Annotated in this window: 56 protein-coding genes (1 of these 56 only partly in view); 38 read left to right on the top strand and 18 right to left on the bottom strand. The window is 66.5% G+C overall.

Annotation, left to right across the window (positions count from 1 at the left end):
• Positions 1-413 precede the first annotated feature (413 nt).
• Positions 414-1,310, bottom strand: a complete 897-nt coding sequence (locus tag AvAM_RS19815) for a triacylglycerol lipase (RefSeq protein ID WP_171012350.1) — start codon at positions 1,308-1,310, stop codon at positions 414-416.
• Positions 1,311-1,414: 104 nt separating this feature from the next.
• Here AvAM_RS19815 and AvAM_RS19820 point away from each other — a divergent pair, with 104 nt between their 5' ends.
• The 9 genes from AvAM_RS19820 to AvAM_RS19860 all read left to right on the top strand — a co-directional run bounded on the left by AvAM_RS19820 (position 1,415) and on the right by AvAM_RS19860 (position 11,514).
• The gene (locus AvAM_RS19820; RefSeq protein ID WP_137748676.1) at positions 1,415-2,161 is read left to right on the top strand and encodes a hypothetical protein; all 747 of its coding nucleotides are present in this window, start codon (positions 1,415-1,417) and stop codon (positions 2,159-2,161) included.
• 74 nt (positions 2,162-2,235) lie between these two features.
• Positions 2,236-3,918 (top strand): AMP-binding protein, encoded by a 1,683-nt coding sequence (locus tag AvAM_RS19825; protein WP_137748677.1) that lies wholly within the window; start codon positions 2,236-2,238, stop codon positions 3,916-3,918.
• Positions 3,919-4,384: 466 nt separating this feature from the next.
• Positions 4,385-5,338, top strand: a complete 954-nt coding sequence (locus AvAM_RS19830; protein ID WP_137748678.1) for a sugar ABC transporter substrate-binding protein — start codon at positions 4,385-4,387, stop codon at positions 5,336-5,338.
• 86 nt (positions 5,339-5,424) lie between these two features.
• A complete protein-coding gene (locus tag AvAM_RS19835) occupies positions 5,425-7,086 on the top strand; it encodes a sugar ABC transporter ATP-binding protein (RefSeq protein ID WP_137748679.1) in 1,662 nt (553 codons plus the stop codon).
• The gene (locus AvAM_RS19840; protein ID WP_137748680.1) at positions 7,083-8,075 is read left to right on the top strand and encodes an ABC transporter permease; all 993 of its coding nucleotides are present in this window, start codon (positions 7,083-7,085) and stop codon (positions 8,073-8,075) included. Before AvAM_RS19835 ends, AvAM_RS19840 begins: the two co-directional genes overlap by 4 nt.
• Before the next feature lie 56 nt (positions 8,076-8,131).
• Positions 8,132-9,154 (top strand): LacI family DNA-binding transcriptional regulator, encoded by a 1,023-nt coding sequence (locus tag AvAM_RS19845; RefSeq protein WP_137748681.1) that lies wholly within the window; start codon positions 8,132-8,134, stop codon positions 9,152-9,154.
• Complete coding sequence (gene rbsK / locus AvAM_RS19850; protein WP_137748682.1) at positions 9,151-10,095, top strand: ribokinase; 945 nt, start codon at positions 9,151-9,153, stop codon at positions 10,093-10,095. The genes AvAM_RS19845 and rbsK overlap by 4 nt, the downstream gene beginning before the upstream one ends.
• Positions 10,092-10,481, top strand: coding sequence for a D-ribose pyranase (rbsD, locus tag AvAM_RS19855; RefSeq protein ID WP_137748683.1), 390 nt, complete (start codon positions 10,092-10,094; stop codon positions 10,479-10,481). The genes rbsK and rbsD overlap by 4 nt, the downstream gene beginning before the upstream one ends.
• A gap of 100 nt (positions 10,482-10,581) precedes the next feature.
• Positions 10,582-11,514, top strand: coding sequence for an MBL fold metallo-hydrolase (locus tag AvAM_RS19860; protein WP_137748684.1), 933 nt, complete (start codon positions 10,582-10,584; stop codon positions 11,512-11,514).
• 35 nt (positions 11,515-11,549) lie between these two features.
• On the opposite strand, the gene AvAM_RS19865 is transcribed toward AvAM_RS19860, so the two are convergent.
• From AvAM_RS19865 to AvAM_RS19875, 3 genes are all read right to left on the bottom strand, one after another.
• Positions 11,550-12,095, bottom strand: a complete 546-nt coding sequence (locus AvAM_RS19865) for a hypothetical protein (RefSeq protein ID WP_137748685.1) — start codon at positions 12,093-12,095, stop codon at positions 11,550-11,552.
• A 59-nt stretch (positions 12,096-12,154) separates the two neighbouring features.
• Positions 12,155-12,730 (bottom strand): DUF4124 domain-containing protein, encoded by a 576-nt coding sequence (locus AvAM_RS19870; RefSeq protein ID WP_137748686.1) that lies wholly within the window; start codon positions 12,728-12,730, stop codon positions 12,155-12,157.
• A 142-nt stretch (positions 12,731-12,872) separates the two neighbouring features.
• Positions 12,873-14,858 (bottom strand): lytic transglycosylase domain-containing protein, encoded by a 1,986-nt coding sequence (locus AvAM_RS19875; protein ID WP_137748687.1) that lies wholly within the window; start codon positions 14,856-14,858, stop codon positions 12,873-12,875.
• Positions 14,859-14,872: 14 nt separating this feature from the next.
• Here AvAM_RS19875 and AvAM_RS19880 point away from each other — a divergent pair, with 14 nt between their 5' ends.
• The 3 genes from AvAM_RS19880 to AvAM_RS19890 all read left to right on the top strand — a co-directional run bounded on the left by AvAM_RS19880 (position 14,873) and on the right by AvAM_RS19890 (position 16,572).
• Positions 14,873-15,445: a 5-formyltetrahydrofolate cyclo-ligase gene (locus AvAM_RS19880; RefSeq protein WP_137748688.1), complete on the top strand. Its 573-nt coding sequence runs from the start codon at positions 14,873-14,875 to the stop codon at positions 15,443-15,445.
• 117 nt (positions 15,446-15,562) lie between these two features.
• A complete protein-coding gene (locus AvAM_RS19885; RefSeq protein ID WP_137748689.1) occupies positions 15,563-16,255 on the top strand; it encodes a glutathione S-transferase family protein in 693 nt (230 codons plus the stop codon).
• A gap of 8 nt (positions 16,256-16,263) precedes the next feature.
• Positions 16,264-16,572, top strand: a complete 309-nt coding sequence (locus tag AvAM_RS19890) for an NIPSNAP family protein (RefSeq protein WP_137748690.1) — start codon at positions 16,264-16,266, stop codon at positions 16,570-16,572.
• Between the two features lie 25 nt (positions 16,573-16,597).
• Here the strand turns inward: AvAM_RS19890 and AvAM_RS19895 are convergent, their stop codons facing one another.
• Entirely contained in the window at positions 16,598-17,053 is a 456-nt protein-coding gene (locus AvAM_RS19895; protein ID WP_137748691.1) for a hypothetical protein, read from the bottom strand.
• Between the two features lie 44 nt (positions 17,054-17,097).
• Between AvAM_RS19895 and AvAM_RS19900 the strand changes: the two genes are divergently transcribed.
• Positions 17,098-18,348, top strand: a complete 1,251-nt coding sequence (locus tag AvAM_RS19900; RefSeq protein WP_137748692.1) for a multifunctional CCA addition/repair protein — start codon at positions 17,098-17,100, stop codon at positions 18,346-18,348.
• Between the two features lie 9 nt (positions 18,349-18,357).
• Here the strand turns inward: AvAM_RS19900 and AvAM_RS19905 are convergent, their stop codons facing one another.
• Complete coding sequence (locus tag AvAM_RS19905; protein WP_137748693.1) at positions 18,358-18,999, bottom strand: NrsF family protein; 642 nt, start codon at positions 18,997-18,999, stop codon at positions 18,358-18,360.
• 1 nt (position 19,000) lies between these two features.
• The gene (locus tag AvAM_RS19910; RefSeq protein WP_137748694.1) at positions 19,001-19,627 is read right to left on the bottom strand and encodes a sigma-70 family RNA polymerase sigma factor; all 627 of its coding nucleotides are present in this window, start codon (positions 19,625-19,627) and stop codon (positions 19,001-19,003) included.
• Between the two features lie 198 nt (positions 19,628-19,825).
• On the opposite strand from AvAM_RS19910, the gene AvAM_RS19915 reads away from it, so the two are divergent.
• The 4 genes from AvAM_RS19915 to AvAM_RS19930 are packed head-to-tail and all read left to right on the top strand — an operon-like array spanning position 19,826 to position 22,216.
• On the top strand, positions 19,826-20,113 hold the full coding sequence (locus AvAM_RS19915) for a DUF2282 domain-containing protein (RefSeq protein ID WP_137748695.1): 288 nt from the start codon (positions 19,826-19,828) through the stop codon (positions 20,111-20,113).
• Between the two features lie 3 nt (positions 20,114-20,116).
• Positions 20,117-20,968: a DUF692 domain-containing protein gene (locus tag AvAM_RS19920; protein WP_137748696.1), complete on the top strand. Its 852-nt coding sequence runs from the start codon at positions 20,117-20,119 to the stop codon at positions 20,966-20,968.
• Positions 20,959-21,732, top strand: a complete 774-nt coding sequence (locus AvAM_RS19925) for a DNA-binding domain-containing protein (protein WP_137748697.1) — start codon at positions 20,959-20,961, stop codon at positions 21,730-21,732. The genes AvAM_RS19920 and AvAM_RS19925 overlap by 10 nt, the downstream gene beginning before the upstream one ends.
• A 10-nt stretch (positions 21,733-21,742) precedes the next feature.
• A complete protein-coding gene (locus AvAM_RS19930; RefSeq protein WP_137748698.1) occupies positions 21,743-22,216 on the top strand; it encodes a DoxX family protein in 474 nt (157 codons plus the stop codon).
• Between the two features lie 10 nt (positions 22,217-22,226).
• Here the strand turns inward: AvAM_RS19930 and trxC are convergent, their stop codons facing one another.
• Positions 22,227-22,664 carry a thioredoxin TrxC gene (gene trxC / locus AvAM_RS19935; protein ID WP_137748699.1) on the bottom strand — a complete coding sequence of 146 codons (438 nt, stop codon included), beginning with the start codon at positions 22,662-22,664 and terminating at the stop codon, positions 22,227-22,229.
• Between the two features lie 188 nt (positions 22,665-22,852).
• Here trxC and otsB point away from each other — a divergent pair, with 188 nt between their 5' ends.
• Genes otsB through otsA form a run of 3 tightly spaced genes read left to right on the top strand, consistent with a single transcriptional unit; the run spans position 22,853 to position 26,820 of the window.
• Complete coding sequence (otsB, locus tag AvAM_RS19940; protein ID WP_137748700.1) at positions 22,853-23,590, top strand: trehalose-phosphatase; 738 nt, start codon at positions 22,853-22,855, stop codon at positions 23,588-23,590.
• A complete protein-coding gene (locus AvAM_RS19945) occupies positions 23,587-25,392 on the top strand; it encodes a glycoside hydrolase family 15 protein (RefSeq protein WP_137748701.1) in 1,806 nt (601 codons plus the stop codon). The genes otsB and AvAM_RS19945 overlap by 4 nt, the downstream gene beginning before the upstream one ends.
• Positions 25,393-25,440: 48 nt before the next feature.
• Complete coding sequence (otsA, locus tag AvAM_RS19950) at positions 25,441-26,820, top strand: alpha,alpha-trehalose-phosphate synthase (UDP-forming) (RefSeq protein WP_137748702.1); 1,380 nt, start codon at positions 25,441-25,443, stop codon at positions 26,818-26,820.
• A gap of 23 nt (positions 26,821-26,843) precedes the next feature.
• On the opposite strand, the gene AvAM_RS19955 is transcribed toward otsA, so the two are convergent.
• The gene (locus AvAM_RS19955; protein ID WP_137748703.1) at positions 26,844-27,038 is read right to left on the bottom strand and encodes a DUF2905 domain-containing protein; all 195 of its coding nucleotides are present in this window, start codon (positions 27,036-27,038) and stop codon (positions 26,844-26,846) included.
• A gap of 137 nt (positions 27,039-27,175) precedes the next feature.
• Positions 27,176-28,048 carry a LysR family transcriptional regulator gene (locus tag AvAM_RS19960; protein ID WP_137748704.1) on the bottom strand — a complete coding sequence of 291 codons (873 nt, stop codon included), beginning with the start codon at positions 28,046-28,048 and terminating at the stop codon, positions 27,176-27,178.
• A 111-nt stretch (positions 28,049-28,159) separates the two neighbouring features.
• Between AvAM_RS19960 and AvAM_RS19965 the strand changes: the two genes are divergently transcribed.
• On the top strand, positions 28,160-29,464 hold the full coding sequence (locus tag AvAM_RS19965; protein ID WP_137748705.1) for an aspartate aminotransferase family protein: 1,305 nt from the start codon (positions 28,160-28,162) through the stop codon (positions 29,462-29,464).
• Positions 29,465-29,486: 22 nt separating this feature from the next.
• Here AvAM_RS19965 and AvAM_RS19970 read toward each other — a convergent pair whose 3' ends face one another.
• The gene (locus tag AvAM_RS19970) at positions 29,487-30,605 is read right to left on the bottom strand and encodes a class I SAM-dependent methyltransferase (protein ID WP_137748879.1); all 1,119 of its coding nucleotides are present in this window, start codon (positions 30,603-30,605) and stop codon (positions 29,487-29,489) included.
• 10 nt (positions 30,606-30,615) lie between these two features.
• Between AvAM_RS19970 and AvAM_RS19975 the strand changes: the two genes are divergently transcribed.
• The 8 genes from AvAM_RS19975 (at position 30,616) to AvAM_RS20010 (ending at position 38,774) form a co-directional block, all read left to right on the top strand.
• Positions 30,616-31,410: an SDR family oxidoreductase gene (locus AvAM_RS19975; protein WP_137748706.1), complete on the top strand. Its 795-nt coding sequence runs from the start codon at positions 30,616-30,618 to the stop codon at positions 31,408-31,410.
• A gap of 26 nt (positions 31,411-31,436) precedes the next feature.
• The gene (locus AvAM_RS19980) at positions 31,437-31,808 is read left to right on the top strand and encodes a dihydroneopterin aldolase (RefSeq protein ID WP_124512601.1); all 372 of its coding nucleotides are present in this window, start codon (positions 31,437-31,439) and stop codon (positions 31,806-31,808) included.
• A gap of 71 nt (positions 31,809-31,879) precedes the next feature.
• Positions 31,880-32,833, top strand: a complete 954-nt coding sequence (gene ttcA / locus AvAM_RS19985; protein ID WP_249368252.1) for a tRNA 2-thiocytidine(32) synthetase TtcA — start codon at positions 31,880-31,882, stop codon at positions 32,831-32,833.
• Positions 32,834-32,889: 56 nt separating this feature from the next.
• Entirely contained in the window at positions 32,890-33,516 is a 627-nt protein-coding gene (locus tag AvAM_RS19990; RefSeq protein WP_137748707.1) for a DUF4136 domain-containing protein, read from the top strand.
• A 21-nt stretch (positions 33,517-33,537) separates the two neighbouring features.
• A complete protein-coding gene (locus tag AvAM_RS19995; protein ID WP_137748708.1) occupies positions 33,538-34,179 on the top strand; it encodes a histidine phosphatase family protein in 642 nt (213 codons plus the stop codon).
• A complete protein-coding gene (locus tag AvAM_RS20000; RefSeq protein WP_137748709.1) occupies positions 34,163-35,332 on the top strand; it encodes a DSD1 family PLP-dependent enzyme in 1,170 nt (389 codons plus the stop codon). The genes AvAM_RS19995 and AvAM_RS20000 overlap by 17 nt, the downstream gene beginning before the upstream one ends.
• Before the next feature lie 390 nt (positions 35,333-35,722).
• Positions 35,723-36,754 (top strand): hypothetical protein, encoded by a 1,032-nt coding sequence (locus AvAM_RS20005; RefSeq protein ID WP_171012347.1) that lies wholly within the window; start codon positions 35,723-35,725, stop codon positions 36,752-36,754.
• A 229-nt stretch (positions 36,755-36,983) separates the two neighbouring features.
• Positions 36,984-38,774, top strand: coding sequence for a lysoplasmalogenase family protein (locus AvAM_RS20010; RefSeq protein WP_137748711.1), 1,791 nt, complete (start codon positions 36,984-36,986; stop codon positions 38,772-38,774).
• A gap of 33 nt (positions 38,775-38,807) precedes the next feature.
• Here the strand turns inward: AvAM_RS20010 and AvAM_RS20015 are convergent, their stop codons facing one another.
• The 4 genes from AvAM_RS20015 to ruvA all read right to left on the bottom strand — a co-directional run bounded on the left by AvAM_RS20015 (position 38,808) and on the right by ruvA (position 43,367).
• Entirely contained in the window at positions 38,808-39,671 is an 864-nt protein-coding gene (locus tag AvAM_RS20015) for a hypothetical protein (RefSeq protein WP_137748712.1), read from the bottom strand.
• A gap of 29 nt (positions 39,672-39,700) precedes the next feature.
• Positions 39,701-40,765, bottom strand: coding sequence for a Holliday junction branch migration DNA helicase RuvB (gene ruvB / locus AvAM_RS20020; RefSeq protein WP_137748713.1), 1,065 nt, complete (start codon positions 40,763-40,765; stop codon positions 39,701-39,703).
• A gap of 19 nt (positions 40,766-40,784) precedes the next feature.
• Positions 40,785-42,341: a trypsin-like peptidase domain-containing protein gene (locus AvAM_RS20025; RefSeq protein WP_307722884.1), complete on the bottom strand. Its 1,557-nt coding sequence runs from the start codon at positions 42,339-42,341 to the stop codon at positions 40,785-40,787.
• A 450-nt stretch (positions 42,342-42,791) separates the two neighbouring features.
• Positions 42,792-43,367 (bottom strand): Holliday junction branch migration protein RuvA, encoded by a 576-nt coding sequence (ruvA, locus tag AvAM_RS20030; protein ID WP_137748715.1) that lies wholly within the window; start codon positions 43,365-43,367, stop codon positions 42,792-42,794.
• 93 nt (positions 43,368-43,460) lie between these two features.
• On the opposite strand from ruvA, the gene AvAM_RS20035 reads away from it, so the two are divergent.
• From AvAM_RS20035 to AvAM_RS20050, 4 genes are all read left to right on the top strand, one after another.
• Entirely contained in the window at positions 43,461-44,417 is a 957-nt protein-coding gene (locus AvAM_RS20035; protein WP_137748716.1) for a PhoH family protein, read from the top strand.
• A 62-nt stretch (positions 44,418-44,479) separates the two neighbouring features.
• Entirely contained in the window at positions 44,480-44,938 is a 459-nt protein-coding gene (ybeY, locus tag AvAM_RS20040) for an rRNA maturation RNase YbeY (RefSeq protein ID WP_137748717.1), read from the top strand.
• Positions 44,939-45,081: 143 nt separating this feature from the next.
• Positions 45,082-45,864: a sulfite exporter TauE/SafE family protein gene (locus AvAM_RS20045; RefSeq protein ID WP_137748718.1), complete on the top strand. Its 783-nt coding sequence runs from the start codon at positions 45,082-45,084 to the stop codon at positions 45,862-45,864.
• Entirely contained in the window at positions 45,861-47,192 is a 1,332-nt protein-coding gene (locus AvAM_RS20050; RefSeq protein ID WP_137748719.1) for a nitrate/nitrite transporter, read from the top strand. Before AvAM_RS20045 ends, AvAM_RS20050 begins: the two co-directional genes overlap by 4 nt.
• A gap of 34 nt (positions 47,193-47,226) precedes the next feature.
• On the opposite strand, the gene dtd is transcribed toward AvAM_RS20050, so the two are convergent.
• Together dtd and AvAM_RS20060 are read right to left on the bottom strand one after the other, a co-directional pair.
• A complete protein-coding gene (gene dtd, locus AvAM_RS20055) occupies positions 47,227-47,685 on the bottom strand; it encodes a D-aminoacyl-tRNA deacylase (RefSeq protein ID WP_137748720.1) in 459 nt (152 codons plus the stop codon).
• Positions 47,682-48,632, bottom strand: a complete 951-nt coding sequence (locus AvAM_RS20060; protein WP_137748721.1) for a cation diffusion facilitator family transporter — start codon at positions 48,630-48,632, stop codon at positions 47,682-47,684. Before AvAM_RS20060 ends, dtd begins: the two co-directional genes overlap by 4 nt.
• A 118-nt stretch (positions 48,633-48,750) precedes the next feature.
• Between AvAM_RS20060 and AvAM_RS20065 the strand changes: the two genes are divergently transcribed.
• From AvAM_RS20065 to AvAM_RS20080, 4 genes are all read left to right on the top strand, one after another.
• On the top strand, positions 48,751-50,298 hold the full coding sequence (locus AvAM_RS20065) for a sensor histidine kinase (protein WP_137748722.1): 1,548 nt from the start codon (positions 48,751-48,753) through the stop codon (positions 50,296-50,298).
• Positions 50,288-50,920 (top strand): response regulator transcription factor, encoded by a 633-nt coding sequence (locus AvAM_RS20070; protein ID WP_137748723.1) that lies wholly within the window; start codon positions 50,288-50,290, stop codon positions 50,918-50,920. Before AvAM_RS20065 ends, AvAM_RS20070 begins: the two co-directional genes overlap by 11 nt.
• A gap of 138 nt (positions 50,921-51,058) precedes the next feature.
• The gene (locus AvAM_RS20075) at positions 51,059-51,553 is read left to right on the top strand and encodes a heme-binding protein (protein ID WP_137748724.1); all 495 of its coding nucleotides are present in this window, start codon (positions 51,059-51,061) and stop codon (positions 51,551-51,553) included.
• A 64-nt stretch (positions 51,554-51,617) separates the two neighbouring features.
• Entirely contained in the window at positions 51,618-52,310 is a 693-nt protein-coding gene (locus AvAM_RS20080) for an ankyrin repeat domain-containing protein (protein WP_137748725.1), read from the top strand.
• Between the two features lie 162 nt (positions 52,311-52,472).
• On the opposite strand, the gene dbpA is transcribed toward AvAM_RS20080, so the two are convergent.
• Positions 52,473-53,894 carry an ATP-dependent RNA helicase DbpA gene (gene dbpA / locus AvAM_RS20085; protein ID WP_137748726.1) on the bottom strand — a complete coding sequence of 474 codons (1,422 nt, stop codon included), beginning with the start codon at positions 53,892-53,894 and terminating at the stop codon, positions 52,473-52,475.
• Positions 53,895-53,986: 92 nt separating this feature from the next.
• Here dbpA and AvAM_RS20090 point away from each other — a divergent pair, with 92 nt between their 5' ends.
• Positions 53,987-55,524, top strand: the 5' portion of a protein-coding gene (locus tag AvAM_RS20090; RefSeq protein ID WP_137748727.1) for a bifunctional diguanylate cyclase/phosphodiesterase. The gene runs 526 nt beyond the window's last position; only the first 1,538 of its 2,064 coding nucleotides appear in the window; the start codon lies at positions 53,987-53,989; the stop codon falls past the right edge of the window.

The following is a 55,524-nucleotide window of genomic DNA, read 5'->3' on the forward strand; positions in this document are numbered from 1 at the left end:
GGGCCGTGTGCGCTGCAAGCCGGCCGCTTTGAGCGCTGCGCGCAGCGTGACCGTGCTGGGCGCGTTGCGGCCCATGCGCTCAGCCCAGGCCAGGGCCAATTCGGGCAGTGTGGCCTGGGGGTTGTCGCGCACCACTTCGCGCAAGGCCGCGTACTCTCCAGGAGATATCACGGGCGGTCGGCCTGTCTTTGCCATTGCGTTGCTCCCGCTTAGTCAGTGCGACGGGATCATAATTTATTTCTTCTACACCCTCTTGGCGAAGCAAAGAAAAGTACCTCGCCCGCCGGGGCGACAACCCGGCCCCCGCCCTCAACAAAAGCATGCGGCTACATCAGCGCACCTAACCAAGTACTACAAAATCAATAGCTACAACCGCTTTACAGACAGGCGCCAGCAGCCAAAAAATCACAGAATCACCCGCAACCTATCTCCTCCAGACAAGCCTCCATCACCCCAGGATCAAACGCCATCTGCACATGCGCAACCCCTTCCACCAACCGGTGTTCCGCCCCCACTAACGCCGCCGTAGTGGCGGGAAACACGATGTTGTCGCAGTTCGAATACCAACAGGTAAACAACGCAGCCCGCCCCGCAGGCTCCGCCCGCTGCAACGCCACCACCCAATCCCCCGCCAAGCTCATCTGCCGCCCATTCACCGCCCGGCTGAAACGCCCCAGCCACGTGCCCCCATGCGGCGTGCCCAGAGTCAACACCCGGTGCACCCGCCCGTCCGCCTGGTGCGCCCGCAGCCACGCCCGCGCCGCCAACCCGCCCATGCTGTGGCACAACAACACCGGTGCCTGCCCCGTGGCCGCCGTCACCTTGCGCACAGCGTCTTCGATGATGTCCGCGTACTCGTCAATCGAGCCCATCACCGGCTCCAGATTGACCGCCACATAGGCATGCCCCCGCGCCTGCAACTGCGCAAACCACGGCAGCCACAGCCCCCGGTTGCACATGAACCCGTGCACTAGCACCACGCCGCGCTTTCCGGTGGGCTGCGCAGGCCGCCAGTCGGGTACGGACTGGTGACGAAACGGCTGGCGCCAGCAAAACACCATCAACGCCACCCACACCTCGGCCCACCAGGCCCCCACCACCTGCGACAGGCGGGCACGCGGCGCGGCGTCGGTGCGGTTGGTGAAATGCATCAGCACAAACTCCACCGCCATCACCAACAGGTACAGACACAGCGGTACCAAAGCCCCCAGCACGGCGCGCCAGGGTGAATGGGGCCATTGCCACACCAGCCAGGCGGCCATGGCCAGCAGGATGCACAGAAGAAGGACTCTTTGCCAGCGCGCGATCATCATGATGGTGGTGATGGGCAAATGTTGTAATCGACCAGCCGCATTGTGCGGTCTGACCACAGCCCGACACCGCACCCCGCAGAACGCTGAAAGGACCCCGCCCCATGGATGCCGCCCAGACCATCCGCGATGCCATTGCCGACGTGACCGCCCTGCGCCTGCACCGCACGGGCGACCCGGCGTTGGGGGCGGCGGTGGGCAGCGTCAAGACCTTTCAGGCGCGGCGCTTTCGCGGCACCTATGCCGACCTGATGGCATCGCCCGCGTTCGGGCCCGCAGCCCGGTTCTTTCTGGAAGAGCTGTACAGCGACACCGACTACACCGACCGCGACCAGCAGTTTGGCCGCATCGCCGGCACGCTGCAGACCATGTTTCCCCAGCCGGTCGTGAACACTGCCGTGGCCCTGGCCGTGCTGCATGCGCAGACCGAAGAACTGGACCAGGACATGGGCCGCGCCTGGCTTGCGCATGAAGGTGCCGATGAAGCCAACGACGCCGCCCGCTACACCGCTGCCTGGCGCACCGTAGGCCAGCGCCACGCACGTCAGCAGCAGTTGCAGCGCGTGCTGGCCATGGGCACCGACCTGGCGCGCCTCACCCGCACACCCGGCCTGCGGATGATGCTGCGCATGATGCGCGGCCCGGCCAACGCTGCGGGCATGGGCGCGCTGCAGAAGTTTCTGGAGGCAGGTTTTGACACCTTCGGCCAGCTCGCGCGCCAGCGCGGCGGGGTGGAGCAGTTCCTGGCCACCATCGAGCAACGCGAGCGGGCGCTGATGGACCTGCTCTTCGATGCGGATCCTGTCACCTGCGGGACCCAGCTCGCCAGCACACTAGGACAAGCCCGATAGCCCGCAACGCGCCCGCCTTCCACAATCTGTGCCCACCTATCAATGGCATTTGGCGAGCACAAGGAAACACGCGCATGGAAAAGATCTGGCTCAAGAGCTACCCCCCGGGCGTCCCGCATGACGTGAAGCCCGAGCAATACCGCTCTGTGGCCCACCTGCTGGAAGAGTCGTTCCGCAAACACGCATCGAGCCCGTTCTCGGTCTGCATGGACCAGTGGATGACCTACGGCGAGCTGGAACGCCGCTCGGCCGCGCTGGGCGCTTATCTGCAAAGCCTGGGGCTGGAGCCCGGTGCGCGCGTGGCCATCATGCTGCCCAACATCCCGCAGTTTGGCGTGACCATGGCCGCCGTGCTGCGCGCGGGCTACACCTGCGTGAACGTGAACCCGCTCTACACCGCCCGCGAGCTGGAGCACCAGCTCAAGGACTCGGGCGCCACGGCCATCGTGATCCTGGAGAACTTTGCCCACACGCTGGCCGAGGTCATTGACCACACCGCCGTCAAGCATGTGGTGATGGCCTCCATGGGCGACCTGCTGGGCTTCTGGTTTGGCAAATGGATCACCTTTGCCGTGCGCCACCTAGCCAAGATGGTGCCTGCCTACGACCTACCCCTGTCGAACGGCCGCAAGGTCGTCACCTTCAAGAAGGCACTGTCGCTGGGCGAGCACAAGTCGCTCGCACCCAGCCAGGCCACGCTGGATTCGATTGCCTTCCTGCAATACACGGGCGGCACCACGGGCCTGTCCAAAGGCGCGGTGCTCACCCACCGCAACATCGTGGCCGCCACGCTGCAGGCCGAGGCGTGGTTCACGCCAGCTCTGTCCAAGGTGGGCGACCTCTCCAAGGCCAACAGCATTGCCGCGCTGCCGCTGTACCACATCTTCGCGCTCACGCTGTGCCTGCTGGCCATCCGCCAGGGCTCCAGCCTCACGCTGATTCCCAACCCGCGCGACATCCCCAAGTTCATTGCCGAACTCAAGAAGCGCCCCTTCCACATGCTGCCGGCGGTGAACACGCTGTTCAATGCGCTGCTGCAAAACCCGCAGTTCAAGACGCTGGACTTCTCGCACCTGTGCGTGTCGCAGGCCGGCGGCATGGCTGCCAGCGAGGGCACAGCCAAGCAGTGGCAGAAGGTGACCGGCAGCACCATGATCGAAGGCTGGGGCATGAGCGAAACCTGCGCCATCGGCACCAACAACCCGGTGATCAGCACCACCTTCAGCGGCAACATCGGCCTGCCGCTGCCGGGCATCGACATTGCCATCAAGGACGACGAAGGCAACAGCCTGCCCCAGGGCGAGTCGGGCGAGATCTGCATCCGTGGCCCCAATGTGATGACGGGCTACTACAACCAGCCCGAAGAAAACGCCAAGGCCTTCACGCCCGATGGTTTCATGCGCACGGGCGACATCGGCATCATGGACCCGCAGGGCTACACCCGCATCATCGACCGCAAGAAGGACATGATCCTGGTGAGCGGCTTCAACGTGTTCCCCAACGAGCTGGAACAGGTCATCAGCCTGTGCCCCGGCGTGGTCGAATGCGCGGCCATCGGCGTGCCCGACGAGAAACAGGGCGAGGCTATCAAGGTGTTCATCATCAAGAGCGACCCGGCCCTGACCGAGGACGAAGTGGCCAACTACTGCCACCAGAACCTCACCGGCTACAAGCGCCCCAAGTACATCGAGTTCCGCGACGAGCTGCCCAAGAGCAATGTGGGCAAGATCCTGCGCAGGGAACTGCGCAAGGCCTGACGCCGTTCACAGGGGCAGCGCGCCAAACGCCGCCTTCTGCCATCTCATCCAGGGCGCTTCGGCGCCCTTTTTCTTGGGCGCAAAAAACTGCAAGCCGCCCGCGTACCCCAGGTCCTCCGATGTCTGCATCTCCGGGTTTTTACCGATTAGCAAACGTTTGCGCAAACGTTTGCTTTCGTTATCATCCCGATCACGACAAGGCACCGGGCCTCCGCAGCCGCTCCTTTTTGCGGGGTCTGCCGGGGTTCTATCCACGCTGTCGGTCGCCTGAGGGCGACGCTGAATAAGCCTCCGCGATGCGGCGGGCCCTTGGTCGGGATGGGCTGCAAGGCGCAAACCACAGCGATAGCCTTAGCTATCGCGAGGATTTGCAACGCTGCAGACCGTGCTGAGCCAGGGATGCGCCGGGCACGAGAGGCTCGTTCAGCGTTGCCTTTATCCACATTCCAACCTGGAGACAACACCCATGAAGTTCACCCGCCGTTCCGTTCAGACCGCCGCCGCCCTCGCCGTTGTGGGCAGCCTGCTGGCCAGCCCCGCGTTTGCGCAGGACAAGCCCAAGATCGCGCTCATCATGAAGTCGCTGGCCAACGAGTTCTTCCGCACCATGGAAGATGGCGCCAAGGCGCACCAGAAGGCCCACGCCAAGGAATACACGCTGGTGGCCAACGGCATCAAGAACGAGACCGACACGGCGGCCCAGATCAAGATGATCGAGCAGGCCGTGGCGCAGAAGGTCAACGCCATCGTGCTGGCCCCGGCGGATTCGAAGGCACTGGTGCCCGTGGTCAAGACGGCCATCGACAAGGGCATCCTCGTGGTCAACATCGACAACCAGCTCGATGCCGACGCGCTGAAGGAAAAGAACATCACCGTGCCTTTTGTGGGCCCCGACAACCGCGCTGGCGCCAAGCTGGTGGGCGACCACCTGGCCAAGACGCTGAAGGCCGGTGACAAGGTCGGCATCATCGAAGGCGTGTCCACCACCTTCAATGCGCAGCAGCGCACCCTGGGCTACCAGGACGCCATGAAGGCCGCCAACATCACCGTGGTGGGCGTGCAGTCCGGCAACTGGGAGATCGAAAAGGGCAACACCGTGGCCGCCGGCATGATGCGTGAGCACCCGGACCTGGTGGCCCTGCTGGCCGGCAATGACAGCATGGCCCTGGGCGCCGTGGCCGCCGTGAAGGCTGCGGGCAAGACCGGCAAGGTGCAGGTGGTGGGCTACGACAACATCGGCGCCATCAAGCCCATGCTGGCCGACGGCCGCGTGCTGGCCACCGCCGACCAGTACGCCGCCAAGCAGGCTGTGTTCGGCATCGAGCTGGCACAGAAGGCCCTGGCCGCCAAGACGCCGCAGAACCAGCTGCCTGCCACGGTGAAGACGGATGTGGTGCTGGTGACGAAAGACAGCAAGTAAATCCGAGAGCGGCGAACAAGGCCCTTCTGGCGTTGTTCGCCGCTCAATAGATAAACACCGCCCTGCAGCCGCCCACTTCAAGCCCCATGCCCAGTCGCTCGCCCGCTCCTCAGTCTCCGCCCTTGCTCGCCATCCAGGCAGTTGGCAAGGACTACACCGCCACCGTGCTCGATGGCGTGAATGTGGAGCTGTTTGCGGGCGAGGTGCTGGCACTGACCGGGGAGAACGGCGCGGGCAAGAGCACGCTGTCCAAGATCCTTTGCGGGCTGGAGCAGCCCACGCGCGGCGGCATACAGCTGGCGGGGCAGGCGTACGCGCCCTCGTCGCGCCGCGATGCCGAGCGCCACGGCGTGCGCATGGTGATGCAGGAGCTGGGCCTGGTGCCCACGCTCACCGTGGCAGAGAATTTGTTGATGGGCCGCCTGCCGCACCGGCTGGGCTGGCTGCAGCGCGATGTGCTGCACGCCGCCGCCCGCGCGCAGCTGGCCAAGATCGGGCTCGACTCCATCGACCCCGCTACACCCGTCTCGCAGCTGGGCATCGGCCAGCAGCAGATGGTGGAGATTGCGCGCAACCTGCAGGACGACACGCGCATCCTGGTGCTCGATGAGCCCACGGCCATGCTCACGCCGCGCGAGACCAATTACCTGTTTGAGCAGATCGCCCACCTCACCGCACGTGGCGTGGCCATCATCTACGTGTCGCACCGGCTCGAAGAACTGCGCCGCATTGCCGACCGCGTGGCCGTGCTGCGCGATGGCCGCCTGGTGGACGTGCGCCCCATGGCGGGCATGAGCGAAGACGACCTGGTGCAGCGCATGGTGGGCCGCGTGGTGAGCGACCTGGACCACCGCCCACGCCGCCCCGTCGGCCCGGTGGTGATGAGCGCTGACAAACTGGGCCGTGGCACCGCCGTGCAGGACGTGAGCCTGGAGCTGCGGGCCGGTGAAATTTTCGGCATTGCCGGGCTGGTCGGATCGGGCCGCACCGAGCTGCTCCGCCTGCTGTTTGGCGCCGACCGTGCGGACCGGGGCAGCGTGACGTTGCACCCAGAATTTGAACAAAAACAGGCTCTCCCGCGCGATGGACAAGCCAAAGAAGCTATACAAAACATAGCAAACACCCCCGACACAACTGCGCCCCGTACCTGGCACCGGGGCTTTGCCTCGCCGCTGCAAGCCATCGCTGCCGGAGTCGGCCTGGTCACCGAAGACCGCAAATCCCAAGGCCTGCTGCTGTCGCAGCCCATCCGCATCAACGCCACGCTGTCCGACCTGTCGGCCGTGTCGCGCGGCGGCTGGCTGCAGCGCGGGCTCGAAAGCCGCCTGGTGCAGGGATTCATCCGCACCTTGCGCGTGCGCTGCCACGGCCCTGAGCAACCCGTGGGCCAGCTGTCCGGCGGCAACCAGCAAAAGGTGGTGTTCGCCCGCTGGCTGCACCGCGAAGGCCGCGTGCTGCTGCTCGATGAACCCACGCGCGGCGTGGACGTGGGCGCGCGCGCCGAGCTGTACGGCGAGCTGGACCGCATGGCGCTGGAAGGCCGTGCGCTGCTCATGGTGTCGTCCGACCTGCGCGAACTCATGGCCATGGCCGACCGCATCGGCGTGATGAGCGCGGGCCGCCTGGTGGCCGTGTTCGAGCGCGGCGAGTGGTCCGAACAATCGCTGCTGGCAGCCGCGTTCTCCGAGCCCGGCGGGCGCCCACACACCAGCACCACCCCCTCAACCCCTTCTCCTGTCACCGCATGAACGCCCCCACCGCATCTGCCGCGCCCGCTGCGGCGCCTTCCTCCGCCTCGGTCTGGCGCAGCCAGCTCGGCACCTACCTGGGCCTGATGGCCGTGCTGGCGGGCATGGTGGCGCTGTTCTCGTCGCTGTCCGAATACTTCTGGAGCGCCGAGACCTTCATCACCATCGCCAACGAAATCCCGGCCCTGGCCGTGATGGCCGTGGGCATGACCTTTGTGCTCATCATTGCGGGCATCGATCTGTCGGTGGGCTCGGTGATGGCGCTGGCCGCCGCCACCTCGGCCGCCGCCATCCTGCAGTGGGGCTGGACGGTGCCCGCCGCCGCCGCGCTGGCCCTGGCTACCGGCCTGGTGTGCGGCACCATCACCGGCATGATTTCCGTCGCGTGGCGGCTGCCCTCGTTCATCGTGTCGCTGGGCATGCTCGAAGCCGTGCGCGGCAGCGCCTATGTGGTGACCGACTCGCGCACGCAGTACGTGGGCGATGCGATCTCGTGGCTGTCCGCGCCGTTTTTTGGCGGCATCTCGTTCGCCTTTTTGCTGGCCGTGGTGCTGGTGGTGGTGGCGCAGCTGGTGCTGTCGCGCACGGTGTTTGGCCGCTGCGTGGTGGGCATTGGCACCAATGAAGAGGCCATGCGCCTGGCCGGTGTGGACCCGCGCCCCATCCGCGTCATCGTGTTTGCCATGACAGGCTTGCTGGCGGGCTTGGCGGGCCTGATGCAGTCGGCCCGGCTCGAAGCCGCCGACCCCAACGCAGGCACCGGCATGGAGCTGCAGGTGATTGCGGCCGTGGTGATTGGCGGCACCAGCCTGATGGGCGGGCGCGGCTCGGTGGTGAACACCGCGTTTGGCGTGCTGATCATCGCGGTGCTCGAAGCCGGCCTGGCCCAGGTGGGCGCCAGCGAGCCCAGCAAGCGCATCATCACGGGTTTTGTGATCGTGGCGGCCGTCATTGTGGACACGCTGCGCCAGCGCCGAGCCAAGGTCTGAGAGACTGACCCCGCATCCAGCCGCCCCACCACCCACGACCTCATTCTTCTTTTTGCATGGCTACTATCAAGGACGTTGCGCGCCACGCCGAGGTGTCAGTCACCACGGTGTCGCACGTGGTCAACGGCACCCGCCGCGTGAGCCCCGAGGGGCGCGAACGGGTTGAGGCTGCCATCCGCGCACTGGGCTATGTGCCCAGCGCCATCGCGCGCAGCCTCAAGAGCAACAACACGCGTACGCTGGGCATGCTGATCCCCAACAGCTCCAACCCCTACTTTGCCGAGATCGTGCACAGCGTGGAAGACCGCTGCTTTGGCGCAGGCTACAACGTTATCCTGTGCAACACCAACGACGAGGCGCACCGCCAGGGCACCTACCTGCAGGTGCTGGCCGAGCGGCGCATCGACGGGCTCATCGTAGTCTCTACCGGGCACGACGCCACGCTGGCCACGCAGCTCGCAGGCCTGTCCATCCCCACCGTGCTGGTGGACCGCGAAATCTACATTGCCGAGCAGCAGCCCTGCGACCTGGTGGAAACCGCCCACATGCAGGGCGGCCTGCTGGCCACCCGCCACCTGCTGTCGCTGGGCCACCGCCGCATTGCCTGCATTGGCGGCCCCGAAGGCATTGCCCCCAGCGAGCAGCGCATTGCCGGATGGCGCACCGCCCTGGACGATGCAGGCTGCGGCACGGGTGACGGCCTGCTGTGGCATGGCAACTTCACCAGCCAGGGCGGCTACGAAGCCATGCACGCCGTGCTGCGCGCGCCCGAGCCGCCCACCGCCGTCTTTGTCTGTAACGACCTCATGGCCATGGGCGCGCTGTGCGCCGCGCACGAACGCGACCTGCGCGTGCCCGAGGCTCTGTCCATCGTGGGTTTTGACGACATCGAACTCACCGCCTTCACCAGCCCGCCACTCACCACCGTCGCCCAGCCCAAGCAGCGCATCGGCGCGCTGGCGGTGGACATGCTGCTGGAGCGCATCGACGGCAAGCGCCAAGACGCGCGCAAGGTGATGCTGCAGCCCGAGCTGCGCGTGCGCGCCTCCACGGCGCATGCACCCGGAGGTGCTGCATGAGCACGAACAACGCGCCCCGCATCGCCGTCGTCGGCAGCCTGAACATGGACCTGGTGCTGCAGGTACAACACGCACCCGGCCCCGGCGAGACCGTGCTGGCCGACGCCCTGCACCTGGTGCCCGGCGGCAAGGGCGGCAACCAGGCCGTGGCCTGCGCGCGCCAGGGCGCCCAAGTGGCCCTGTTTGGCCGCGTGGGCGACGACGGCTACGGCCACACGCTGCGCGCCGGGCTGGACGCCGACGGCATCGACCACAGCGGCGTGCAGACCGACACCGAAACCACCACCGGCGTGGCAGCCATCACCGTAGAAGCGACGGGGCAAAACCGCATCGTGGTCGTGCCCGGCGCCAATGGCCGCTTTGTGCTGGATGCCGCCGCGCTGGGCGCCGCGCTACAACGCGCAGGCGGCCTGGTGCTGCAGTTCGAAACGCCCCTGCCCCAGGTGCTGGCAGCCGCCGAGATGGCGCATGCCGCTGGCTGCCCGGTGGTGCTCAACCCCTCCCCCATCCAGCCCCTGCCCGAAGCCCTGTGGCCGCTGGTGCACACGCTGGTCGTGAACGAGGTGGAAGCCGCCGCGCTGGCGGGCCAGAACGTCGTCACGCCCGCAGATGCCGCGCAGGCTGCACAAGCCTTGCGTGCCAAAGGCCCCGCCCAGGTGGTGGTGACGTTGGGCGCTGCGGGCGCCGTAGCCGCCGATGCGGCAGGCAACCGCTACCACCCTGGCCTGGTCGTGAAGGCTGTGGACACCACGGCCGCAGGCGACACCTTTTTGGGCGCGCTGGCCGTGGGCCTGGCACGCGGCGAGCCGCTAGACGCCGCCGTGCGCGAAGGCATCCGCGCATCGGCGCTGTGCGTCACCCAGCCCGGCGCCCAGCCTTCCATCCCCACCCGCGCCGCCGTGGCGCAAAGCCCCCAACCGCCCGCCTGGAGCCCCCTGTGAAACGCACCGCCCTGCTGCACGCCGAACTCTCCCACGCCATCGCCACCCTGGGCCATGGCGACACGCTAGTGATCGGCGACGTGGGCCTGCCCATACCTAGCGGCCCACGTCGCATCGACCTGGCGCTCACGCCCGGCATCCCCGCCGTGGCCGATGTGCTGCGGGTGGTGCTGGAAGAAATGCAGGTCGAGAAAGCCGTGATCGCCACCGAGGCCGTGGAGCGCAACGGCGGCCAGTTACCCACGTGGTGTCACTTGCCGGTGGAGCCCCAAGCGGTTTCGCACGACGAGTTCAAACGCCTGACCCAGCAAGCCCATGTGATGGTGCGCACGGGCGAGTGCACGCCGTACGCCAACGTGATCCTGGTGGCGGGCGTGACGTTCTGACACTACTTACCCCCGCACGGTGCCATAGCTTGCGGGTTTTGGAGAACGCGCCGCCGTGCGCACCTGCGGTACGCTGGGCCGTCACCGCTTCGCCTGCCCCATGCCCAGTTCCGCACCACACGACCTGCTCCCCCCCGAAATCACCGTGCTGGAGCGCGGCTGGCTGTCGGCCAACAACATCCTCTTCATCGGCCACCACGACACGGCCATCGTGGACACCGGTTACTGCAGCCATGCCGAGCAGACCGTGGACCTGGTGCGCGGCGCGTTGGCGGGCCGTGCGCTGGACCGTGTGCTCAACACCCACCTGCACAGCGACCACTGCGGCGGCAACGCGGCGCTGCAGAAGGCCTGGCCCGGTGTGCTCACCGCCATCCCGCCCGGCCAGGCCGACCATGTGCGCCAGTGGGACGCGTATGCGCTCAGCTACACCCCCACGGGGCAGGAATGCCCGCCGTTCCGTGCCGACACCCTGCTCATGCCCGGCTCTTGCGTGCTGCTGGGCGACAAGCCCTGGCAGGTGCATGCCGCGCCGGGGCACGACCCCCATTCGGTGGTGCTGTTCGAGCCCCAGGGCCGCATGCTGATCTCGGCCGATGCGCTATGGGAAAACGGCTTTGGCGTGGTGTTCCCCGAGCTGGAGGGCGACGACGCGTTTGCCGAGGTGGCGGCCACGCTGGATGTGATCGAAAAACTGTCGCCCCAGGTCGTCATCCCCGGCCACGGCCCCGTGTTTACCGACGCCCCCCGCGCCATCGACGGCGCCCGCCGTCGACTGGATGGTTTTGTGCGCAACCCCGGCAAACACGCGCTGTATGCCGCCAAGGTGCTGCTGAAATACAAGCTGCTGGAGTGGCAGCAGATCAGCATAGCCGACCTCACGGCCTGGACACAGGCCACGCCCTACTTCGGCATGCTGCACCAGCGGCATTTCGGCGATCAGCCCGAGGGGGAGTGGCTATTGAGCCTGGCGGATGACCTGGTGCGGTCGGGGGCGGCGGTGCGGCAGGGGGATGCGCTGCACAACGTGTGAGCCTTGCAAGGCCGCCATGCCCATGGCTGCCGGAGCTAGACAAGCTTCGCTTGGTAGCCACGCAATCGCGCCCCGAGACCCGGCTCCAGGAGGGCATTGAATCGGTCTGCTTCCCGTACGGAGGCGTCGGAGCCCTCTGCATACAGAACCGCAATCCAGGTTGGCTCAACGCCTCGCGGTATCGGTTCAGCCTCTTGCCCCAGGGCATACCGCATGGCGCTGACCACCTGCGGGTTCTGCGCCACCTCCAACAACTTGGAGCGTTGGCGTTCCGTGCCGACGGCAGAGGCGGACAGCAATGCGCGCAGGTGGGACAGATTGCGCTTCCAGGACTCGCGAAGAGCATCATCGTCGTCTGCAAGCTCGACGATCCGGGTCAGCGCATGGGTGTAGCGGGAGAGGTCCGGCCGCTCCCGCAGCAAGCGGAGCGAATCCCGTATCAGCTGCGGCTTGATGCCGACGAGGTTCTTCGAGCCGGCATCAAATGCAGCCGACGGATCCCAGTCCGCCCAGATGATGCAGCGGATGAACTCGTCGGCCGATTTCGGCCTCTGGTGGACGGGATTTCCGAGTGGATGCATGTCAGTCAACGCATGGTGGGACGTCGAGCGGTGCAGCCCGGCAAGGATGGCCTATTGGCCTATTCCCCATGCTTGAACTGCTTGTCGCACCCCATCACATGGTTGTTGCTGCTCGACATGCACTGGTAGAACGATTTCTTGTTGCCCGACGACGCCTGGCAGTCTGACACGCTGTATTTGCCCCGGGCCTCGCGGATCTTGGGGGCGGTCTTGTCGTATTCGGCCTGCTTCATATAGCCGTCGCGCACGTTTTTTTGGCCCACCTCCAGCATCTGGTCGGCCTGGTAGTGGATGTTGTCCACGGCGGCGGCGCAGTTCAGGGGCACCTGTTTGCCGTCCACCTTTTCCAGCGCCTTCTTCATGCCCTGGCCAAACTCTTCGACATCCTTGGGGATCTTCTTGGTGCCGTCGGGGTTGTACTGCTGGGCGGGCTTGGTGGATGGCGCTGCACTCTTGGTGCTGCCGTTGTTGCTTTGCAGCTTGAGGGGTTCGGCGTCCTGCTTGGCAGGCGGAGGTTGGGATCCGTAATGGGTCTTGCCGTCGGCATCCACCCACTTGTACACCGGCTGCGCCTGGGCCGTGCCCAGCGCCCAGCACACCATGGCGGCCAGGGCCACCCCATACAGCTTTTTCATGATTCCCCCTCCAGAAACATGAATCAAATTAGGCCTTTGCGCGCGTCCATCATGCGCAAACAGCTATTTTATTTATAGCAAACTCACATCCACCCACCTCGCACCTGCCGCAGCAGGTGCTGCGGGGTGCGGATGGCGGGCGTCAGGGCAGGTCCTTGTTCACCTCGGGCGCCGATGCATCGCGCGGGCCGATGGTACCTAGGCGGCCTTTGAGCGACTGGGGCTGGCCCGTGAGCATGGCGGCGTAGTTGGTGGTGTTGGCCAGCACTTTCTTCACGTAGTCGCGGGTTTCGGCAAAGGGCACGTTCTCGGCCCAGATGGCGGCGTCGAGCACCGGGCCGTTGCGCCAGCTGCGCGGGCGACCGGGGCCTGCGTTGTAGGCGGCAGCCGCCATGGGCATGGAGCCCGCAAAGTCGTCCAGCGCGAGCTTGAGGTAGGCCGTGCCGATGGTGATGTTGGTGTCGCGGTCGTTGATCTGGTCGGCGGTGAAACCGTTCAGACCGATCTTCTTGGCCGTCCAGCGCGCGGTGGCGGGCATGACCTGCATGAGGCCCGAGGCGCCCACGTGCGAGCGCGCATCCATGATGAAGCGGCTTTCCTGGCGGATCAGGCCGTAGACGTAGGCCGGGTCCAGCCCGATGCCGTTGGCGCGCTCGACCACCGCACTGCGGAAGGGGGTGGGAAAACGCTGGGTGACGTCCACCACGCTCTTGGTGCGCTCGCTGGTGTTGATGCAGCGGTCCCACACCTCGCGCTGGCAGGCGAAGTCGGCGGCGGCCAGCAGTTCGCGGTCGGGCATGCCGCCGCTCTGGTGCAGGTTGGTGGTGTAGTTCCACTCGCGTACGCCTTCGCTGCGCAGGCCGAGCAGGATGGCGTACAGGGCGCGGTTCAGGCCCGGGTTGGCGCGGGCTCCCGCTTTTTCTTCGGCGGTGAGGGGCGCGGGGGCGGGGGGCGTGGTGATGCGCTGGCCCAGTTCTTCCAGCGCCAGCATTTCATAGAAGCCACGCGTGCTGGCAATGCCTTCGAGCAGCTGGCGCGCTTCGGCGCGCTCGGCATCGGTCACGCGGCCTGCGAGCAGCGCGCGGGCCTTCCAGTACACCCAGGTGCTGTCCTGGCGTGCTTCGGGGCCCATGGCGTCCACGGCCTTGCCCACGGCCTTCCACTGCCCGGCGCGCAGCGCGGCACGCACCTTCCAGCCCAGCAGGTCGTCGTTCAGGTCGGTGTCCTTGGTCACATTGGCAAAGTAGCCCGCCGCGCTGGACGACAGCTTTTGCGCGGATGCCTTGCCGATCACGCCCCAGGCCCAGTTGCGCTCTTCGGCCGAGAGGTGCACGCCCCATTTGTTGTCCAGCTGCTGCGCGGCGCCGTCCGGGTCGCTGCCTGCGAGCTTGACCAGGGCCAGCAGCACCAGCTCTTGCCGGGCGTTGCCGCGTGCGGTGGCGCGCGAGAGCAGGAACTTGGTGGGCGCGTCCAGCACTTCCTTGAGTTGCGGCAGCGAGTCGGGCGAGACGATCTCGACCGCGTTGCGCACCACGCGGGGGCGGTTGGCCTCCACGCCCAGGCGCGCCTTGCGCCAGATATCGAGCGCGCTGAGCTTCTTGTAGCTGTACAGCTCGCTGGCCGCATGGGTGCAGCCGTCGTCGGCGTCGCGGATGGCATACCAGTTGCTGCGCACGTCGTCGGCCACGGTGGCGGGGGCCGTGCCTTTGAGGGTGTCGATCAGCAGCGCATAGCAGCGCACTTCGCGGTCGTCCGACATGCGGTAGGCAGGGTGCTGCTCGGCAAACTGCGCCCAGTTGCGCCGCTGGCCCAGCAGCAGCAGCCAGTCGTTGCGCATGCGGTCTTCCTGGTAGCTGCCCGCGTAGCGCTGCATGAACGACTGGATTTCGGCCGGCTGGGCTTCGGCCAGGCGCACCCGCAGTTCCCAGTAGGCGGCCCAGGGCTCCAGCGCATGGCCACGGGCCGAGGGCAGCAGTTGCTCCAGCCGCTTGCGGTCGCCCTTGCGGAAGGCCTGCTGCATCTCCAGCAGGGTGTCGTCACCCTTGCTGTTTTGCGCCTGGACAAGGGGGGCCGCCGTGGCAAGCAGGGCACTGGCGACAAGCGGTGTCAGAATTCGAAACAATTGCATGGGGGAATTATGTGATGGACAAAGCAGCCCTTCGGCGCGCATTGATAGAAGAACGCCTCAATTTGCCCGACCGCCTACAGCGGTCCGACCTGTTACAACAGGTGATGCGCATCTGGCTGGTGAACCGACCTGACACCGTGATCGGCGCCTACTGGCCCATCAAGGGCGAGTTCGACCCCTTGCCCGCGTTGCACCGCTGGAAGGAAGACGGCGAGTTGCTGGACGAGCCCCTGCGCCGCCGCATCGGCCTGCCGGTGGTCAACAAGCAGCACAAGACCCTCACCTTCCACGCCTGGTACCCCGGCTGCCCCATGGAAGAAGACGCCTACGGTATCCCCAAGCCCAAGGACACCGAGGTCATCGTGCCCACCCTGCTGTTTGTGCCCTGCGTGGGTTACGCCGCCGGGGGCTACCGGCTGGGCTACGGCGGCGGCTTTTACGACCGCACGCTGGCCACGCTGCAGCCCAAGCCCTTCACCGTGGGCCTGGGCTTCACCCACGGCTTCCTCGACGACTTCGAGCCCGAAGACTTCGACCTGCCGCTCGATGCCATCCTGAACGACAACGGCGTGGTCTGGCCCGTGTGAGCCACCGGAATGGCCTGTGATGCGCAACGCGCATCATTCAGACCACGTTTTGGCATCGCTGGCGCGCCGAGCAGCCGCTAGCATGGCGGGCTGACCTTTATTTTTCAGGTGCCCACCATGCCCAAGCTCTACATCGGCAACAAGAACTATTCGTCCTGGTCCATGCGCCCCTGGGTGCTGCTCAAGCAGGCCGGCATCCCGTTCGAGGAGGTACTCGTGCGCTTCGACAGCTTCGAGACCGACTCGGAGTTCAAACGTGTCATCGGCCCCGTGAGCCCCACCGGCAAGGTGCCGGTGCTGGTCGATGGCGATTTGGTGGTGTGGGACACCCTGGCGATTGCCGAATACGTGGCCGAGACCTGGCCCGACAAGCAGCTCTGGCCTGCCAACCCCCAGGCCCGCGCACGCGCCCGCAGCGTCTGCGCCGAGATGCACAGTGGCTTCACGGCCCTGCGCAACAACTGCCCCATGAACATCGAGGCCGACCTGGCCGACACCGGCGCGCTGATCTGGCGCGACAAGCCCGGCGTGCGCGCCGATGTGCAGCGCCTCGTGGAGATGTGGAGCGCCCTGCTGCAGGAACACGGTGGCCCCATGCTGTTTGGCCCGTTCAGCGTGGCCGACGCCTACTTTGCCCCCGTGTGCATGCGCCTGCACACCTACGCCCTGCCCGTGCCCGCCCCCATCAAAGCCTATGTGGACCGCGTACGCGCCCTGCCCGGCGTGCAGGCATGGATCGCAGAGGCCCTGGGCGAGAGGGACTTTCTGGACTTTGAGGAGCCCTACCGCCTGCGCCACACGGAAGGCTGAGCACCCCCATGGCCGTCACCATCTACCTGCGCTACGTTCTCAACACCCGCAAGCTGAAAGAGTTCGAGCACTACGGCAAGCTGTGGATCCCGCTGGTCGAGAAATTCGGCGGCCAGCACCATGGCTACTTCATGCCCAGCGAAGGGGCCAACAACATCGCGCTGGCGCTGTTCACGTTCGATAGCCTCGCAGCCTACGAGCGCTACCGCGAGGCCTCGATGCAGGACGCGGAATGCCAGGCGGCCTTCCGCTATGCCGAGGAAACGGACTGCATCGTGAGCTATGAGCGGAGTTTTTTCAGGCCGGTGTTTGGCTGAATGGCACCGCGCACGGGCAGTTTCTTTACCGGAACTGCTTGCGCAAAAATGCCTTGTGCCGCGCGATGTGCGCCAGCTGGGCGGGGGCGACGGAGCCGCCCAGGTCTTCGTCCTCGGTGTTGAGTACCTGGTTGGCATAGGCCATGGCACGGGCCACCACCTCTTCCTCGCTCACGCCCTGCGTGGCTGCCAGGTCCATCGCCACGCGGCGCATGGCGCGCTGGGACAGCATCCACATGGCGCCGAAGGAATCCCACGCGGCCGCCACCTCCTTGAACTTGTCGTGTTCGGCCAGGATGTCGTTGAGTGGCTTGGCCAGGATCTCCTGCAGGCCTTCCATCTGTGCTTTCAGGGCCTCGAACTGCGCCTCGCGCTGCAGGGCTTCGGCAGCGGCGTTGGCTGCTGCATCGGGTGCGGTGGGCACGGGCACACTGCCGTCGGGGTTGAGCTGGGCAATGGTGAGGTCGGATGCGAGGGACATGATGGGCGGAATATACGGCGCAGCGCAGGTTCTAAACTAGGCCGATGCAAATCTACATGGTGGGCGGCGCGGTCCGCGACAAGCTGCTGGGCCGGCCGGTGAATGACCACGACTGGGTGGTGGTGGGCGCCACGCCCGAGCAGATGCTGGCGCAGGGCTACCTGCCCGTGGGGCGCGACTTCCCCGTCTTTTTGCACCCCGAGACCCGCGAGGAATACGCGCTGGCCCGCACCGAGCGCAAGAGCGGGCGTGGCTACCGGGGCTTTGTGGTGCACAGCGCACCGGATGTGACGCTGGAAGAAGACCTCTCGCGCCGCGATCTTACTATCAATGCAATAGCTGAAAGTACAGACGGGGCGGGCGCAGAGGGCATTTTTGACCCCTATTCTGGAGCCCAGGACATTGAGGCCCGTGTGCTGCGCCATGTGACCGATGCCTTCCGCGAGGACCCGGTGCGCATCCTGCGTGTGGCGCGGTTTGCTGCGCGTTTCACCGACTTCAGCGTGGCGCCCGAAACCATGCAGCTCATGCGCGAGATGGTGGAGCGCGGCGAGGTGGACCACCTGGTGCCCGAACGGGTGTGGCAGGAGCTGGCGCGCGGGCTGATGGAAGAAAAGCCCTCGCGCATGTTCGAGGTGCTGCGCGACTGTGGCGCGCTGGCCGTGCTGCTGCCCGAGGTGGCGCGCCTGTGGGGCGTGCCCCAGCGCGCCGACTACCACCCCGAGGTGGACACCGGCGTGCACCTGATGATGGTGCTGGACATGGCAGCGCGGCTGCAAGCGCCGCTCACCGTGCGCTTTGCCTGCCTGGCACACGACCTGGGCAAGGGCACCACGCCCGCCGATGTGCTGCCGCGCCACATCGACCACGAAACCCGCAGCGCCGAGCTGCTGAAAGACGTGGCTGAGCGCCTGCGCGTGCCGGTGGACTGCCGCGAGACGGCCGATGTGGTGGCGCGTGAACATGGGCACATCCACCGCAGCCAGGACCTGTCGGCCGCAGCGCTGGTGCGCCTGCTGGAACGCTGCGACGCGATCCGCAAGCCCGAGCGGTTTGCCGAAATCCTGCTGGCCTGCGAATGCGACGCGCGCGGGCGGCTGGGGTTTGAAGAATCCGCCTACCCGCAGCGCCCCCGCCTGCTGGCCGTGCTGGCCGCCGTACAGGCCGTGGTCACGCGCGAGATTGCGGCGCAGGCCGCCGCCAAGGGCCAGAGCGGTCCGCAGGTGGGTGCACTGATCCACCAGGCACGGGTGGAGGCCGTGGCGCAGTGGCTCAGCGCGCCCACCGCGCACTAAGAGCGGCTCTTACCAGCGCAGCAGGCGCGGCCCCAGTACGGCGCCCAGCGCGGTGGGGATGGCGATGCCCGCCAGGTACCACACCGCCAGGAAGGGTGTGGCCATCTCGGGGCAGTGAAGGGCATAGACCAAGGCGCCCAGCGCCCCGGCCAGCAGGCCCGCGCCCGCACCCGCCCAAGCCAGGCGGGTGGGCGCCGCGCCCTTAAGCGCCCAGAACCCGGCCACAAACGCAGGCACCGACAGCGCCGCGATGTTGAACGGGCAGGTGCGCCAGGTGCTGCCCAGGATGAGCGGCGCACGCTCAGCTGCAGGCACCTGTGCCAACGCCACTGCGGCCAGGGCCCACAGCACCAGCGGTGGCACGGCCAGCCACAGGGCAGCGTGGACCAGCGGCATGCCCGGGCGGGCCATGCGGCGCAGCAGCGCCAGGCCTGCAGCCGCCAGGGCGGCCGCAAACACCAGCTTGCCCCAGAACATGGGCAGCGCCATGGTCACCAGCAGGTCAGGGCGCAGGCCAAACAGCGCCAGCATCAGCACCCCGGCGCCCGCAATGCCGACGGCGCTGGCAACGGCAAACCGTTGCTCGATGGCGGTACGCTGCACGGGCCGGTCGTCCGCAGCCAACAGGTGGATCAATTCATCGGTTTTCATGCTATTTCCTCTGGGGCTTCCGCACCTCGGGGTGCAACACGGCCCGGTCTTGTGTGCCGGGCGGTGCGCCTGAACCCTGTGGCGCGTAAGCCATGTCCCTGATCCTGGCGGCCAGGGCCTTGAGCCCCCGGTGCACGCCCACTTTGACGGCCGACTCCGACAGCCCCGTGAGGCGTGCCGTCTCGACCACCGACAAACCTTCCAGCTTCACATACTCGATCGGCAGGCACTGCTTGTCAGGCAGGGTCTGCAACAACTGCCCCAGGTCGCGCCGCGCCTCGGCCGCCTCGCTGTCGCTGCTGGCAAACAGCTCGTCCGCATCGTCCAGCGGGTCGTTGCGCGCCTCCTTGGCGGCATGCGAGCGCAGCCAGTCGATAAGCTTGTAGCGCGCAATCGCATGCGCCCAGGCCGTCACCGGCATCTCGGGCCGGTAGGTGTGGCGCTGGTTGTGCACGGCCAGCAGCGTCTCCTGAACCAGATCCTCCACCTCGTCGGGCCGCTGCGCCAGGCGGCGGCGCAAAAACGCGCGCAGGTGAGCGCTCAGCTCTTTCAGAAAGCGCTGGTAGGCGGCAGCGTCCGCGTCCAGCCCCTGCAGCAGCAAGCCGCGCAGCCGTTCTTCTATCTCCATGGTGTCTCCCTGAGGGGAATTCGGGTCCTGAGGCTTGTGGGTTACACCCCGTGCGAAAAAAACAATGGACAACTATTTATAGATGCGGTGTAACCGGCCCACGGGGCTGCGCGAATTACAACGCAGATCGGGCAGTTTGGAGCAGCCACTGTGCAGCCCCGGTCAGTTTCAACCCTTACTTTTCTGGAGAACCTCACCATGACCACTCGTACCCTCAGCATCGGCGCCCTTGCACTTGCCGCCCTGGCTTCTGGTGCATCCATTGCCCAGACCAAGCCCGCCGAAGGAGCCAAGCCTGCCATGGAGAAGTGCTACGGCGTGTCGATGGCCGGCAAGAACGACTGTGCAGCAGGCCCCGGCACCACCTGCGCCGGTTCGTCCAAGATGGACTATCAGGGCAACGCCTGGAAGTTTGTGCCCGCAGGCACATGCACCACGATCAAGACGCCCAAGGGCATGGGCTCGCTGGCCCCCACCAAGGCCTGACCGATGACCAAGTGCCCTCTCACCGCCGGCCTGGGTCTCAAGCCCCAGCACTACGACGAGGCGCTGCGGTGCACCGCCCCCGGCCTGTGGTGGGAGGTGCACCCCGAGAACTACCTGGCCAACGGCGGCCCGCGCCTGGCCTGGCTCGAAGCCATCCGTGCGCGCCACCCGGTGGCCCTGCATGGCGTGTCGCTGTCGCTCGCAGCCGACGCGCCGCCCGATGCGGCCCACCTGGCGCGGCTAGCTGCCCTCGCAAAGCGTGTGGAGCCCGCCATCATTTCAGAGCACCTGGCCTGGTCCACCTGGCGCGGGCAGTACCTGCCTGACCTGCTGCCGTTTCCGCGCACACAGGCCGCATTGCAGCGCATTGCAGACAACATCGCCCGCACGCAGGATGTGCTGCAACGCCCCATCGCCATCGAGAACCCCACGCATTACCTGCACATCGACGGCCATGACTGGCTGGAGACCGAGTTTCTGGCCGAGCTGGTGCGGCGCACCGGCTGCGCCCTGCTGCTGGACGTGAACAACGTGTACATCAGCGCCAACAACCTGGGCTTTGACGCACAGGCCTACCTCAACGCTTTCCCACTGCACGCCGTGGCCGAAATACACCTGGCGGGCCACCATGCGGACCCGGTGCATGGCGATGCGCTGCTCATCGACAGCCACGATGCGCCTGTGGCGCCCGTCGTGTGGGCGCTGTACGCGCAGGTGATCGCACGCACCGGCCCTGTGCCCACCCTCATCGAGCGAGACGACCAGCTGCCCGTCTTCAGCGAACTGCTGGCCGAGAGGGAACAGGCCCACAACGCGCTCACCGCAGCGCAGCCCGAGGAGGCAGCGTGCAGCTGAGCACCTTCCAGGACGGCTTCTCTGCCGCACTGCTCGGCCAGGCAGCCGATGCGCCGTGGCTGTCTGCACTGGAGTCTCAACCGGGTTTTGCCGTGTACCGCAACACCGTGCTCAAGGGCTGCATCGATGCGCTGCAGGCCAACTACCCCACGGTGTGCCAGCTGGTGGGCGAAGACTGGTTCCGCGCTGCTGCGGCGGTGTTTGCCCGCACCCAGCCTCCAGGTGACGGCCTGTTGGTGGACTACGGCGCGGGGTTTGCCGATTTTCTGGCCGACTTTGCACCGGCCGCCGAGCTGCCCTATCTGCCTGCCGTGGCGCGCCTGGACCGCTGCTGGACCGAATGCCATCTGGCAGCAGATGCCACCGCCGTGGACCGACACTGGCTGGCACACCAGACCCCTGACACCTTGCCCCAAGCATCACTGCGGCCCCACCCCGCTGCACGCTGGGCTTGGTGCGAAGAACATCCCGCCTACGCCCTGTGGCACAACCACCGTGAAGGCCTGACCCCGGCAGAGCCGCTGGAGTGGACGGGCGATGGCGCCTTGCTCACCCGGCCCCACGCAGAAGTGGTGTGGCACCCCGTGTCGCGGGCAGGCGTGGTTTTTTTGGACGCCTGCGCCGATGGCCACACGCTGGAGGCCGCCGCCACTTCGGCCCTGAATGCAGAACCCACCGCCGACTTTGCCGCCCTGATCAGCACCTTGCTGGACGCAGGCGCCTTGATACCCACCGATTTACCCACCGATTCACGCCCAGGCTGAGGAGCCCTTCATGACCACCAGCACACACTTCCCCACTGCACCCGCCAAAGGCCCCCGCGTGCTCTTGGCGCGCCTGGCCGACACCGCCAACTGGCTCACTCCGCACAGCCTGCTGGCCCTGGTCAACCGGGTGGCTATCGCGGGCATCTTCTGGATGTCGGCACGCACCAAGGTCGAGGGCTGGTTCACCATCTCCGACAGCGCGTATGCGCTGTTCCGCGACGAATACAAGCTGCCCGTGCTACCGCCCGAGCTGGCGGCGCAGATGGCCACCGTGGCGGAGCACCTGTTTCCGGTGCTGCTGGTGCTGGGCCTGTTTACGCGTTTGTCGGCGCTGGCACTGCTGGGCATGACACTGACGATTCAACTGTTTGTCTACCCGGACGCATGGCCCACCCACCTGTCGTGGGCGGGGCTGATGCTGTACCTGGTGGGGCGCGGTGCAGGCAACGTGTCGCTGGACCGCGTGCTGGGAATCCGCTGACCGCTGCGCATCAACCTGCGGTGGTGCGCACCCAGCGCACGATGTCTGCCGCCCCCAGTGCGCCCGAAATGCGCCCCACCTCGCGCCCCTGCTGGAACAGGATCATGGTCGGAATGCTGCGGATGGCATAGCGCGCCGCGATGGCCTGCTGGTCTTCGGAGTTGAGCTTGGCCAGGTGCACGCGGGGTTCCAGCTCGCGGGCGGCCTGCGCAAAGGCGGGCGCCATCTGTCGGCAGGGACCACACCACGGGGCCCAGAAGTCCACCAGCACCGGGATATGGCTGCGCGCCACATGCTTGTCAAAGCTGGTCGCATCCAGCTCCAGCGGTGCCCCCGCAAACAGGGGCCGATGGCATTGGCCGCAATCGGGCCCGCTGCCCAGGTCGGCGCTCTGCACGCGGTTGGTGGTGTGGCAATGGGGGCAGACGATGTGCAGGGCTTCGGTCATGGCGCGGCAAGGGTTGGAGGCAAACGATTTGCAAATCACATGGCGCCGCAGGCGCTTCGTTTCAAGGCTCCGCCCCGCAATCTGCGGCCACCCCAGTTGCAACCGGTCGCAGACCTTGCGCGCGTTTACCACCCTTGAATCCCCCTGGTGGCCTTGCCTGCATTGCAGCGTCTGCTATGGTTTGGCGCATGCAGCTGCTCCCCACACTGACAACTGCCCATGCGCTTTTTCTCGATTTCGATGGCACGCTCACCGAGCTGGCGCCGCGCCCCGAGGCGGTGCGCATCGCATCGGGCCTGATTCCCACGCTGTCATCGTTGCACGCCCAGTTGGGTGGGGCGCTGGTCATCGTGACCGGCAGGCCCGAAGCCGACATCGACGGATTTCTGGCGCCGCTGCGCCTGCCGCTGGCGAGCGAACATGGGGCCCAATACCGCCTCTTTGACACTTCGGTGCCCGCCACCGCACCACCCGCCCTGGAGCCCGTCTTGCAGGCCGCCCAGGCCCTGGCAGCGCGCCACCCCGGCCTGCTGGTGGAAACCAAACGCGTGAGCGTCGCCCTGCACTACCGCCTGGCGCCCCACCTCGAATCCCTGTGCCACGACACGCTGGTGCGGGCCATGCGCGAGGTGGACGGTGTGGAACTGCTGCGCGGCAAATGCGTCTTTGAAGTGAAGCCCCGTGGTATTCACAAGGGCCAGGCCATCATCGACTTCATGACGCAACCCCCCTTTGAGGGCCGCACGCCGGTCTTTGTGGGCGATGACGTCACCGACGAGGCCGGCTTTGCCGCTGTGCAGTCGCTCGGCGGCTGGGGCATCAAGGTGGGCGAAGGGCCCACCATGGCACAACACCGCTGCATGACATCGGCCGCACTGCGGGGCTGGCTGTCTTCTGCACGCACAACGCTGGAGCGCGAACGATGAACACCGCCGCCACACAGCCCCAGACGGGCTCGCTCAACCTCGGGATGATCGGCAACTGCGCCATCAGCGCACTCATCGACGACCACGCCCGCATGGTGTGGTGCTGCCTGCCGCGCTTTGATGGCGACCCGGTGTTCAACGCCTTGCTGCAGCCTGGCGACGAGGGCAGCCACTTTGCGATCGAGCTGGAAGACCTGGCATCGGCCCACCAGTGGTACGAGCCCAACACAGCCGTCTTGCGCACACAGTTGTTCGACAAGGCGGGCCATGGCATCGAGATCACCGACTTTGCGCCGCGCTTTTACAGCCGCTCGCGCTACTTCCGGCCCATGACGCTGGTGCGCCGGGTGCGCCCCATCCAGGGCTCGCCGCGCATACGGGTGGCGCTCAAGGTGCGCTACGACTGGGGCCAGACCACGCCCGAGATCACGCGCGGCAGCAACCACATCCGCTATGTGGGCGAGAGCATGACGCTGCGCCTGTCCACCGATGCGCCGGTGTCGCATGTGCTGTCGGGTCAGGCGTTTGTGCTCACGCGCGAACACAACTTTCTGCTGGGCGCCGACGAGACGCTGGTGGATGGCATTGCGGACACCGCCCGCCACTTCGAGCAGGAGACCACGGCCTACTGGCGCAGCTGGAGCCGCGCGCTGGCCATCCCGCTGGAATGGCAGGACGCGGTGATCCGTGCGGCCATCACGCTCAAGCTGTCGTTGTACGAAGAAACCGGCGCCATCGTGGCTGCCATGACCACCAGCATCCCCGAGTCCGCCCACAGCGGCCGCAACTGGGACTATCGCTACTGCTGGCTGCGCGATGCTTTTTTTGTGGTGCGCGCGCTCAACAGCATCTCCGAGGTGGGCACCATGGAGGACTACCTGCGCTGGCTGAGCAACGTGGTGGTCGAAGGCGGCGACGGCCACATCCAGCCGCTGTATGGCATCGGGCTGGAGAAAGACCTGCCCGAGAGTTTTGTGCCCCAGCTGGCGGGCTACCGGGGCATGGGCCCGGTGCGCGTGGGCAACCAGGCGGCCGAGCATTTTCAGCACGACGTGTACGGCAACATCGTGCTGGGCGCGGCCCAGGCCTTCCACGACCACCGCCTGCTGCACCGCGCGGGCCTGGCCGAATTCAAGCGGCTGGAACAGGTGGGCGACAACGCCGTGCGCGTGTACGGCCAGCCCGATGCGGGCATGTGGGAGCTGCGCACGCGCGCCCGGGTGCACACCTCGTCGGCCCTGATGAGCTGGGCCGCCTGCGACCGCCTCGCCAAGATCGCCGCCACGCTGCAGCTGGCCGACCGTGCCAGCCACTGGCAGCAACATGCCGACCGCATGCGCGCCGAGATCCTCGACAAGTCGTGGTGCGAAGAGCGCCAAGCGTTTGCCGAGAGCTTTGGCGGGCATGAGCTGGATGCCAGCGTGTTGCTGATGGCCGAGGTGGGCCTCATCGACCCGAAAGACCCGCGCTTTGTGAGCACCGTGGAGGCCATGGAAAAAAGCCTGGGCGATGGCCCCTACATGCGGCGCTACGAAGCGGCCGACGACTTCGGCAAGCCCGAAACGGCTTTCAACATCTGCACCTTCTGGCGCATCGACGCGCTGGCGCGCATTGGCCGCAAGGCCGAGGCACGGGCCATCTTCGAGACCATGCTGGCCGCCCGCAACCCGCTGGGCCTGCTGTCGGAAGACACGCACCCCGACACCCGCGAGATGTGGGGCAACTTCCCACAGACCTACTCGATGGTGGGCGTGATCAACGCCGCCGTGCGCCTGTCGGCGCCCTGGGACAGCGTGATTTGAGGCGCTGTCCGACAATGGCCGGGACCGATCCACAACGATGATCGGTCCATGAGCCGTCTTGTCGTCATCTCCAACCGCCTCGCAGATCCCCGCAAACCCGCTGCAGGCGGCCTGGCTGTCGCCCTGGGTGAAGCCCTGAGCCAGACCGGAGGACTCTGGTTTGGCTGGAGCGGTACCGTGGTCGAAGGCGGCACACCCGGCGAAGGCGAACTGCACACACGCCAGGCCGGCGCCGTCACCCTGGCCACCGTGGACCTGTGCCGCGAAGACCACGACAGCTACTACCACGGCTACAGCAACAGCGTGCTGTGGCCGGTGTTCCATTACCGGCTGGACCTGGCCGACTTCAGCGCCAGCTACATCGCAGGCTACCGGCGCGTGAACCAGATGTTTGCACGCAAGCTGCTGCCGCTGCTGCGCGACGACGATGTGATCTGGGTGCATGACTACCACCTGATCCCGCTGGCCGCCGAGCTGCGCGCCATGGGCTGCAAGCAGCGCATCGGTTTCTTCCTGCACATCCCCATGCCGCCGCCGCTCATCATGGCGGCCATCCCGCAGCACGAATGGCTGATGCGGTCGCTGTTTGCCTACGATCTGGTGGGCCTGCAGAGCGAGGCCGATGTTTCACATTTCACGCGCTATGTGCGCAACGAAGGCAGCGCCGAAGCGGTGGACGAAAAGCGCGTGCGCGCCTTCGGGGCCACGGTGGTGGTGCAGTCGTTTCCCATCGGCATCGACGTGGACGAGTTCACGCGCCTCGCGCACGCCCCCGACGCGGTGGAGACCTACCAGAACATGCGCGACGAGTATTCGCGCAGGCGCCTGCTGCTGGGCATTGACCGGCTCGACTACTCCAAGGGCATCCCGCACCGCGTGCGGGCCTTCCGCGAGCTGCTGGACCGCTACCCCGAAAACCGGGGCAGCGCCACGATGATCATGATCGCCTCGCCCAGCCGCGACGACGTGCACGCCTATGCCGACCTGCGCCACGAGCTGGAGGGCCTGTGCGGCTCAGTCAACGGCGACTATGGCGAGCTGGACTGGATGCCCGTGCGCTATATCCACCGCATGGTGGCGCGTAAACGTGTGCCGGGCCTGTGCCGCGCCGCCGCCGTGGGGCTGGTCACACCGCTGCGCGACGGCATGAACCTGGTGGCCAAGGAATACGTGGTGGCGCAGGACCCGGACAACCCCGGCGTGCTGGTGCTGTCACGCTTTGCCGGTGCGGCAGAGCAGCTGAAAGAAGCGCTGCTGGTGAACCCCTACGACACCCAGGGTGTGGCAGACAGCATCCAGCAGGCGCTGCAGATGCCGCTGGCCGAGCGGCAGGCGCGCCACCAGAAGCTCATGGCGCGCATCCGGCAGCACGATGTGCACTGGTGGCGCAAGGCGTTCATGGACGCGTTGCAAGCGGCAGAGCAGTAACAACCTGCGGGTTCGGGGTCTTTCTACAGCAGCTTGGTCAGCAGGCTCACCACAAAACTCAGCAGCAGCGTGGATGCGAGCGGCACATCCCAGTCGCGCCCCAGCCAGCGAAACCGCAGGTCCCCCGGCAGGCGCCCAAAGCCCAGGCGGCGCAGCAGCGGCGACAGCCAGCTGATGAACATCAGGGCCAGGAAGATGACGAGTAACCAGCGGATCATGGTGCGCAGAGTGTAGGTGCCAGGCCCCGGCACCGAGCCCTTTGGGGCCGCTGCGCGCAACGCAGTTTAGGAAAAATGGCCGCTCCCGCTCGTCCATCATGCCCTAATAGCTATATTTTTAATAGCAATCAGGTCACCTACAGCGAAGGCAGCACATCCCGCACATGGTGGGCAAACGCAGCCGCCAGCGGCGTGGGCTGCCCGCCCGCAAAGGCGACGCCAATGGCCAGCAACGGCAGCTCGGGCAGGCCCGTGTCGGGTGGCAGCACCTGCAGGTCGGGCGGCACGGCGCAGCGGGTGAGCACGGCCACGGCAGAGCCCGCACGCACCACGGCCGTGAGGCCGGTGAGGCTGCCGCTGGCGTAGGCCACGCGGTAGCGGCGGCCCCGCGCGTCCAGGCGTTCGCGCGCGGCCAGGTGGTCCAGCACGTCGGGGTCGGACAGCGCCAGCGGCAGCGGGTCCCAGTCGCGCGGCTGCACGCCGGGGGCGGCCACCCACACCAGCGGCTCGCGCCGCAGCGCGGGCAGCATGCCGGGCTCGGGCGCGGCGCCCCAGGGGGTGGACACCAGCGCCACGTCCAGCGCGCGGGTGGCCAGCCGCTCGCGCAGGCGGGGCGTGCTGGCGCAGACCACGTCCACACGCGCCAGCGGGTGCTGCTGCGCAAAGCCGCGCAGCAGGTGTGGCAAAAAGGCGGCGGCGTAGTCGTCGGGGCAGCCCACGGCCAGCGCTCCGGCCAGGCCCGTGCCCGCCAGGTCGGCCAGCGCCTCGTCGTGCTGGTGCAGGATGCGGCGCGCATGCACCAGCAGGCGCTCGCCCGGGTGAGTCAAGCGCACGCCGCGCCCGGTGCGGTGCAGCAGGGCCTGGCCGCAGGCGTCTTCCAGCCGCTGCATCTGCATGCTCAGGGCCGACTGCGTGCGGCCCACACGTTCGGCCGCTGCGCCCAGCGTGCCCGCCTGGGCCACGGCGGCAAAACTGCGCAGCAGGTCGATGTCGAGGGTGGGTGTGGCCATGGGCTTGAGGTATCAGCAGAGTTGATTTCAGCTGTGAAAACTATTCGTTTTACTGAACCCATGCAAGTGCCTAGAGTGGCCGCCAACCCCTCTTTTCTTTTGGAGCTTGCCATGTCCCGCAACGACGACCCCGCCTTCTGGGCCCGCGCCCGCCAGCACCTGGTGCGCTACGGCGGCAGCTTTGCGCCCATGGTGATCGAGCGCGCTGCGGGCAGCTATGTGTACGACGCGGACGACCGCCCCATTCTCGACTTCACCTCGGGTCAGATGAGCGCCGTGCTGGGCCACTGCCACCCCGAGATCAGCGCCGTGTTCGGCGACTACGCCCACCGGCTGGAGCATTTGTTCAGCGGCATGCTCTCGCGCCCCGTGGTGGACCTGGCCACGCGCCTGGCCGAGGTGACGCCCGGCGCGCTGGAACGCAGCCTGCTGCTGACCACCGGCGCCGAGTCCAACGAGGCCGCCATCCGCATGGCCAAGCTGGTCACGGGCAAATACGAGATCGTGGGTTTTGCCCAGTCGTGGCACGGCATGACGGGCGGTGCGGCATCGGCCACCTACAGCGCGGGGCGGCGTGGCGTGGGTCCGGCGGCAGCGGGCTCGCTGGCCATCAACGCGCCCTTTGGCTACCGGCCGCGCTTTTTTGACGCGAGCGGTGCGTATGACTGGCAGGCCGAGCTGGACCACGGCTTTGACCTGGTGGACCGCCAGTCCAGCGGCAGCCTGGCAGCGTTCATTGCCGAGCCCATCCTCAGTTCGGGCGGCATCATCGTCCTGCCGCCGGGCTACCTGGCCGCGCTCAAGAAGAAATGCGAGGAGCGCGGCATGCTGCTGATCCTGGACGAGGCGCAGACTGGCGTGGGCCGCACGGGCACGATGTTCGCGTTCGAGCGCGACGGCGTGGTGCCCGACATCCTGACGCTGTCCAAAACCCTGGGCGCGGGCCTGCCCCTGGCCGCCATCGTCACCACCGCCGAGATCGAGGACAAGGCGCACGAGCGTGGCTACCTGTTCTACACCACCCACGTGAGCGACCCGCTGCCCGCCGCCATCGGCCTCAAGGTGCTGGAGATCGTCGAGCGCGACCGCCTGGCCAAGCGCGCGCAGGTGGCCGGTGCGCGGCTGGAGGCCGGGCTGCGTGCGCTGCAACAGCGCTACGACTGCATTGGCGATGTGCGCGGGCGTGGCCTGCTGCTGGGCATGGAGATCGTGAAGAACCGCGCAACCAAGGAACCCGCCGACGGCCTGGGCGCGGCCATCACGCGCGAATGCATGGCGCTTGGCCTGTCGATGAACGTGGTGCAGCTGCCCGGCATGGGCGGTGTGTTCCGCATTGCCCCGCCGCTCACGGTGAGCGATGCCGAGATCGACCAGGGGCTGGACCTGCTGGGGCAGGCCATTGCGCGCTGCGTGTGACGCGCAGTGGGAGCAAGCGGGCCTACAGCCGGTGCGAGCGGTCGCCGTGGCTGAAGCCCATGGGCTCCCAGGCCTCGCCCGCGCCCACGGCCAGCACCTTGAACAGCTCGCCCATCTCGTGCTCCATGATCAATTTGGCCGCTGTCGCCCGTCCCTCTTGCGGTAGCTGCTCCATTTTTGAGAGCAAACCACAGTTGATGAGGAAATGCGCCTGCGTGGTGTAGCCCAGCACGTTCAGGCCCGACTCCTGCGCCGCCAGCGCCATGGCGGTGAAGTTGACGTGGGCGGTGATGTCCTTCAAGCCCACCGCCACCAGCGGGTCACCATCGGCCAGGTGCCCCTGGTGGCACATCACCGTGCCCATGTGGCGCTGGGGGTGGTAGTACTCGCTTTCGCCAAAGCCGTAGTCCAGCAAAAAGGCTGCGCCACGCGTGAGCCGGTCGGCCAGCATGCGCATGAAGCCTTCGCCCTGGGCGTGGATCTCGGTCAGGTAGTCCTGCGGGCCTTCGATGTCGAGGGGCGGGCGCAGGGCCGTGGGGCGGTCGGCCCAGGCGAAGCGGCCGTCGTCCTCCACCACCACGCCGCGTTCGTGCCACACCCCGCCCTGCTGGCCGCCATGGCGCGCGAGCAGTTGCACGGGCATGGCGTCCAGCACCTCGTTGCCCACCACCACGCCTTCGATGTGCTCAGGCAGCGCATCCACCCAGCGCAGCTTGTGGGCGTGGGCCACCAGCCTGGCCTGCTGGCGCGCGCGCAGGCTGCCTGACAGATCGACGATGGTGTAGCGCTGCACCTGGTCGCCCAGGGTGTCGAGCAGTTGAAGCGCCAGCGCGCCGGAGCCCGCGCCGAACTCCCACACCTCGTCGGTCCCGGTCTGCGCGAGCGCCTCGCCCACCTGCGCGGCCAGGGTCTGGCCGAACAGGGAGGTCATCTCGGGCGCGGTCACAAAGTCGCTGCCCGACTCGGGCATGGCGCCGAACTTGGTGGAGTCGTTGGCGTAGTAGCCCAGGCCGGGGGTGTAGAGGGCCAGCGCCATGAAGCGGTCAAACCCCAGCCAGCCGCCTTCGGCGGCAATGGCCTGGGCGATGTGCTGGTGCAGGGCGGTCGTTAAACTGTCGGGTCTTTGGGTCACGGCCCGCATTGTCCCCCACATGCCCCCCTCTTCCCCGCCCTCCCGCCCCCGCACCGTGCTGGTCACCGGCGCCGCCAAGCGCCTGGGCCGCAGCATTGCGCTGGCGCTGGCGGCGGGTGGCTGGCAGGTGGCGGTGCACTACCGCTCGTCACGGCAGGATGCTATGAATACCGTAGCTGCTTGCGCACAACTGACGGGCGGCAGTGCCCTTTTTGATGCAGATTTTGAAGACGAGGCCGCCGTGCGTGGCCTGTTGCCCCGCGTGGTGGCGCATTTCGGCGGTGTGGATGCGGTGGTCAACAGTGCCTCGCTGTTCGAGCACGACAACGCCGCCACCTTTGGTTTTGCCGCACTCGAAAAACACCTGCGCAGCAACACCGCCGCCCCGGTGCTGCTGGCCCAGGCCCTGCACCAGCATGTGGCCGACCGCGTGGCGGCAGGTGAGGCCGACGCGCAGGGCGCCGTGGTCAACCTGCTGGACCAGAAGCTCTGGAACCAGAACCCCGATTTTGTGAGCTACACGCTGTCCAAGGCCGCGCTGGAAGCGGCTGGCACCATGCTGGCGCTGGCGCTGGCACCGCGCGTGCGGGTGGTGGGCGTGGCGCCGGGCCTCACGCTCACGAGCCACATGCTCAGCGACGACAAGTTTGCCCAGCTGCATGCGCTCTCGCCCCTGGGGCGCTCGTCCACCGCCGAGGACGTGGCGGCCACCGTGAAGTTTGCGCTGGAGAACCGGTCGATCACCGGCACCACGCTGCTGGTCGATGGCGGCCAGCACCTGATGAAGTTTGACCGCGATTTTTCTTTGATGTGAGCACCCGCTCACGCCAGGACCTATTCATGACCTACGCTGCAGGCACCCAGATCCTTACGCTCACCGGGCTGCGCTTTGATGCCAACCTGGGCATCCTCGACCACGAAAAGACCGACCCGCAACCCATCCAGGTCGATGCCGAGCTGAGCCTGGGTGTGCAGCCGCTCACCCCACGCGACGACGACATCCTGCATGTGCTGGACTACCGCAAGGTGCGCCAGATCATCATCGACGAGTGCCGCGCCGAGCATGTGAACCTGCTGGAGAGCCTGATCGGCAAGCTGGCCAACCGCCTCATGCAGCTGCCCGGAGTTCTGGGTGTGCGCGTGAAGATCGCCAAGCTGGAGATCTTTGACGACTGCGAAGTGGCGATCAGGGTGGAAACCGGGCAGTGGTGAGCCCCCTGCGGCCGCGCCCCCTGAGCAGCCGCCTGCACCGCAAAAAACAGCGGGAATGAGACAATCGGGGGATGAGTACCGTCTGGACAGAAGCCGAAGCCCCCGCCGTGGCCGCCCCCGCGCCCGCCACCGCACCACGCCCCGAGATCAAGATCGAGCGCGAGACCCACAAGCTCGAAAAGCGCCTGTGCCGCGAGGTCGGCAAGGCGATCGTGGACTTCAACATGATCGAAGAGGGCGACAAGGTCATGGTGTGCATGTCCGGCGGCAAGGATAGCTACACGCTGCTGGACATCCTGCTCAAGCTCAAGGCCCGCGCGCCCATCCACTTTGATCTGGTGGCTGTGAACCTGGACCAGAAGCAGCCCGGATTCCCCGAGCATGTGCTGCCCGAGTACCTGAAGAGCACCGGCGTGCCCTTCCACATCGAGAACGAAGACACCTACAGCATCGTCAAGAAGTTGATCCCCGAGGGCAAGACCACCTGCAGCCTGTGCAGCCGCCTGCGCCGGGGCATCCTCTACCGCGTGGCCGACGAGCTGGGCTGCACCAAGATCGCGCTGGGCCACCACCGCGACGACATCCTGCAGACCCTGCTGCTCAACATGTTCTTTGGCGGCAAGATGAAGAGCATGCCGCCCAAGCTGGTCAGCGACGATGGCAAGCATGTGGTGATCCGCCCGCTGGCCTACGTGGCCGAGAAAGACACCGCGCGCTGGTCCGCGCACCGCGACTTCCCCATCATTCCCTGCAACCTGTGCGGCAGCCAGGAGAACCTGCAGCGCAAGCAGGTGGGCGAGATGCTGCGCGAGTGGGAGAAAAAATTCCCCGGCCGCGTGGAGAACATGTTCACCGCGCTGCAGAACGTGGTGCCCTCGCACCTGCTGGACGGCGGCCTGTACGACTTCAAGAACGCCCGGGCCACCGGCATCGCCAGCGAAGATGGCGACAAGGCGTTTGACAAGGAAGAGTTTGCGGCGCCCTCGCCCACCTTGCCCGGCGTGCAGGTGGTGCAGCTGTCGTGAACCTCGGACGGGCTGCGGCACTCCCACAGAGATCTCTTTTTCTGGAGCCTCTGACCATGACAGCCCAACGCCGATGGATTCCCCTTCTTGCACTCGGCCTGGCCGCCGCCCTGCTCGCAGGCTGCAGCACCACGCGCGTGGTCGAAGGCCAGGTGCAGAGCTTCTCGACGCTGGCAGCCGCACCTGCGCCCGCCACCTACCGCATCGAGCGCCTGCCTTCGCAGCAGGCGCCCTCGTTTGACGCCATTGCCACGCTGGCCGAGCAGGCCCTGGCCCGCGCAGGCCTGCAGCGCGACGATGCCGCGCCCCGGCTGCTGGTGCAGCTGGGCGTGCAGGCCGATGCGGTGCCGCGCTATGACCCCTTCCGGCCTCATGGCCCCTATGGCGCATATGGCCCCGGCCCCTGGGGCATGGGCGGCTGGTATGGCCGGGGTGGCTGGGGCGTGCATGGCCTGTGGCGCTTTGGCGAACCCACGCCCCTGCACCGCCGCGCGGTCAGCATCGTGATGCGCGACGCCAGCACCCAGGCCGTGGTGTACGAAACCTCGGCCGTGCACGAGGATGTGTGGGTGAGCGACCCGGCCGTGTACGGCGTGCTGTTCGACGCCGCGCTCAACGGCTTTCCGAAGCCGCCCCAGGGCCCCCGGCAGGTGCGCCTGCCCCTGGCCCCGCCCGCCCCCTGACTCCCCACAGCCACCCACCGCATGCAAGCCACCCGCATCGTTGCCATCCGCCACGGCGAGACCGCCTGGAACGTGGATACCCGCATCCAGGGCCACCTGGACATTCCGCTCAACGACACGGGCCTGTGGCAGGCCGACCAGGTCGCCCGCGCGCTCGCCGATGAGCCCATTGCCGCCATCTACACCAGCGACCTGCAGCGTGCCCACGCCACGGCCCAGGCCGTGGCCCGCGCCACGGGCGCACCGCTGACCACGGACACCGGCCTGCGCGAGCGCAGCTTCGGCCATTTCCAGGGCCGCACCTTTGCCGAGATCGAGGCCGAGCTGCCCGAGGACGCCCACCGCTGGCGCAAGCGCGACCCGCACTACGCCCCCGAGGGCGGCGAGTCGCTGGTCACGCTGCAGGGGCGCATCGAACGCACTGTGGCCCAGCTGGCGCAACGGCACCTGGGCGAGCAGGTGGTGATGGTGGCGCACGGCGGTGTGCTCGATGTGCTCTACCGCCTGGCCACGCGCCAGGACATCCAGGCGCCCCGCACCTGGCAACTCTCCAATGCGGCCATCAACCGCCTGCTGTGGACGGAAGGCGGCCTGAGCCTGGTCGGCTGGGCCGACACGCAGCACCTGGACCAACAAGCCGCACGCGATGAAACCCATTCCTGAAGCCCTGCAGTCCACCATCGGCCAACGCGTGGACCTCATCGACACCCCTGCCCTGGTGGTGGATCTGGATGCCATGGACCGCAACATCCAGCGCATGGCCGACTTTGCGCGCAAGCACCATGTGCGCTGGCGCCCCCACGCCAAGATGCACAAAAGCGCTGAACTGGCCCTGCTGCAGCAGCAGGCGGGCGCGCAGGGCGTGTGTGTGCAGAAGGTGGCCGAGGCCGAGGCGCTGGCCGCCGGGGGCGTGCTGGACATCACCATCACCAACCAGGTGGTCGCCATGCCCAAGCTGCACCGTGTGGCGCGGCTGGCCGCCCAGCTGGCGGCACGCGGCGGGCGCCTGGGCGTGGCGGTGGACCACCCCGAAGGCATCGAGCGCCTGGCCGAGGCCATGGCGCAGCACGGCAGCGATGCAGGCATCGATGTGCTGGTGGAGATCGACGTGGGCCAGGGCCGCTGCGGCGTGCCGCCCGGCGAGGCCGCCGTGCCCCTGGCGTTGGCCGTTTCGCGCAGCCCGCGCCTGCGTTTTGCAGGCCTGCAGGCCTACCATGGCCGTGCCCAGCACCTGGGCAGCAGCGTGGGCCGCCGCGAGGCCATTGCCCAGGTGGTGCGCGCTGCCAACCACACTCGCCAGCTCATCGAGGCCGAGGGCCTGACCGTGCCGCTGATCACCGGCTCGGGCACCGGCACCCTGGTGCACGAGGCCGCCAGCGGCGTGTTCGGCGAGCTGCAGGCGGGCTCCTTCATGTTCATGGACGCGGACTACGCCCGCAACGAACGCGAGCCCGCACAGCCCGCGTTTGAACACGCGCTGTTCGTCAAGACCCAGGTGGTGTCGGTGCGCGACACCCACGCGGTGTGCGACGCGGGCCACAAGAGCCACGCCATCGACTCCGGCCTGCCCACCGTGGCCCTGCTGCCCCCCGGGCATGCGCTGCGCTATGGCAACGGCGGGGATGAACATGGCCTGCTCTACGCTGACGGCCCCGAGGCCCGCCTGCCCACGCTGGGCCGCATGCTCTGGCTCATCCCCGGCCACTGCGACCCGACGGTGAACCTGCACGACTTTCTGATCGGCGTGCGCGGTGGCCTGGCGACGGGCACGGTGGAGCGCATCATCCGGGTCGATGCCAGGGGCGCTCTGTGCTGAACGACATTTCCAACAGGGAAAGAAACGGAAACACTTTGTGAAATAGCTCGCCCCCCTGGGTGCCCCTCCTAACATCGCAGCTTTCAAACATTATTTGAGGTGCAAATGAAATTTGGCCCCCCTGCATTGTTGAGTAGCTCAATTACTCGTAGGACTGCGTCTCTGACTTCTCTCGCTGTGCTGCTTTCCGCATGCGGAGGAGGAGGGAGCGACTCTCAGCCACCAGCACTTCCAACAATCCAATCTCATCCATCTGACACGTCAGCACCCGAAGGTCATACAGCGGTGTTTAGCGCAACCGTGCATTCCGAAACGCCTCTTACCTACCAGTGGCTTCGAAACGGAGCCCCCATCGCCGGCGCTACTGATAACGTCCTATCCCTTTCGAGCGTGGCTTTAGCGGACTCAGGAGCGAGCTTCTCGCTTGTCGCTACCAACGCCGGGGGCTCCGTTCAATCCAACGCCGCCAAACTGTCAGTGGAGGCGGCCTGGGTTGAAGGAGTTGCGGTTGCCACAGGTGCTTTGGCAAATCTGGCGCAAGCTGAGCGATGCATTGGCCTCAGCAACAGTGGTGATCTGTGGATTTGGAATACGAGCAATCGCGAACTGAGCCGAAAAAATCAGCAAGGTGCTATGGTGCCCTTGCGAGGAACCATAGAACGTCTTGAATTGGCGAGAGACGTGCCGGGAAATCCAGGGTTCAAAGACACTCCATACGATGTTTCGATCCTTGAGCACTCTGATGGCAACCTCTACGTCGCAGAAGTTTATTCAGGCGGCAATGGAATTATTAACACCGTTTGGGGCATGGGAGGGCGAGTTCATCGCGTGGCGCAAAATGGTGAAACAACCCTTATCTACAACTCCGAAAATGCTCCAACAAGAATAACTCCGCACGCCATCGCCGAAGGATTGAATGGAAATATTTTTATACTTAACTTTAACTCCGGCGCCATATTTGAAATCTCCACAACGGGTGTTCTGAAAAAATTTGTGGACACACTGACGCCACCCGATCAAGACATTCCTGCGATATTGGACTATCGAAATTCTTACCGCAGCATGGCAATTTGTGCGGGAGAAATTTTCGTCAGTTTTTCTGGAATCCCCATCGCAGTACACGACTACCGCATTACTCCGGCAAGAGTTATAGAGCCAATCAGCTTTGGGTCACGAGGTGTACTGGGACTGGCCAGTCACGGCGCACAATTATATTTGTTGACCCGAGGGTCTTTCTCATTTTCATATCTGAAGCGCCGAAATGCAGACGGTTCTCTGCAGGACATTGCAGGCGGGTTCGGTGGTGAATTAAGACTTCTGGGGGTCGCGCCGGATGGACGGGTGCTACTTGGGGAAATCGCCCCCCCTGGATCTGAATTTAAATATGGAAAATATTTAATCATCACCCCTCCAAAGCAGTGATACTGCCATAGCCGCGTCAATAACCACACAACGGCGTATAGTCAATTTAGATAACAGCTGCAGCTTGAGATTTGCTTCGGCTTCAGCGATGTACCTCGTTTGTGCGGTCCACGCCGCTCATCCCGGCACGACAGTATGCAACTGCCGCTCGCTCTGTACAAAGCATCCTTAAGGGTTGTTGCGCACACTATCAAGTACATGTTCGGTTGAGAATCATGAGGATTTACTTATGAGCCCTAGCCAGATCATCGTCTTTGCCACCCCGGTCTTCTTCCTGCTGATCGCCATCGAACTGGCCGTTGGCTACAAGCGCCAGCGCAACACCTACCGCCTGGCCGATGCCGTGAGCAGCATCAGCCTTGGGGCTCTCAGCCAGACCAGCGCGGTGTTCACCCGGCTGCTGCGCATCGGCATCTACACCGCCCTGTTCGAGCATGTGGCGCTGTGGCGCAACGATGCCTTCTGGACCAGCCTGCCGGGCTGGCTGCTGGCACTGGTGTTCTATGACTTCTGCTACTACTGGCTGCACCGCATGGGGCATGAATCGGCCGTGCTGTGGGCCGCGCATGCGGTGCACCACCAGAGCCAGGACTACAACCTCAGCACCGCGCTGCGCCAGACGAGTTCGGGCGCGCTGCTGGGCTGGATCTTCTATGTGCCCATGGCGCTGGCGGGCGTACCGCCGCTGGTGTTTGCGATCGTGGCGCTCATCGACCTGCTGTACCAGTTCTGGGTACACACCGAGCAGGTAGGTCGCCTGGGCTGGTTTGACCGCTGGTTCTGCAGCCCGAGCAACCACCGCGTGCACCACGCGGTGAACGACGCCTACCTGGACAAGAACTATGGCGGCGTCCTGATCGTGTGGGACCGGATGTTCGGCACCTTCAAGGATGAAGACGAACAGGAGCGGTGCGTGTATGGCACGCGCGGCTTGCTCAACAGCTGGGACCCGCTGTGGGCCAACGCCCAGGTGTATGCGGGCCTGGCGCACGACAGCTGGCACGCGCGCAACTGGCTCGACAAGCTCAAGGTCTGGATCAAACCACCGGGCTGGCGGCCTGCGGATGTGGCGGAGCGTTTTCCCAAGCCCGCCTTCAGCATGGCGCAGATGCAGCTGTACCACCCGCCCATGTCGCGCACCGTGCAGGGGTTTGCGCTGGTGCAGTTTGGCATCTTGCTGGCCGGGGTGGCGGCCTTCCTGTGGCAGGCCGACGCGGCGCCGCTGACGCACAACGCGATCTGGTTTGCCGTGCTGCTGGTCAGCCAGTGGGCGCTGGGCGCCGTGATGCAGGGGCGCATCGGCATGTGGATGGCGCTGATGCTGCAGAGCGCCGCCCTGGCCACCGCCACCAGTGCGCTGGGGCTGACCGAATGGCACTGGATCTTCAAGCCTCTGACAATGGCGATTGCTATTGTTTTGATAGCTTTTAGCGCTCACCCATTGAGCGGAGAAGGCCATTTTGACCACAAGAACTGGTGGCTGATGGCGGCTGCGCTGGCCGGGTCGCTGGCAGGCGATGTGTTTTTGATGGTTCCGGGTTTCTTCATCCCGGGGCTGGTGAGCTTTCTGGTGGCGCACCTGTTTTATGTGGCGCTGTTCAAACGCGGACAGTGCTGGTTTCCGCACCGGGGCGCGCTGGTGGCCACACTGGGCATTGGCGTGGCGATGTACGCGTTTTTGTGGACGGGTGGCCTGCCGCCCGCGCTGCGAGCACCCGTGGCGGCTTACGTGCTGGTGATTGCGCTGATGGCGGCCCAGGCCATCGGGCGGGCCACCGTGCTGCGCGATGGGCCTGCGCTGCTGGTCGCCATGGGCGCGGGTTTCTTCATGCTGAGCGATTCGCTGCTGGCCACCAACCGTTTTGTGCAGCCCCTGCCCTGGTCGCAGGTGTGGGTCTTGTCCACGTACTACGCGGCGCAGGCGCTCATCGTGGGGGGCTGGCTGCTGGGGCAGCAGACGGGCAACAGCGCCCCCGGCCGTTCGCACCAGGCAACCCCCTCGGCAGCCGCCACGGTCTGAGGCCAACCCGCCGCTGCAGCGGCCCTGCGTGCATCATGCCCGGTGCCGCATGGCCTCCAGGGCCACGCGCGGCAGGTGGAAGATGCCCGCCACGGCTGAGGCCGCAGCCAGCCACAGCAACACGCCGATCCACCACAGGGCCCAGACCCAGGCGTTGAAGTCAGCGGGTGCCGCCAGGGCCTCGGCCTGGATGGCAGGCAGGGCCACACCCGCCAGCCCACGGGCGCCCGCGAACCGCACGCAGGCTTCGCCCCAGACCCACGCGGCAAACGCCGCCAGGCTCACAGCCACCAGCAGCAGGAACAGCCGGGCCAGCCCCAGCCACTTGAGCGCCACCACACTGACCATCAGCGCACCAAACGCCACTGCGATGGCTGCACCCGCCAAAGGCTCCTGCGCCAGCGGCAGGCACACCGGCAGTGCCACTTGCACCGGCCACAACGGCCAGGAAGCCCCCGCTCCCGCCAGACCGCGCCACATGGGCTGCCACGCGCCCGCCACCGCCAGCCCCACGGCCACGGCCGCCAGGCAGAACCCGCTGCCATAGCGCCAGGCGGAACGTGGGTCCACGGGCAGATCGCGCGGCGGGCCCCAGCGCCTGCGCAGCGTGCATACCAGGGCCCAGGCCCAAACCCCGTCGGCCACCAGCCAGACCAGCGCAGGCAAGCCCACCAGGCTCACAGGCGCGCCGATGAACAAAGGCGCCACGCCGTAGCACAGCGTGATGAAGGCGTGCAACACCACGCTGGCGCACGCCAGCACCAGCGCCAAATGCTGCACGGTCCATTGAAAGGGGTTCAGGCCGATCAGGGCCGCGAAGTCTTCGTCCTGCAGCGGGGGGCCGGACTTTTTGCGGGGAGAAAGGTGTTTGCGGCCACGCCGCCGTTGCCGCGCCATCGCCTGCGCTGCCAGCCTGTGCCTGGGGCTCAGGCCCCGAACATATCGGGGTTGCTGCGCTGCGCCGGGGGCTGCAGCCCCAGGTGGCGGAAGGCCGCGAGCGTGGCAATCCGCCCACGGGGCGTGCGCTGCAAAAAGCCCTGCTGGATCAGGTAGGGCTCGATCACGTCTTCGATGGTGCCCGCCTCTTCGCCAATGCTGGCGGCGATGTTGTCCAGCCCCACGGGGCCACCGTCAAAGCGGTGGATCACGGCTTCAAGCAGCTTGCGGTCCATCACGTCAAAGCCTTGTGGGTCCACGTCAAGCATGGCCAGCGCCTTGTCAGCGATGGTCTTGGTGATGCGGCCATCGCCCTTAACCTCGGCGTAGTCGCGCACGCGGCGCAGCAGCCGGTTGGCAATGCGCGGCGTGCCACGCGAGCGGCGGGCGATTTCAAAGCCGCCGTCGTCATCCATGGGCGCGTTGAGCAGGCCTGCGCTGCGCTTGACGATGCGCGCCAGCTCTTCGGCCGTGTAGAACTCCAGCCGCGCGACGATGCCGAAACGGTCGCGCAGCGGGTTGGTCAACATGCCCGCACGCGTGGTAGCGCCCACCAGGGTGAAGGGCTGCAGGTCGAGTTTGATGCTGCGCGCGGCGGGCCCTTCGCCGATCATGATGTCGATCTGGTAGTCCTCCAGCGCCGGGTAAAGGATTTCCTCGACCACGGGCGACAGGCGGTGGATCTCGTCAATGAAAAGAACGTCGTTCTTTTCAAGGTTGGTCAGCAGCGCCGCCAGGTCCTTGGGCTTTTCGAGCACGGGGCCACTGGTCTGGCGCAGGTTGACCCCCAGTTCGGCCGCGATGATGTGCGACAGCGTGGTCTTGCCCAGGCCCGGCGGGCCGAACAGCAGCACATGGTCCAGCGCCTCTTCGCGCTTTTTGGCCGCACCGATGAAGATTTCAAGCTGCTCCCGCGCCTTGGCCTGGCCCACGTACTCCTGCAGCAGCTTGGGCCGCAGGGCCCGCTCAATGGCCTCCTCTTGGGGGGAGCTGGGCGCTGCGGAGACAACACGTTTGGTGGGGGCGGGGGCGAAATCGTCGGTTTGGATGGTCATTGCGCCAGCTTGCTGAGCATTACAGGCCCGTCCACGCGTAGTAGCCAATGCCCTCGTAACGATAGCTGGGAGCATTGGCAATGAGGTAGTCGCGCTCAGCCAAATTTATTGTGTAGAAATGAACGCCCTTGGCAGGCAAATAGAAACGGTACAGGGGCATGCCGCCTGCCGCAGCGCTGGTGCTCGCAAACCAAGTAACACCTTCATACTTGAAGTCTGAATTGCTGCCCAGCAAAGCATCCCTCTCGGCCGCACTGATCGTGTAGAAATGTGCTCCACCCTTGGTTCCATAAAAGCGATACACCGGGCTGTTCCCCGTTTGCGTTATGGCTTGTGCATAGAAAGCCACTCCTTCGTAAGCGAACGCCGGAAATTTTTGCAATGTGTTATCGCGCTCCGCCGGACTGGCTGTGAAGAAATGGGCTCCCGTCGTGCCGTTGTAAAAACGGTACACAGCTACACGGTTGCCGGTAGATGCCACTGGGGGCTGGCCAGTCGAAGGCGACAGCCAATTCTTCATAGCGGCATTGAAGGCGACATCAAACCGTCCGTAGTATTCCGGCGCCGTTGTGGCCGTGCAACTGGAACTGCCGCCATACAGAGTACCAACAACCTGGGAACCGCCCTTGAAAAGTGCAGAACCGCTGCTGCCACTTTCCGTGGTCCCCTGACTCCAGTTCACACGGTAATAGTTGCCGGTGGTGCCGCCACAAGAGAATTGTGTTGCACTGGTCGGAAAGCATGCAGTCTGGCCGCTCACGGCACCCATGCTGAATTTGAGCAAATCGCCACGGGGGTGATGCAAGCCCACGACCGATGCGCCCGTATCAACGGCCGCAGCATCCCACCCAGCAAAATAAGCGCCGGCTGGCGGCGTGTCATTGAGCCTGAGCAGCGCGGTGTCGGTACTGGACGATGCGTAGAGCAATGCAGCACCGTTGACGCGCTTGGTGGTCGCATCCGACAAAGTGCGACTGTTGCATGTGGGCGCCCGATAAAACCAGTCTGTCTGCAAGGACGTTGCTTCAGCTTGCGTCGATATGCAGTGGTTGGCAGTCAGAAAATAAGGCGTCCCCGAAGACTGGCTGTCATTGAGCAAGGTTCCGGTGCACAGGTAGGAATTGCCGTCAGACGTAAACAACATGCGGGCGACTGCATTGCGCTGGTTCGCGTAGGCGTCATAGCAGGTTGCGTCCAGTTGGCACGATGCCGATTCGTTGATCTTGGCCGTCATTTCGCCTTCGGCAGGAACCGACAGGTTCTCGAAGATGTGCGATACACGTGGGACTGAAATGTCCATCGCATCCTCAGACACACCCGGTGGCAGCTCCACTTCCAGCGTTACTTCGTCCGATCCAAGATCGGGAGTCCACCATGTCTGGCCATTCAAGGAGGTGTCGCCCGCCTGCAGGTTCAATTGAATGCGTTGCAGGACTTCCTGGCCAGAAATCTGGAGCACACTCCCGGCGTTGGCTTGGCTATAGACACGCAGCAAGGTTCCGGGAGCCAATTGCTTGGCCACCACGCCGAGACGCAGGCCATGCGCACCTTGTGCCGTGAAACTGATGGCGGCCACGCGAGTGCCATTGGCTGCCGCCGTCCACTGAAACTGCTGCCGAGTCTGCGCAGCTGCCTCGGTGGCAACTACGTCCCGGGACACCCCCACCTGGCGGGGTCCGATTCCGCCAGCGAGAGTTTCCATCTTGGATGGAGCCAGCGCGTCGAGAGTCACCCGTGCAGGGGGGGGAGCCACCAAAGCGCTGCGCGACTTAACGCTGGCAACGCCCTGGTCCGCGCTGGCGGGCTGCACCCTGCCGTCCATCTGCAACACCAGCAAAGACGCGCTGGACGACGCTACCCCTCCCTCAGCTCCACTACCGCCGCAACCTGCCAGCAAGACAACCGCAGCAGCGACAACAGCGCTTACGCGCACCAAAACACCACTTTTCATCGCTTCCCCCTAAAAACTCAAGCGTTAGCCTGCCATTGGACACCGAAACCACCCCACTGGTACAGGCTTATGCCGCTACTTCGCCAACGCCTTCAGCGCCATCTTGATCCCCTCACTCACCCCCACCTCCGCAGGCAGCGCCTTGAGTGCCGCCGCCGCTTCTTTGTCGTTGTAGCCCAAAGCCAACAGTGCCTGCAGGATGTCGGCCTGCGCATCGCTGGTGGCAGCGCCGCGCACGGCTCCCATGTCCGTCCCGAGCTTGCCCTTGAGCTCCAGCAGCAGGCGCTCAGCGGTCTTCTTGCCAATGCCCGGCACCTTGACCAGACGCCCCGCCTCCTGCAGCGAAATCGCCTGGGCCAGGTCGCCCACACCCATGCCGCTCAGGATCGACAGCGCGGTGCGCGGCCCCACGCCCGATATCTTGATCAGCTCGCGAAACGCCTGGCGCTCGGGGGCGGTCGCAAAGCCATACAGCAGCTGTGCATCCTCGCGCACGATGAACTGCGTGAGCAGGCTCACGCGCTCGCCCACAGCGGGCAGGTTGTAGAACGTGCTCATGGGCACATTCACCTCGTAACCGACGCCATTGCAGTCCAGCAGCACCTCGGGGGGATTCTTCTCCAGCAGGGTGCCGGTCAATTTGCCTATCATTGATGTCCTTTTGCCGACGCTGGCGAGCCGCGCGGCATTGCCACACGGCATGCGCCATGTGGCCATTTCCTTTGCCTGACGGGAATTATCAGCGTGATCCTGCGCCACACCTTCACTCCCCACAACAACACCCGGCTGACCCACCTGTGTGGCCCGGCCGACATCCACCTGCGCACCATCGAAGAGGCGCTGCAGGTCAGCATTGCGCACCGGCACGAGCAGTTCAAGGTGGACGGTCCCAAGGCCAAGGCCACCCAGGCGATGGAACTGCTGCAGGCCTTGTACGAGATCGCAGAGCGCCCCATCCCGGAAGACCATATCCAGCTCATGCTGGCAGGCGACAGCGGGTTGCTGGAAGCGCCGGACGACGCCATCGTGCTCAACACCCGCCGGGCCGACCTGCGCGGACGGACTGCCACCCAGAGCCTGTACCTGCAGAACATCGCCACGCACGACATCACCTTCGGCATCGGCCCCGCCGGCACGGGTAAGACCTACCTGGCCGTGGCCAGCGCTGTGGATGCGCTGGAGCGCAGCAGCGTGCAGCGCATCGTGCTGACCCGCCCGGCCGTGGAGGCGGGCGAGCGCCTGGGCTTTCTGCCTGGCGACCTGGCCCAGAAGGTGGACCCGTACCTGCGGCCGCTGTACGACGCGCTCTACGAACTGATGGGGCATGACAAGGTGCAGAAAGCGTTTGAGCGCAACGCCATTGAGATCGCGCCGCTGGCCTTCATGCGCGGGCGCACGCTGAACAACGCCTTCGTGATCCTGGACGAAGCCCAGAACACCACCCCCGAGCAGATGAAGATGTTCCTCACCCGCATCGGCTTCGGATCGCGCGCCGTGGTCACGGGCGACGTGAGCCAGATCGACCTGCCCAAAGGCGCGATGAGCGGGCTGGTGGACGCAGAACGCGTACTGAAACGTGTGAAAGGCATTGCCATCACCCACTTCACCAGCGCCGACGTGGTGCGCCACCCGCTGGTGGCACGCATCGTGGACGCCTACGACGCCCCGCGCCGCGCCGTGGCGGCCCGCAGTCGAGACTAGCGCTTTCATTTTTATAGCAACAAAACAAAACCCATCAGGCGACAGCAGCTAAAAACACTCCTATGCCTCTGAACCAACTCTCCCTGTCGCTGCAGTTCGGCTCTTTTGATGGAGTCGCCGCCCACCGCGCCGTGCTTCCGCGCCACAAGGTCACGCGCTGGATTCGACACGCACTGGCCACCGACGCGGAGATCACCGTGCGCATCGTGGGCGCCGAAGAAGGCCAGCAGCTCAACCGCGAATACCGCCACAAGGACTACGCCACCAACGTGCTCACGTTCGACTACACCCAAGAGCCGGTGGTGACCGCCGACTTGGTGCTGTGCGCCCCGGTGATCGAGCGCGAGGCGAAGGAGCAGAACAAGAGCCTGGAAGAGCACTACGCCCACATGCTGGTGCATGGCACGCTGCATGCCCAGGGCTGGGACCATGAAACGAGCGAGGCCGACGCCGAGGAGATGGAGGCGTACGAGACCGACATCCTGCAAGAGCTGGGCTTTGAAGACCCCTACGCGGCCTGATCGACCGCACGGCTCCCCCGCGACTCGGCGGACAGCCTACTTTTCAAGGCAGCTTTAAAACGCAGCTGCAGGCAAAGCAGCCGCACCTTTTACAGTCGCAATCCGGACTCAACAGCCCAGAATCTCCACCTAACATCGGTGCAATGCCGCGCGCGCCACGCCGTGGCCAAGGAGATACTTTGGAAACCGCCCTGCTCGTCACCGCCGCCTTCATCGCCGGCGCCCTCAATGCCGTTGCCGGAGGCGGCAGCTTTCTGACCCTGCCAGCCCTCGTCTTCACCGGCGTGCCCCCCGTGGTGGCCAATGCCACGGGCACGGTGGCGCTGTTGCCGGGCTACATGGCGGGGGCATGGGGGTTTAAGGAGGATATGCAGCCGCCGCCCGGCCTGTCCATGCGGGCGGTGGTGCTGCTGGCCCTTATTGGCGGATCGGCCGGGGCTGCGCTGCTGCTGATCACGCCCGACGCCACCTTCCGCAAGGTCGTGCCCTGGCTGCTGCTGGCGGCCACGGCGATGTTTGCGCTGGGCCCCCGGCTGCGCCAGTGGGCCGGTGCGTCTGCCCATGGCCCCGCCGCGCCGTGGAAGGCGGCCCTGGGCATGCTGGCGGTGGCGGGGTATGGCGGCTACTTCAACGGCGGGCTGGGCATCTTGCTGCTGGCGCTGTTTGGCCTGCTGGGGCAAACCCAGCTCAACGCCATGAACGGCATGAAGAACCTGGTCTCGGCCCTGCTCACCGCGATTGCGGTGGCCATCTACGCGGCGGGCGGCATCGTGTTGTGGCCCCAGGCGCTGATGATGATGGTGGCCGCCACCGCCGGCGGCTACGGCGGCGCCCGCGTGGCGCGCAAGCTGCCTGCCAACGTGCTGCGCTGGGGCATCGTCGCCACCGGGCTGGTGATGGCGGCGGTGTTCTTTTGGCGGCAGTGAGCGGTAGCCCCTCGGCCCCGCCGACAACGCCCAGGTCCACGCCTGCGGCGGCATCGGCACCTGCGCCGACACCCACGGCAGACAGCGGCCGCCCGCCGACGCGCGTGCTGTGGGCCATGCTGCTCACGCTGCTCAGCGGGTTTGCGCTGAGCCAGGCGTTTCGCACCACCACCGCCATCCTGGCCCAGGGGCTGACTGCCGAGTTCGGGCTATCGCCGGGTTCGCTGGGGGCCTTTGCCGGGCTGTTCGGCCTGTCGTTCGGCGTGGCCCAGTTGCTGATGGGTGTGGGGTTGGACCTGTGGGGCCTGCGGCGCACGGTGCTCACCGCCTTCCCGCTGGCGATTGGCGGGGCCGCGCTCTCGGCGGCAGCGCCCGGCTATGCGTGGTTGATGGTGGGCCAGCTGATGATTGGCGTGGGCTGCTCACCCGCGTTTCTGGCCTGCACGCTGTTCATTGCGCGGCATTTCCCGGCCGACCGGTTTGCCTACCTGTCGGGCGTGGCCATGGGTGTGGGTGGGCTGGGCCTGCTGTTCACTGGCACACCGCTGGCCTGGCTGGTGCAGCACGGCGGCGGCTGGCGCACTGGCTATGCCGTGCTGGCAGTGCTCAGCGCGCTGTCGTGGCTGCTGATCTGGCTGCGGGTGCACGAGCCCGCCCCGCTGGTGCCGCCCCCGGCGCAGCGCGAAAGCTGGGGCCAGGCGCTGCTGGGTTTTGGCCAGCTGCTCACGGTGCCGCACACCTGGGGCATCCTGCTGCTGGGCATGTCGGGCTACGCTGCATTTTTGTCGCTGCGGGGCCTGTGGCTGGCACCGCTGCTGATGGACCGCTACCACCTCACGCTGGTGGACAGCGGCAACGTCGCGCTGGGCCTGTCGCTGATTGCGCTGTTTGCCCCCGGGCTGGCAGGTCGGCTGGACCCGGGCGTCGGCCGCCGCCGATGGTGGATTGGCAATGCCTCGCTGCTGATGGCCGGGCTGTTCGCGCTGCTGGCCTTTTTGCGGGTGCACCCTGCGGCCAGCGTGGTGCTGATTTTGCTGATGGGGCTGCTGTCGGGCTACGGCGTGTTGCAGTACGCCGATGTGCGCGCCTCGTACCCGCCCGCGCTCACCGGCCGGGCCTTGTCGGCCTACACGATGGCGATGTTCCTGGGCGTGGCGCTGATGCAGTGGTTCACCGGCATCGTGGCCACCGGGGCGCAGCGCCTGGGCTGGGATGCGCACACTGCGGTCATGCTGGCGATTGCGGCCTGGCTGGCGCTGGCGTCGATGGCGTTTCGGGTGTTGCCTGTGTCGCCAATGGTTTCGTCACAAAAAACAGACCCAAAATAGCCTCTACCGCCTGTCCATCAAGCGCTAGCAGCTATCAATTTTGATGCACTGCAGGTGGCATCCGCAGCGGTATCGTCACCGGCCCGTCATTGACCAAATGCACCTGCATGTCGGCCGCAAACTGGCCGGTGGCCACCACGGGGTGGGCTCGGCGGGCTTGGGCCACCAGGTAGTCGTAGAGCCGCCGCCCTTCATCGGGCGCCGCCGCCTGGGTAAAGCTGGGGCGGTTGCCGCCGGTGGTGTCGGCCGCCAGGGTGAACTGGCTGACCAGCAGCAGGCCTCCATCAACATCCTGCACGCTCTGGTTCATCTTGCCCGCAGCGTCCGAAAAGATGCGCAGCTTGAGGATCTTGGCCAGCAGCTTGTCGGCCTCGGCCTCGGTGTCGCCGCGTTCGGCGCACACCAGCACCAGCAGGCCCGCGCCGATGGCGCCCACGGTCTGCCCGTCCACATCCACTCGCGCTTCGCGCACACGTTGCAATACGCTGATCACTTCACGGCATCCTTCACATCGTCACGGGGGTCGTCGAAATGCGCCTCCACATCGGTGGGCAGCAGCTCGATGGTGGCACGCAGGCCGGGCACGGCGGTCATCAGCGCGCGCTCGACCTGGCCGCGCAGCTCGGCGGCGTGGCGCAGGGTCCAGTGCGCAGGCATGTGCAGGTGCATGTCCACAAACTGGCGCTGGCCCGCGCGGCGGGTGGAGACATGGTCGAAGCGCACAGCGCCCGGCGCCTGGGCCGCCACAAACTGCTGCAGCGTGGCGTCGATGGTGGTCTGCACCTCGGGCTCCACTGCCGAATCCATGAGGCCCTGGGACGAGCGCCACACCAGCTCCACGCCCTCTTTCAGAATGTTCAGCGCCACGGCAATGGCCGCCACCGCATCCAGCCACAGCCACCCGGTCAGGGCCGCGCCCGCGATGCCCACCAGCACGCCAGCCGAGGTCCACACATCGGTGACCAAGTGGCGGGCATCGGCCTCCAGTGCGATGGAGCGGTGCTCGCGCGCCGAGCGGAACATCACCCAGGCCAGCAGCCCGTTGAGGGCCGAGCTGAGCACCGACAGCCCCAGGCCCCAGCCCACCTGCTCGATGGGTTGCGGGTCGAACAACCGGTGGCCCGCAGCCCAGAAGATGCCGGCCGAGACGCCGATGATGAGGATGCCCTCGAAGCCCGAGGAGAAATACTCGGCCTTGTGGTGGCCGTAGGGGTGGTCATCGTCGGCCGGGCGCTGGGCCACCGTCACCATGGCCAACGCAAACATGGCGCTGGCCAGGTTCACAAACGACTCCATCGCATCCGACAGCAAACCGACCGAGCCCGTGACCACCCAGGCCAGCGTCTTGAGGGCGATGGTGACTGCCGCCACAGCAATGGACGCCCACAGCAGGTTGCGGGGCGAAAGCCAGGGGTGGGATGTGGTGGAGGCGGCGGACATGGCGGTAGGTGAAGAAGCCGAAGCAGTGGCCAACAGGCGAATCAGAAATTACACCAGAGCCACCTTAAGCGCGGTTTAACTGCAGGCCCCGGCGTGGGCCCCATGCCAGAATCCGCGCATGTTCCCCGCCTGGCGCCGCCTTCTGCCCCCACACGCCCTGCACCTGCCCAGCCTGCTGCTGTGGGTGCTGGTGGCCGGCATTGGTTGCGGCTGGCTGGTGGTGGACCGCCTGCAGCAACTGCACGCGGCGTTCGAGACCGACGCACGCATCGTGCACCGGCTGCTGAGCCAGCGCGTGGTGCAGCACGACGCCATCATGGCCACGCTGGCGCTGCTGCAGCCTGCTGCCGCTGCGGCGGATGGCCCGCACAACGCGGCATCGCCCCTGCCCCGCCTCCCGTCGGTGTACCCACAGATCCTGACCGTGCTGCAGCGCTCGGCCCACAGCGACTGGCCGCCTACGCTGCAGGCCGAGCTGGCAGCGGCAGAGGCCACATCACGGCGCACCGGCCACGCCGCGATGGCGGGGCTGAACCTGCCCGCAGGCCGCTTCTACCTGGTGCTGGCGGGCACACCGGCCAGCTACGCGCTGCACATCGACCTGCGCGCCACCATCCCCATCGACGAGTGGCCCATGGACATGGCCACCAGCCCGGTGCGCGTGACGCTGGAGCAAAGCGGCACGGCCTTTGTGGTGCAGCCCGGCCAGGCCGACCCGGGCAGCGGCATCCGCACCTACGACTTTCACAAACTGCTGGCCGCTGCCAGCCAGCCGCTGGACGTGGTAGCACGCCGCAGCGTGAGCCTGCACGAACTGCCCTGGTGGCGCATGCTGGGCTGGTGCCTGCTGACCGCAGCGCTGTGGGCCACAGGCCGCGCCCTGTGGCGCCAGCGCGTGGCACGCCAGCGGGCCGAAGAGCTGTTGCGCCTGGGCCAGGTGGCGCGGCTGAACACGCTGGGCGAACTGGCCGCAGGCATGGCGCACGAGCTGAACCAGCCGCTGACCGCGCTGCTGTCCAGCACGCAGGCCGCCCAGCGCCTGCTGGCCGACGACCCGCCCGATCTCGACACCGCACAGACCGCCATGGCCCGCGCCGTGGAGCAGGCGCGCCGCGCATCCACCGTGGTGGGCCGCCTGCGCCGCCTGGTGGAGCGGCCCGACCTGGCAGGCCAGGCCCAGTCCCTGGCACTGCCCACCGCCGTGCAAGACGTGCTGCATCTGCTGGAGCCCGAGCTGGCGCAGCGCGGTGTGGTGCCCGAGGTGTTGGCAGCCGCAGACCTGCCCCCGGTGCTGGCCGAACCCGTGGCCCTGCAGCAGATCATCCACAACCTGCTGATGAATGCGCTGCAGGCGCTGGAGCAGGTGCCGCCCGCAGAGCGCCAGCTGCGCCTGAGCATGGCGCGCGCGGAAAGCGGGCGGGTGACCTTGTCGGTGCGCGACCACGGCCCCGGCATCCCGCCCGAGGCGCGCCAGCACCTGTTCGAGCCCTTCTACACCACGCGCACCGGCGGGCTGGGCCTGGGCCTCACGCTGTGCGAGAGCCTGGCGCAGGCCATGGGCGCGCAGCTCGCCCTGGCGCCCGAAGCCACGCCCCCGTCCACCGCCCAGCGGGGTGCCGAGTTCGTGCTGACCCTCTCTGCTGCTCCACCCGCCGATGAACGATAGCGCCCCCTCCCTCTCGCCCCTGATCCACCTGGTGGACGACGATGCCGCCGTGCGCGAGGGCCTCTCCCTGCTCATCAGCACCGTGGGCCTGCGCGTGCAGACCTGGGCCGACCCGCAGTCGTTCATAGCGGGGTTCGACCGTGCCAGCATCGGCGCCATCGTGCTCGATGTGCGCATGCCCGGCATCAGCGGCCTCACGGTGCTGGAGCAGCTGCTGGCCCAGGGCGTGGACCAGCCCGTGATTTTGCTCACCGGCCACGGCACGGTGGAGATGTGCCGCCGCGCGTTCAAGACCGGCGCGGCCGAGTTTCTGGAGAAGCCGGTGGACGATGAGGTGCTGATCGAGGCACTGCAAAACGCCGTGCGCCAGCATGTGCGCTCGCGCGAGCGCCACCAGGCCGACCAGCAGGCGCGCGAGCGTTTTGCACAGCTCTCGGCCCGCGAGCGCGAGGTGCTGGGGCTGATCGTGGAGGGGCTGACCAACAAGGAAATCGGCCGGGCGCTCGAACTCTCGCCCCGCACCGTCGAAACCCATCGCGCCAACCTGTTCGCCAAGCTGGGGGCCGAGTCGCTGGCGCAGCTGATCCGGCGCTATGCGGCGCTGGTGGATGCCGCATCCTGAATCGGTCGGCAAAGGCCTTCCGTAGTTCTACGGAGCCCCGCGCGTAGCCGCCCGAATGGCTGAAAACGGCGGCAATTTTTACAGTTCTCCCACGGCGCCACAACGGGTGGCACCGACGCAAAAACACCGGAGAACACCATGCAAAACCGCCTCGCCACCGCCGCCGCCCTCACCCTGTCCCTGATCGCCACCGCCGCCAGCGCCGAAGGCGTACGCACCGAGAAAAACATGTCGCTGGACCTGGCCACGCAGATCGCCGCCCAGACCGTGGCCACCTGCACTGCTAACGGCTACGCCGTGACGGCCACCGTGGTGGACCGCGCAGGCACCGTGCGCGCCGTGCACCGCGCCGACAACGCGGGCCCCCACACGCTGGAAGCCAGCCGCCTCAAGGCCTACACCTCGGCATCGGCCAAGAACAACACGCTGGCCATGATGGAAGGCGCGCAGAAGAACCCTGCTGCCGCCAATCTGGTCAACATCCCCGGCTACCTGCTGCTGGGCGGCGGCGTGCCCGTGAAGGTGGGCAACGAGGTGATTGGCGCTGTGGGCGTGGGCGGTGCGCCCGGCGGCCACCTGGACGAGCAATGCGCCGTGGCGGGCATCGCCAAGGTTGCGGACCTGCTGAAGTAACCGAGCGCAGTCACCGCTAACAGCTCACCGCCCTCACCCGCAACGCACGCCATCGGAGGCACCCATGAAGCCCTGGAACCTTGTTTTCGCCCTGGCCGCAGCGCTGGCCTGCGCCACCCCGGCCCAGGCCCAGATGCCTCCCTCGGCGGCTGAAACAGCGGCCTACCAGGGCCTGCATGCGGCTGCGGCGCGGGGCGATGTGCCCAAGCTAACCCAACTGATCGCAGCACGGGCCGATGTGAATGCCCGCGATGGCTACGGCCGCACGCCGCTGCATGTGGCCACCTTTGCCCGGCAGGCCGACGCGATCCGCGCCCTGGCCCAATCGGGCGCCGACCTGAACGCGCTGGAGAACGACCGCTACGACGCCATCACCATTGCCGCCGTGGCCGATGACGAGGCCACGCTGCGCCTGCTGCTGCAACTGGGCGCCAGCGCCCAACAGGTGACCAGCCGCTACGACGGCACGGCCCTGATCGCCGCCGCCCACCTGGGGCACGACGGCGTGGTGCGCCAGCTGATCGCGGCCGGAGCGCCGCTGGACCATGTGAACAACCTGCACTGGACGGCGCTCATCGAATCCATCGTGCTGGGCAATGGCGGCCCGCGCCACCAGGCCACGCTGCAGGCCCTGCTCAAGGCCGGCGCCAGCCAGGCCCTGACCGACCGCCAAGGCAACACGCCCCTGCAGCTGGCGCGCCAGCGCGGCTACAGCGCCATGGTGCAGATGCTGCAGACGGCTAGCGCGGCCAAATGAAGTGTCCGGGTTGGCGAGGGTGTCGCTTTGCCCGCAGGGCCTAACCCGACACGCCCCCGGGCGCGTCCAGCCCACCGGTCAACCGCTGTGTTGAGCGCCCCACCCAATCAGTATCAAATTAATAGCTACTTGCGCTTACTGGATGCGCGGAAACGGCCAATTTCATTCGAAATTTTCTTCGTTACCCGACACCAGCCGCGCTTTCACGCTCTTGCCTTTGACGCGCCCGCTGTTGAGCCGCTGCACGGCCTGGGCGCCAATCGCGCGGTCCACCGCGACGTAGGTGGAAAAGTCGTTCACATTGATCTTGCCGACCTGCTCGCGGGTGTAGCCCATGTCGCCGGTCAGCGCGCCCAGCACGTCGCCCGCGCGGATCTTCTCCTTGCGGCCGCCGATGATCTGGAGGGTGACCATGGGCGGCACCAGCGGGCCGCTGCCCGTGGGCGTGAGGTCCGCCAGCGGGAACCAGCGCGATTCGCGGCCCTGCAGTTGCTCGATCTTGCCCACGCTGCCCATTTCGTCCAGGCTGGCCAAGTTCAGCGCCAGGCCTTCGGCGTCGCCCCGGCCGGTGCGGCCGATGCGGTGGATGTGCACCTCGGGGTCGGGCGTCACGTCCACGTTGATGACGGCGGCCAGGTTGGCAATGTCCAGGCCCCGCGCGGCCACGTCGGTGGCCACCAGCACCGAGCAACTGCGATTGGCGAACTGCACCAGCACCTGGTCGCGCTCGCGCTGTTCCAGCTCGCCAAACAGCGCCAGCGCGCTGAAGCCCTGGGCCTGCAGCACCGCCACCAGGTCGCGGCACTGCTGCTTGGTGTTGCAAAACGCGATGGACGAGTCGGGCCGGAAGTGGTTGAGCAACTGCGACACCCCATGCAGGCGTTCGCTGTTCTTCACCTCGTACCAGCGCTGCTCGATCTTGCCTTCGGCATGCTGGGCCTGCACCGTGATCTGCTCGGGCGACTTCATGAACTGCGCACTGAGCTTGGCGATGCCTTCGGGGTAGGTGGCCGAGAACAGCAGGGTCTGCCGCTCTTTGGGGCATTGGCGCGCCACGGTCACGATGTCGTCAAAGAAGCCCATGTCCAGCATGCGATCGGCTTCGTCCAGCACCAGGGTGTTGAGCGCTTCCAGCGTGAGGTGCTGGCGCTCCAGGTGATCCATCACGCGGCCGGGCGTGCCCACCACGATGTGGGCGCCGTGCTCCAGGCTCAGCATCTGGCCCCGCAGCGGCACACCGCCGCACAGGGTCACGACCTTGATGTTTTCTTCGGCACGCGCCAGGCGGCGGATTTCGGTGGTCACCTGGTCGGCCAGCTCACGCGTGGGGCACAGCACCAGGGCCTGCACGGCAAACCGGCGGGGGTTCAGGTTGGCCAGCAGGGCCAGGGCAAACGCGGCCGTCTTGCCGCTGCCGGTGCTGGCCTGGGCGATCAGGTCCTTGCCCAGCAGCGCAGGCGGCAGGCTGGCCGCCTGGATCGGGGTCATGCTCGTGTAGCCCAGCTGCTGCAGGTTGGCCAGCATGGCGGGGCTCAGGGCCAGCGCACTGAAATCGGTGCTGGCGGGGGTTTCTTTGGAGGTCATGGCCCGATTATCCGGCCCGGGGTATCCGGGCAATTACCTTACGCTCCGTCAGGGGTATAGGCTATAACCATCAGACACGCACCGAGTGGGACATGCCAGATTCATCCAACGCAGCCAACGCCCCGGGCCAGGGAGGCTCCAGCGACTCGCTGCTGCGCCTGATTGCCGACTCGGTGCCGGCGCTGATGGCCTACTACGACGTTCCCGGCCTGCGCTGCCAGTTTGCCAACCAGGGCTACGCCGCCTACAACGGCCACAGCACCGAGTCCATCCTGGGCCTGACCGTGCAGGAGGCCATTGGCGACAAGGCTTGGCAGGCCATCGAGCCGCATGTGAAGCGTTCCACGCTGGGGGAACGCGTCAAATACACCCGCGAGCAGACCCTGCCCAACGGCGAGGTGCGAATGATCGAGGTCAACCTGATCCCGCATTTTGGCGACGCGGGGCAACAGCTCGGCTCCTTCGTGCTCATCACCGACATCACCGAACGCTGGCGCGCAGAACGCGAGGTGCGCCAGAGCGAAGAGCGCATGCGCAAGTTCACCGAGGCCACGGACGAGGCCATCGTGTTCCACCGCGACGGCCTGATCACCGACGGCAACGAGGCGCTGTACCGGCTCACGGGCTATGCCTTGCACGAGGTGCTGGGCTTGTCGATCTTCAATTTCATCAGCCCCGAATGGCGCGCCACGGCACTCGAATACACCCGCAGCGGCCGCGAAGACCCCTACGAAGTCACCATCCGCCACAAGGACGGCCACGCCATTCCGGTCGAGGTGGTCGGCAAGACCATGCCGCTGCACCATGCGGACTACCGCATCGTGGTGGTGCGCGACATCACCGCACGCAAGCAGGCGCAGGAGCGCGAGGCCTTCATCGCGCTGCACGACACCCTCACGCAGTTGCCCAACCGGCATTTCCTGATGGAGCAGCTGTCGCAGGTGCTGTCGCTCGCGCGCAGGCGCCACGGCTGTGCGGCTGTGCTGTTTGTGAACCTGGACCATTTCAAGACCGTGAACGACTCGCTGGGCCACCACGCGGGCGACCAGTTGCTGCGCAACGTGGCTGAGCGCCTGCGCCAGGGCGTGCGCGATGCCGATGTGGTGGCCCGGCTGGGCGGCGACGAGTTTGTGGTGGTGCTGACCGATGTGCAGAACCAGGACGACGTGGCCATGGTGGCCGACAAGCTGCTGGACTCCATGCACGGGGTGTTCACGGTAGACCAGCTGCCGCTCACCATCTCGCCCTCCATCGGCATCAGCCTGTTTCCGGACCACGGCGGCAGCGCCGATGTGCTTCTGCGCTGCGCCGATGCGGCCATGCACCACGCCAAGGAAAGCGGGCGCGGCAACCGCCAGTTCTACGTCTCCAGCATGGACGCCAGTGCCCTGGACGTGCTGCAGCAAGAGCGCCAGCTGCGCGAGGCCATTGCCCACAATCACTTCGTTCTGCACTACCAGCCCCAGATTTGCCTGGCCGACGGCACGCTGCAAGGCCTGGAGGCGCTGGTGCGCTGGCGCCACCCCGAACGGGGACTGGTGGGCCCGGACGAGTTCATCACCTTCTCGGAGTCGCGCGGGCTCATCACCCCCATCGGCCGCTGGGTGATGCGCGAGGCCTGCCGCCAGCT

Origin of the sequence: Acidovorax sp. NB1 (assembly GCF_005405905.1) — a bacterium.
GTDB lineage: Bacteria > Pseudomonadota > Gammaproteobacteria > Burkholderiales > Burkholderiaceae_C > Acidovorax.

Coding starts and splice junctions, on each gene's coding strand:
- AvAM_RS19815 (WP_171012350.1), bottom strand. CDS start 1,310: ATGATCGCGCGCTGGCAAAGAGTCCTTCTTCTGTGCATCCTGCTGGCC.
- AvAM_RS19820 (WP_137748676.1), top strand. CDS start 1,415: ATGGATGCCGCCCAGACCATCCGCGATGCCATTGCCGACGTGACCGCC.
- AvAM_RS19825 (WP_137748677.1), top strand. CDS start 2,236: ATGGAAAAGATCTGGCTCAAGAGCTACCCCCCGGGCGTCCCGCATGAC.
- AvAM_RS19830 (WP_137748678.1), top strand. CDS start 4,385: ATGAAGTTCACCCGCCGTTCCGTTCAGACCGCCGCCGCCCTCGCCGTT.
- AvAM_RS19835 (WP_137748679.1), top strand. CDS start 5,425: ATGCCCAGTCGCTCGCCCGCTCCTCAGTCTCCGCCCTTGCTCGCCATC.
- AvAM_RS19840 (WP_137748680.1), top strand. CDS start 7,083: ATGAACGCCCCCACCGCATCTGCCGCGCCCGCTGCGGCGCCTTCCTCC.
- AvAM_RS19845 (WP_137748681.1), top strand. CDS start 8,132: ATGGCTACTATCAAGGACGTTGCGCGCCACGCCGAGGTGTCAGTCACC.
- rbsK (WP_137748682.1), top strand. CDS start 9,151: ATGAGCACGAACAACGCGCCCCGCATCGCCGTCGTCGGCAGCCTGAAC.
- AvAM_RS19860 (WP_137748684.1), top strand. CDS start 10,582: ATGCCCAGTTCCGCACCACACGACCTGCTCCCCCCCGAAATCACCGTG.
- AvAM_RS19865 (WP_137748685.1), bottom strand. CDS start 12,095: ATGCATCCACTCGGAAATCCCGTCCACCAGAGGCCGAAATCGGCCGAC.
- AvAM_RS19870 (WP_137748686.1), bottom strand. CDS start 12,730: ATGAAAAAGCTGTATGGGGTGGCCCTGGCCGCCATGGTGTGCTGGGCG.
- AvAM_RS19875 (WP_137748687.1), bottom strand. CDS start 14,858: ATGCAATTGTTTCGAATTCTGACACCGCTTGTCGCCAGTGCCCTGCTT.
- AvAM_RS19880 (WP_137748688.1), top strand. CDS start 14,873: ATGGACAAAGCAGCCCTTCGGCGCGCATTGATAGAAGAACGCCTCAAT.
- AvAM_RS19885 (WP_137748689.1), top strand. CDS start 15,563: ATGCCCAAGCTCTACATCGGCAACAAGAACTATTCGTCCTGGTCCATG.
- AvAM_RS19890 (WP_137748690.1), top strand. CDS start 16,264: ATGGCCGTCACCATCTACCTGCGCTACGTTCTCAACACCCGCAAGCTG.
- AvAM_RS19895 (WP_137748691.1), bottom strand. CDS start 17,053: ATGTCCCTCGCATCCGACCTCACCATTGCCCAGCTCAACCCCGACGGC.
- AvAM_RS19900 (WP_137748692.1), top strand. CDS start 17,098: ATGCAAATCTACATGGTGGGCGGCGCGGTCCGCGACAAGCTGCTGGGC.
- AvAM_RS19905 (WP_137748693.1), bottom strand. CDS start 18,999: ATGAAAACCGATGAATTGATCCACCTGTTGGCTGCGGACGACCGGCCC.
- AvAM_RS19910 (WP_137748694.1), bottom strand. CDS start 19,627: ATGGAGATAGAAGAACGGCTGCGCGGCTTGCTGCTGCAGGGGCTGGAC.
- AvAM_RS19915 (WP_137748695.1), top strand. CDS start 19,826: ATGACCACTCGTACCCTCAGCATCGGCGCCCTTGCACTTGCCGCCCTG.
- AvAM_RS19920 (WP_137748696.1), top strand. CDS start 20,117: ATGACCAAGTGCCCTCTCACCGCCGGCCTGGGTCTCAAGCCCCAGCAC.
- AvAM_RS19930 (WP_137748698.1), top strand. CDS start 21,743: ATGACCACCAGCACACACTTCCCCACTGCACCCGCCAAAGGCCCCCGC.
- trxC (WP_137748699.1), bottom strand. CDS start 22,664: ATGACCGAAGCCCTGCACATCGTCTGCCCCCATTGCCACACCACCAAC.
- otsB (WP_137748700.1), top strand. CDS start 22,853: ATGCAGCTGCTCCCCACACTGACAACTGCCCATGCGCTTTTTCTCGAT.
- AvAM_RS19945 (WP_137748701.1), top strand. CDS start 23,587: ATGAACACCGCCGCCACACAGCCCCAGACGGGCTCGCTCAACCTCGGG.
- otsA (WP_137748702.1), top strand. CDS start 25,441: ATGAGCCGTCTTGTCGTCATCTCCAACCGCCTCGCAGATCCCCGCAAA.
- AvAM_RS19955 (WP_137748703.1), bottom strand. CDS start 27,038: ATGATCCGCTGGTTACTCGTCATCTTCCTGGCCCTGATGTTCATCAGC.
- AvAM_RS19960 (WP_137748704.1), bottom strand. CDS start 28,048: ATGGCCACACCCACCCTCGACATCGACCTGCTGCGCAGTTTTGCCGCC.
- AvAM_RS19965 (WP_137748705.1), top strand. CDS start 28,160: ATGTCCCGCAACGACGACCCCGCCTTCTGGGCCCGCGCCCGCCAGCAC.
- AvAM_RS19970 (WP_137748879.1), bottom strand. CDS start 30,605: ATGCGGGCCGTGACCCAAAGACCCGACAGTTTAACGACCGCCCTGCAC.
- AvAM_RS19975 (WP_137748706.1), top strand. CDS start 30,616: ATGCCCCCCTCTTCCCCGCCCTCCCGCCCCCGCACCGTGCTGGTCACC.
- AvAM_RS19980 (WP_124512601.1), top strand. CDS start 31,437: ATGACCTACGCTGCAGGCACCCAGATCCTTACGCTCACCGGGCTGCGC.
- ttcA (WP_249368252.1), top strand. CDS start 31,880: ATGAGTACCGTCTGGACAGAAGCCGAAGCCCCCGCCGTGGCCGCCCCC.
- AvAM_RS19990 (WP_137748707.1), top strand. CDS start 32,890: ATGACAGCCCAACGCCGATGGATTCCCCTTCTTGCACTCGGCCTGGCC.
- AvAM_RS19995 (WP_137748708.1), top strand. CDS start 33,538: ATGCAAGCCACCCGCATCGTTGCCATCCGCCACGGCGAGACCGCCTGG.
- AvAM_RS20000 (WP_137748709.1), top strand. CDS start 34,163: ATGAAACCCATTCCTGAAGCCCTGCAGTCCACCATCGGCCAACGCGTG.
- AvAM_RS20010 (WP_137748711.1), top strand. CDS start 36,984: ATGAGCCCTAGCCAGATCATCGTCTTTGCCACCCCGGTCTTCTTCCTG.
- AvAM_RS20015 (WP_137748712.1), bottom strand. CDS start 39,671: ATGGCGCGGCAACGGCGGCGTGGCCGCAAACACCTTTCTCCCCGCAAA.
- ruvB (WP_137748713.1), bottom strand. CDS start 40,765: ATGACCATCCAAACCGACGATTTCGCCCCCGCCCCCACCAAACGTGTT.
- ruvA (WP_137748715.1), bottom strand. CDS start 43,367: ATGATAGGCAAATTGACCGGCACCCTGCTGGAGAAGAATCCCCCCGAG.
- ybeY (WP_137748717.1), top strand. CDS start 44,480: ATGCCTCTGAACCAACTCTCCCTGTCGCTGCAGTTCGGCTCTTTTGAT.
- AvAM_RS20045 (WP_137748718.1), top strand. CDS start 45,082: ATGCCGCGCGCGCCACGCCGTGGCCAAGGAGATACTTTGGAAACCGCC.
- AvAM_RS20060 (WP_137748721.1), bottom strand. CDS start 48,632: ATGTCCGCCGCCTCCACCACATCCCACCCCTGGCTTTCGCCCCGCAAC.
- AvAM_RS20065 (WP_137748722.1), top strand. CDS start 48,751: ATGTTCCCCGCCTGGCGCCGCCTTCTGCCCCCACACGCCCTGCACCTG.
- AvAM_RS20070 (WP_137748723.1), top strand. CDS start 50,288: ATGAACGATAGCGCCCCCTCCCTCTCGCCCCTGATCCACCTGGTGGAC.
- AvAM_RS20075 (WP_137748724.1), top strand. CDS start 51,059: ATGCAAAACCGCCTCGCCACCGCCGCCGCCCTCACCCTGTCCCTGATC.
- AvAM_RS20080 (WP_137748725.1), top strand. CDS start 51,618: ATGAAGCCCTGGAACCTTGTTTTCGCCCTGGCCGCAGCGCTGGCCTGC.
- dbpA (WP_137748726.1), bottom strand. CDS start 53,894: ATGACCTCCAAAGAAACCCCCGCCAGCACCGATTTCAGTGCGCTGGCC.